Raw genomic sequence first — 46,152 nt, 5'->3', positions numbered from 1 at the left:
TAATCTCGTCTTGTTAAATAGCTCAAAACCGCCGGGGCTTTGATGTCCGCTTAAGTTCTTGTCCTTAAGCGAGGAGGCGTATTATATAGATCTCAGCCTCGGTAGCAAGTAGTTTTTTAAACTTTCTTACCACCCCAACCGCTTAAACAAATCGCGTCCCGCACCTCGGTGAAGTCCGCCTCAGCAGTTGAGGAGGCGCATTATAGACACGCCACATTAGGAGTCAACATACTTTGCTAAATAATTGAAAATACTTAGAAAACGCTTACATTCTAAACAATCTGCCTATTTATCACTCAAGCTGCACCTTTGCCACTGGTCATTCATTAGACGAAAAGCACAAACACGCCTAACAACAAAGCTATAGCGCCCTTTCAGCAATCCGGCGTATAGATAAATACACTTGCTATAGGCATAAAAAAAGCCACCGAATTGGTGGCTTTTTCTTTTGACTAAATAAATTTAGCCAAAGGGGTGACGCAACACAATAGTCTCAACACGATCAGGGCCGGTAGATATAATATCTATTGGCACACCGACGATCTCTTCGATACGACGAATATAGGCTCGCGCCGCCTCCGGCAGCTCTTCGAGCGACTTAGCGCCGACCGTAGACTCAGGCCAACCTGCGATATCTTCGTAAATGGGCGTGATAGTGTCATAGTCTTCACAATCAAACGGTGCCGCAATCGATTCGCCCGCCGGATTTTTATAATCTACACACATACGAATGGTTTCTAGCCCATCCAGCACATCCAGTTTGGTCAAACACAGACCCGTCACACTATTAATGCGCACGGCCTGGCGCAAGGCCACACCATCAAACCAGCCACAGCGACGCGGCCGACCAGTAGTCGCACCAAACTCGTGACCCTTCTTCGCCAAATAAGCACCGGTATCGTCAAATAGCTCGGTTGGGAAAGGACCACTACCAACACGCGTGGTATACGCCTTGGTAATACCCAGAACGTAATCCAAATAAAGCGGACCAAAGCCACTCCCCGTCGCCGTACCACCAGCAGTAGTATTCGACGAGGTTACATAGGGATAGGTACCGTGATCAATATCTAACAGCGAGCCTTGCGCACCCTCAAACAATATATTGGCACCCTCTGCCCGGTACTTATGTAAAGCACTCGTTACATCAGTCACCATTGACCGCATTTCTTCGGCCATGCGCAGCGCATCATCAAGAGTCTTCTGGTAATCAACCGCCGGTACTTTGTAGTATTCCGTCAGCATAAAGTTATGATATTCCATCACTTCTTTTAGCTTCACAGCAAAGCGCTCGGCATTATATAGGTCACCAAGGCGCAGTCCGCGACGGGCAACTTTATCCTCATAGGCTGGACCAATGCCACGCCCGGTCGTGCCGATTTTCGCTTCACCACGCGCCGCCTCACGCGCCACATCAAGAGCAACATGGTAAGGCAGGATTAACGGGCAAGCGGGACTAAGGCGCAGACGCTCACGCACCGGCACACCTTTATCTTCAAGCTCAGCCATCTCTTTTAATAGAGCATCTGGCGCCAATACCACACCATTGCCAATAAGGCAGGTAACACCTTCGCGCAGGATACCTGACGGAATTAGGTGTAATACGGTCTTTTCACCACCGATAACCAAGGTATGACCAGCATTATGGCCGCCTTGAAACCGCGCGACAGCTGCCGCCTGGTCGGTAAGCAAATCGACGATTTTACCCTTGCCCTCGTCGCCCCACTGGGTGCCTAGCACCACTACATTCTTGCTCATATCCGCTTCTCTGGATAAAGGTTAGTCAACTGACCCACAATACGTCGGCCTAAACTCATAATGGTGTAAGGCACCATTGTCCATCTTGCTTCCCAACCAATCGGTCACATGTCGCATCGACATTTTGACCCGGCAGACCGCAAATCACCCGCTCACCAGCATCGCGCAACGACTGCACAAACAGCCATTGCTCTGGATCCTGATCATAGGGTGCAAACACTGCCGACGGCTCTGCAACCGGCGACAATAATTCCAACAAGGCTTTAAGGTCAACACTGAATCCCGTAGCCGGACGAGCGCGACCAAATAACACGCCGATATCGTCGTAACGACCACCCAAAGCCAATGCATGACCGTGCTCACGAACCAACGCCGAGAACACCACACCAGTGTGGTAGTGAAGCCCGCGCAATTCAGCTAAATCAAAGTAAAACTTAATATCGTCAATGCGCAGCGCCAAGGCTTGCGTCAATACTTCTAGGCTCGAGATGGCCGCAATGGCATCAGGGATATCGGCGAATAATTCACGCCCCCGCGCCAGCACATCTTCACCACCGTGCAATTCATTCAATTCTAACAATTGCTTGGCAACATTTACCGAAACAGGCAATGCCGCAACAAATAATTTCAATTCAGTTTTTGCTTTGCGCTGCAAGATATCGAAATAACTCGCCTCTTGCTCGGCACTTAAGCCCGCCGCCTTCACAACCGCACGATAGATACCAACATGACCGGTATCCAAGGTAATGCCATCTAAGCCGGCAACTCGCAGCGTTTCTAGCATTAAGCAAATGATTTCTAAATCACTTGCCGGACTATTATCACCATACAATTCTGCGCCAAGCTGAATCGGCGAACGCGAAGCCAGGGGCTGCTTTGGCTTGCTGTGTAAAACACTTCCGGCATAGCACAAGCGCACCGGGCCTTCACGGCCCAAACTATGCGCATCTATTCGAGCCGCCTGCGGTGTTATGTCTGCCCGCAAACCCATCATCCGACCCGTTAGCTGATCGGTAACCCGGAAGGTCAGCAAATCTATGTCACTACCCAAGCCCACCAACAGGGACTCAGTGTACTCCAACATAGGTGGAATAATTAATTCGTAGCCCCAGCGCTTATACAAATCCAAAAGCTGACGACGCAAAGCCTCAACCTGAGCAGCTTGCGCAGGCAAAAGTTCCTCAACACCATCTGGGAGTAACCAACGATCTACCGAAGTCATACGTGTTTTTTGCTCTCTTTCTCAGCCATCAGACGCTAGCGCAACAAGCTTAATAAAATAAGCCCCGCCACCATACTCACTAAACCGGCAATACGCACAGATCGACTGTCCATATCCGCCATCCGGTATGCTAATAAACGCCAGCGCTCAGGACTGAGGAATGGCAGCACACCTTCAATAATAAGTACCATACTGAGTGCCACTGACAGTTCCTGCCACATGCGCTTTGCCTGCTACAAACATAAAAAATCCGCGCTGCCCGTAGGGGTTTAGACCTCGGTTCAGCCCGGATGCGTGGATCATACCACACTCCCCACCTAAGCGAGGAGCGAAACAAGACCGTTTACTTGTCGCTGCCCTGCTTTAGGTAGCGGAAAAACTCGCTCTTGCTATCAACCACCAGCAAATCACCTTTATTACTAAAGGAGGACTGGTAAGCACTGAGACTGCGTAAAAAGGCATAGAACTCAGGATCACGATTATAAGCGCTTGCGTAGGTACCAGAAGCTTCGGCATCACCTTCACCGCGCAATATCTCCGAATCCCTGTAGGCATTCGCACCAATAACCGTGCGCTGGCGATCAGCGGTAGCGCGGATTTTCTCCGCCAATTCGCGACCAGTCGAGCGGTGCTCGCGGGCTTCACGCTCACGCTCAGATTTCATCCGATCAAATACCGACTGACTCACCTGCGACGGCAGGTCAATACGCTTAACGCGAACGTCGACCAACTGAATACCAAATTCAGAGGTCGTAATCTGATTGAGGTCACGCGTTAAATCCGTCATCAACAGATCTCGCTCACCTGACACCACTTCATGAAAAGTGCGCTCACCAAATTTATTCCGCAAGCCAGTATTAATGCGCTGAGCCAACAAACCTTCGGCACGACCTTCCTCACCATTGGTGGCGGTGTAATACTTCTGGGTATCGATGACTTTCCATTTAGCGTAGAAATCCACATCCAACGGCTTTTTCTCTATCGTTAAAAACCGCTGAGTTGGCGCATCCAAGGTTAGAACACGACGTTCAAATTTACGCACCATATGCACAAACGGCGTTTTAATGTGCAGACCCACACTAATATCCGGGTCAACCACTTCACCAAACTTGAGCAATACAGCACGCTCAGTTTCACGCACGATATACAGCGAATTGAGGGCCAACACGACAAACCCAAGCAGCACTACAACAATTGTAAAATTACGTCCGCCCATGTTAACGACCCTCCCTGCGCGAGCTTTGACTATCTCGGCGTAATTGCTCGATAACCTTATCTGTTAATTGGCGCATATCTGGCTCAGTACCCACGGCTTGGCGGGTCACCGCAGACTTGTCCATTAATTTATCCAGTGGCAAATACATCATATTATTGCCTCCATCAACATCGACCATCACTTTAGTCGCATCGCTGTACATAGCCTCAAGTGCATCGATGTACAAACGCTCACGAGTTACTCTAGGCGCTTTACGATATTCATCATAGAGATTCACAAAACGCTGAGCTTCACCTTGCGCCCTAGCAACAACCTGCTCTTTATAGGCTTGCGCCTCTTCAAGTTGACGTTGAGCGGCACCGCGAGCCTCAGGAATAATACCGTTAGCATAAGCTTCCGCTTCATTTTTCAAGCGCTCACGATCTTCCTTCGCGCGAGTAACATCGTCAAATGCATCCTGCACCTGAGAGGGCGCCTGCGCATCCTCAATATTAACTTTGGCAACCAAAATACCGCTTTGATAAGTATCGAGGTAACCCTGAAGCCGCTGCTGAGTATCAATAGCAATTTGCTCTCGACCCTCGGTAATGACCTGGTCCATTTTCGAGCTGCCAACCACATGGCGTAGCGAACTCTCTAATGCATGTTCCAAGCTCAATTCAGGGCTTTTCACTTTAAGCAGAAAGTCAGCAGGACTAGAAACGGTATATTGGACAGACAATGCAACATCAACGATATTCTCGTCTTCTGTCAGCATCTGCCCCCTGCTGGCTATACCGCGCACTTTAGTCACATTGATCTTATTTACTTCGTCAACCAATGGGGGATTCCAGCGCAAACCGGGCATCACTGTTTCATGGTAAACACCAAGACGCAGCACCACTGCGCGCTCTTGCTGATCAACCTGATAAAAACCAAACAAACCCCAAACGACTACAGCAAGCACGGCAACAATGCCTAATGCGCCAGCACTGAGATGAAAATCATTTCCGCTATCGCCGCCGGATTTTTTTCCGCCAAAAAGACTGTTCAAGCGCTCCTGCAACTTTTTAAGAGCCTCATCTAAATCTGGCGGTCCTTGGTTATTGCCACCCCAAGGATCATTATCTTTACCGCCACCCGGTTCATTCCAGGCCATAGCCCTCTCCTATCAATTGTCGTTATGTTTCGCTATTTTAAACGCCGCAGCCCTTTTAACTGCGGCGGAACTCCCCACGACATCACGATTCTGTCCGGCGGGCAGTCTAGCAGAATTCTTCCCGCATGCTAACCGGACGACTCGAGTCTAACGAAGCTTCTGTGATTGCTTCAGCTGCGAGTAACCGCTGCCAATCTGCCTCGGGCAACCGTATTTTTAGGCGCTGCGAACCGTCGTCGTTCAGGTCTTCGATTAACACCGCTTCCAGACTATACAAACGAGCGCGCAAACGCCCCTGCCCGGCCGTTAATGTAATACTGGTTTCGCAAATTTCATTACCGAGCAATTCGCTTAACGCCTGATAAAACAGGCCAAGCCCTTGATCATCCCTCGCCGACAGCCACACCCGCACCGGTTTACCAAGGTCATCACGCTCTATACGCGGCTCACCAGCAATCAGGTCTAATTTATTGTAAACCTCAAGAATGGGAATATCGGCGGCATTAATCTCGGTAAGGACATTCATCACCTGCTTCATATTGTCATGGCGCTCTGGGTCCGCGCAGTCAACAACATGAATCAGCAAATCAGCAATAACGGCTTCTTCTAATGTCGCCCGAAACGCTTCAACCAGCTTGTGCGGCAGATGACGAATAAAACCTACGGTATCGGCCAATATTACCGGGCCGACATCATCTACCGTAATACGGCGCACCGTTGGATCCAGGGTCGCAAACAATTGATCAGCCGCATAGACGGTAGACGTTGTCAGCACATTAAACAGCGTCGACTTACCGGCATTGGTATAACCCACTAGCGATAACGCCGGAATTTCGGCTCGCCGCCGCGCACGCCGCGCTTGCTCGCGCTGCCGCCGCACTTTTTGCAAACGCGACTGAATTGCGGTGATACGCGCCCTGAGTAAACGCCGGTCGGTCTCCAACTGACTTTCACCTGGACCACGCAAACCAATACCACCCTTTTGCCGCTCCAAATGCGTCCAACCTCGGACCAAACGCGTGGACATATGCTGAAGCTGAGCGAGCTCAACCTGCAATTTACCTTCGTGGGTATGGGCGCGCTGCGCAAAGATATCGAGAATTAAGCCAGTGCGATCGAGCACACGACACTGTAATTCGCGTTCGATATTACGCTCTTGGCTTGGTGATAAGGAATGGTTGAAGAGCACCAATTCACCTTCATTGGTGATCAGTGCTTCACGAATTTCTTCGAGCTTGCCAGTACCCACAAATAAACGGGCATCTGGACGTTTACGAGACCCGGTAATAAATGCAACTGGGTCACCACCTGCGGAGGTAACCAGCTGCACAAATTCATTAGAGTCTTCGCGCTCGTCTTCACTGTGAAAATCCAGGTGCACCAGTATTGCGCGTTCACCAGAATTAGGTCTTTCAAATAGCAAGGACGAACCTCAAATCAACAAAATCGCCGTTATTATGCGTCTTCTTGTTCTTCGTCGTCTTCTGGCGGATGCGCCATAGGCAAACGAACAACACGCGACGGAACCACGGTAGAAATGGCATGTTTATAGACCATTTGACTAACCGTATTTTTTAGCAAAACAACAAATTGGTCAAAGGACTCAATTTGGCCCTGCAACTTAATGCCATTAACCAAATAGATAGAAACCGGAATACGCTCCTTGCGAAGAATATTCAGGTAAGGGTCTTGTAAGGTATGCCCTTTTGACATGGTGTAACCTCCTATATGCCCAAATCGGGCGTTGATAAAACGTATCAATAAGCAGTAATAAGATCGCAAACCCAACAACAAGTTCGCAAACAGACTGGGTAGGCTGCAGTATACCTAAGTTATAGCAGTTCGGCAGCGCCAGAATGCTCTAACACGAAATTTAGTTGCGAATCAATGTCGCCACCGGTTTCCAGCCATTGCAATTCCGGCCAGCCACGCAACCAAGTTAATTGGCGCTTAGCCAATTGCCGGGTAGCAATCAACGCCCGCTCAAACGCCTCATCTAAGGAGTAGTCACCACGTAAATGCTCCCAAACCTGACGATAGCCCACAGCGCGAATTGCCGGCAAATTAGCATGCAAATCACCCCGCGCCATCAGACCAGCCACCTCGCCAACAAAATCTTGGGCAAACATCTGCCGCAACCGTTGCTCAATGCGCTGATGTAAAACCCCACGCTCTGGCGGTGCAATTGCAAACTGACGAACACGGTATGGCAAAACCTCTTCCACCTGCCGAGCCTGCCAGTCACTCATGGTCACACCGCTAATACGATAAACCTCTAACGCGCGCGACAAGCGTTGCGAGTGATTAGGATGAATCCGCTCAGCCGATTTTGGGTCCACTTCCGCGAGCAGTGCATGAACGGCTGGCCAACCTTCGCTTTCAGCGAGTCTATTAATTTCCGCCCTCACGCCCTGGTCTGCCTGCGGCATATCAGCCAAGCCCTCGAGCAAGGCCTTGTAATACAACATAGTCCCGCCAACCAGCAGCGGAATGCGACCCGCTGCCGCACTTTTCGCCATCGCCGCCAACGCGTCACGACGGAAGTTCGCCGCAGAATACACTTCACTGGGATCACAAATATCAATTAACTGATGAGGATAACGCGCCAAGGTCGCCGCGTCAGGTTTAGCGCTGCCAATATCCAAGCCGCGATAAACCAGTGCCGAATCAACGCTAATTAAGTCGCAGGGCAGTCGTTCACTCAACGCGAGCGCTAAATCCGTTTTGCCAGCGGCTGTCGGCCCCATTAAAAAAATAGCTATCGGTAGTGCTATTGAGCCATTCGCTGGATCAACGGCCACGAAGAAACCACTTATCCAACTCAGCCATGCCGACCTGCACCCATGTTGGCCGGCCATGATTACACTGACCACTGCGCTCAGTCGCTTCCATATCGCGCAACAGGCCATTCATCTCCGGCAAGGTCAGGCGGCGATTAGCCCGCACCGAGCCATGGCAGGCCATGGTCGATAATATTTCATTAATATGCGCCTGAATTCGGTCGGTACTGCCAAACTCCAATAGATCAGACAGCACATCTCGAACCAACTGCTCCACCGACGTATCCGCCAAGATAGCCGGCAGCTCCCGAACAATAATTGACTCGGCTGCGGCGCGCTCAATGCGCATTCCCAGTTCAGCAAAAACAGCTGCATACTGTTCAGCGCAATCCGCCTCGCGCTCACTCACCGCCAAATTCATCGGCACTAGCAAGGGCTGACTGCGAATACCTTCACCATCACGAGCGTTTTTCATTCGCTCATAGGTAATGCGTTCATGGGCGGCATGCATATCAACCAATACCAAGCCCTGCTGGCTTTCCGCCAGAATATAAACTCCTTTTAATTGAGCAAGAGCATAACCCAACGGCGGAGGCGCGCTCGCATCAACCTCAGCACCACCATTTTGATTTTCCTGTAACCGCTGATAATTTGCTTGCTGATCAGCCACCCCCGCAGTGTATTGGGGCTGATATTGACTACCATACTGCGGCTGAAACGAACTCGGGGCGGCATTAAACGAGGTCGGCGGCGCAGCAGAACCAGCCTCACCTAAGGGCATGGCCGACTGGGTTTGCGGCATTGCCATCAGCGTCTCGGCACCCTCTGCAGGAATAGCAGCTTGCTGAGGCACGGTATCCGGCCGCACATCGGCGAGCACCTTATGCAATGTACGGAAAATAAAATCGTGGACCGTACGTCCATCGCGGAAACGCACCTCATGCTTAGTCGGATGCACGTTCACATCAACAGCAGCGGGCGCCAACTCCAAATACAGTACAAAAGCGGGATGACGACCGTGAAAGAGCACATCGCGATAAGCCTGGCGTACGGCATGCACCACTAGGCGGTCACGCACATAACGCCCGTTCACATAAAAATGCTGTAAATCAGCCTGACTACGGGAAAAACTTGGCAGTGCCACCCAACCCCACAACCGCAGCCCAACGGCTTCGCGGTCGATAAATAAAGCCTGTTCCATAAAAGCGGGGCCACAAACAGCCGCCAACCGTCGCTCTTGCTCTAACTGACTATCGGCTGGCTTTAAACTGTGCACAGCCCGGCCGTTGTGGCGCAACGAAAAACCAACATCGTAGCGACTCAAAGCCTGACGCTTAACCACTTCTTCCAAATGGTTAAACTCCGTTTTTTCAGTACGTAAAAACTTACGCCGCGCGGGGGTATTAAAGAATAAATCCCGAACTTCTACCGTAGTTCCGCGAGGATGCCCTACCGGCGCCAACACGGTTTCCATATCTCGCCCTTCACTGCGCGCCGACCAACCTGAAACGCTTCCTTCTTGGGAGGTACTTAAACACAGTCGCGATACCGAGCTGATACTGGCTAGCGCTTCGCCACGAAAACCAAGACTGGCCACTGACTCCAAATCTTCCAGTACAGAGATTTTGCTGGTGGCATGGCGACTAAGTGCCAAGGGCAGATCATCCTCCGCAATACCTGCACCGTCATCACGGACCCGAATCAATTTAACGCCGCCCTCTTCAATATCTAATTCAATACGGCGGGCGCCTGCATCAAGGCTGTTTTCAAGGAGTTCTTTGACTACCGAGGCGGGACGTTCTACTACTTCCCCCGCGGCAATCTGGTTGGCCAAGCGAGGATCTAACAATCGAATTTTAGTCATTATGAAGCGGGAATCTTAATTTTTTGACCGACGCGGATACTACTCCCCGACAGTTGGTTATGGCGCTGAAGATCACTAAGGGGCACATTATAACGCTGGGCAATCCCAGATAAAGTGTCACCCCGGGCAATCGTATACTCACGAGCACTCGATGCAATACGCTGACCACCAGGAATATCGCCACGTTTAAGTGCAGCAAAGTAGGTATCCGGCGGCGGGCTTTCCCTAAAATAGCGATCAATGCCCTCAAAAATGGCCAAGGCCATACTACTCTGGTAGCTGCTACTTTTTAGTTTATTCGCTTCGCCCGGATTAGAAATAAAACCGGTTTCAACCAGAAGCGATGGGATATCCGGTGACTTCAGTACAGCAAAACCGGCTTGCTCTACACGCTTGCTATGCAAACGGGAAATTTTAGCCATTTCGCCCAAGAGCTGAGCGCCAACGCTCAAACTGGCATCAAGACTCGCCGTCATCGATAAATCGGTTAGCACCCCGGCCAAAACTTGATCTTTGTCCGACAAACTCACGCCACCCACTAAATCGGCGTCGTTCTCGCGCTGGGCCAAAATACGCGCTGAAGCGCTAGTTGCACCGCGCTTTGACAAGGCGTACACCGAGCTGCCATTAGCCTGTGGGTGCGTAAACGCATCTGCATGAATAGACACAAAGAAGTCGGCCTGCGCTTTGCGAGCAAGGTCTCGGCGCTTGGCCAAGCCCACATAATAGTCGCCGTTGCGAATCATCACTACGCGATAGCCTTTTTTGCGCTCAAAGCGCTCTTTAAGTCGCGAAGCAATCTGAAAGACCACATCTTTTTCTTTAACCCGCCCCGGCCCAATCGCGCCAGGGTCTTCACCACCGTGCCCGGCGTCTATCGCAATGACGACATCGCGCTGGGAACTGGTTTCAACACTCTTAATGACTTGAGCCTCAACGGTTTCGCCCTTATCCAAAAAGTCGACAACGAGACGATCGTGCAAATCACCACTGGCCGCCAGCAAAAAGCTACGCACCTGCACCTCGGCACTAAGATCAAACACAATTCGCAGGGCACCGCCGGGCTTATTGGCGTGACGCAGCCCCGTCACAGGACTGTTCGCAAACTGCAAATTTACAGTATCGGCAGCGAGTTTGGTGTTTTGAATATCAATCACTAGGCGATCAGGATTACTCAGGGTAATTAATTCGTGGGTAACCGGCCCACTTAAATCAAAAACTACGCGACTGTGGTCGGGCGCCCGCCAAAATCGAACGTCGCGAACTTCAGCCGCCTGCACCGCAGCGGCGAAACAAAGTAGGCAAGTCAGGACAACACTGTTAATCCGTTTCATATTTGCTCAATTGCGCCAAAATTTGCTGCCCACGCGGCGTTGCGCTGCGCGCGGCAAGAAGGCGACCGGTTCCCTGTGCTTCAATGCTAACCATTATATCGGCCAATGGCAAAACACCTACGCCGCGCTCTGGCCACTCGACCAAACAAACCGCATCATTGTCAAAATAATCACGAATACCCATATATTCCAGCTCTTCGGGGTCACCTAAGCGATACAGGTCAAAGTGATACACATTGACCCCGCCAGCCTGGTAGGGTTCAACAATGGTGTAAGTTGGGCTCTTTACAGCGCCAGCATGCCCAAATGACTGCAGTACGCCGCGACAGAAAGTGGTTTTACCAGCACCAAGATGGCCGCCAAGATATACCACTGCGCCGCCCCGCAAGGCGCTGCCCAGCAACTCGCCCGCGGCGACGGTATCGACTTCGCCATCAAGATAACGCTGCATACCCGTTTATTACACTCCGCAATTGCTCAATTACATCACTCGCTAACATACCGCGTTCGCCCGCCCGAGCGGCAATATCTGCCGCTTCTGCGTGCACACAGGCGCCCAGACACACGGCTCGCTCTGGCGACAAGCCTTGGGCCACAAATGCACCAATAACACCAGATAACACATCACCCATACCGCCGCTCGCCATACCGGGGTTACCGCCACTGCACAAATACAAACTGGAGTCTGCCGCGATGACTGTACCGCTGCCCTTTAACAGAACGCTCGCAGTAAAACGATCAGCCATCACTGTAGCGGCCGCAAAGCGATCGGCCTGCAGAGCCGCGGTGCTGCACGCCATCAATCTCGCAGCCTCACCTGGATGAGGTGTGAGTATACGTGGCCCACGATGAGAAAGCAGGAGCTGCGGTTCACTCGCAATAATATTTAAAGCATCGGCATCAAAAAGCATGGGCTTGTTGGCGGCCAATGCCGCCGCCAACATTTCTCGTCCCCAGGCTTGCTGACCTAAGCCCGGACCGATCACAACCACCGTTGCCCTAATTAAGAGAGACTGTAAATCTTGCGCCGTATTCACGCCATGCGCCATTAACTCTGGTCGCGCGGCAAGCAATGCTGCGACGTGCTCCGGCCGCGTAGCACAAGACACCAAACCCGCACCGCTGCGCGCAGCCGCACTAGCCGCCAACAGCGCCGCCCCAGCCATACCGTAATCACCTCCCACCACCAGAACATGACCCGCTACGCCCTTATGGGCATTGCGGGGTCGAGCCCCCCACGCCGCCAGCATCGCTCCGACGCTTAAATGGCCCACAGCGCCACCTAACTGCTCTTCCGCCAACTGGCCATATATAGCTCGGGGAATCGCTAAACTGGCAAAATGAAGGACTCCCACACACTCAAGGGCATCCAAAGTAAATAGGCCACGCTTTAAACCGATAAAGCTCAGCGTTTCATCCGCCTTAATCGTAATTCCCAAAATCCGGCCACTATCACTGCAAAGGCCGGAGGGTATATCAATCGCCAACACCGGTACCGCCGAGCTATTAACAGCCAGAATTGCGGCCGCATAATGCTCACGAACCTCGCCTTGTAAACCTATGCCGAGCATGGCATCAACTACAACGCTACCAGGCTCAGGCCGCTCACCTTGCCACGGCAAAATTGCCACCCCCGCGCCTCGCGCCCATTGAGCCGCGAGCGCGGCATCGCCGCTAAGCAATTCTGGCGAAGCCAGCGCCCATACTCGAACAGGGAGCCCGGCCTCTGCGGCCAAGGCCGCAACCACATAGCCATCACCGCCGTTGTTACCGCCACCGCAAAACACCTCAAGGGGCGAGTGATCTGGCCAGCGCTGCTGCACGCAGTCAAAAGCCGTCTGCCCTGCACGCCTCATCAACTCGAAACCGGCAATACCACTGGCGATAGCCAAACGGTCTAACTCCCGAACCTGCGCAGCGGTATATAAAACTTGATCTACAGCAATGGCCGTGCTTAAGGATGGTGGTGGCAGCGACATATTCTGACGTCTCGGATGTATAAATATCGTCCTATCATAACGCGCAAACCAGCACGGGCAATATTACCCGACTAGCCCGCCCGACATACTCTAGTGACCACCACCAAATCGAGACTAGAACGAGCCTGCGCCAATGCTACTCAAGGAATCACGAATTGCGAGTTCCTGCGACGCCACCTTTGTGAATAGACCACCGACAGCCTGATGCGCCACGTACTCTGCCAACTGATCCTTAGCCACATGCGGCGCAGTAGTATTGGCGTCGGCATCTGGCTGAAGAGCAGTGTTGTGCTGGGTTTTCAGCAAATCACCGTACAAACTTATAGCACCATCGGCCTGCAAGCTTTGACTTACTGCGGGCAACAGCGCCTGCTTAATTGCCGCACCGCCTTCAGCCATTAGCAACTCAGTCGCGGCGCTACGCGGAGAATGTAAAAGTCTTTGCAAGGTATCGGCATCCATATTGGCAACCATGTTTTTTAGGATTGGCCCAGCCACCGGGATCGCATTTTCCGCGGCTCGGTTCATCAAGGTCTCGAGCAATGCAGCTTGGGGGTTGTCATTAAAATCCCGCGCTACATCAATCACCAAACCCAGCGGCGGCGGCAGCAGAATACGCACCAAGGGATCATCTAAAAAGCCGCCCTTAACCGCCAACTGCCCTACCACTAGGTCAATACCTGCGATCAGCTTCTGAGCAAATTTATTAGCCAGCATTTGCTGAAATTTAGTTTGAGCAGTTAAGGACATATTATCGAACATCGACGCACAGCCAGACGTCAGGAGCATTACCAACACAAGGGCAATTACACGCAATTAGAAAATACCTGATAGTGAAGCTACTAAGGGAATGCCGAACCGGCGGCGCATTCTAGCACGAACTTCAACACCCAGAAGTAGCTATTCGACGCGCAAACACAAATAATAACAACGGCGGAAATACCGATGAACCGTGCACCTTAGACCTATAGCGTACACTATCAATGGTGACGACATACACTGCCTCAGCTAGCGTGTAAAATACCCCAAACCACAGTGCGCAAACAAACACGGGCAGTTTAATGACACCAACCTCCGCCGACCTCGGTCAACTAGCGCAACACATTAAAGACTGGGGCCTAGAATTCGGTTTTGCTCATATTGGCATTAGTCCTGCTAGTAATGCAGCACACGCCCAACGCCTGCGCGAGTGGCTCGACAAACAATACCATGGCGACATGGGTTATATGGCTGAGCGCGAAGGTCTGCGCGCTGCACCAGATGAGTTACACGCCGGCACAATACGCGTCATCAGCGCCCGCCTGGATTACCTGCCCAACGCCGAAAATATGGCAGCGGTACTCGACGATCCCAAAAAAGCCTACATCTCTCGCTATGCCCTAGGTCGCGACTACCACAAACTCATTCGTAAACGCCTTAGCCAACTCGCTGAAAAAATAAGCGGCATCGCTGGCGGCCATCACCGCGCCTTTGTCGACAGCGCGCCAGTACTGGAACGGGGTTTTGCCGAACAAGCTGGGTTAGGCTGGATTGGTAAAAACAGCATGCTAATTAATAGCAAAGCGGGGTCATGGTTTTTCTTAGGAGAAATTTACACCGATTTGCCGCTGCCAGTAGACCCACCACAAGAAACCGGTCACTGCGGCAGCTGCCGCGCCTGTCTCGACGACTGCCCTACCGGCGCAATTGTAGCGCCCTACCAAGTCGATGCCAGGCGCTGCATCTCTTACTTAACCATTGAATTAAAGACCAGTATTCCAGAGGAATTGCGGCCACTAATGGGCAACCGCGTGTTCGGCTGCGATGACTGCCAACTGGTTTGCCCATGGAATAAATTTGCGGAAACCACCAGCGAAGCCGACTTTTCACCTCGGCACCAACTCGACAATAGCGATTTAATAGAATTGTTCTTATGGGACGAACAAACGTTTTTAAAAAATACCGAAGGGTCTGCCATTCGCCGCATAGGTTACCAGCGCTGGCTACGTAACCTAGCGGTAGGATTAGGAAACGCTCCTGCTAGCAAGGCTGCAATTAACGCCCTTGAGCAGCAGAGACCAAATGCAGAGAGCATAGCGCTTGAGCACATCGATTGGGCGTTAACGCAGCTACAAAAAAAAGCAGCGCGATAATCAGCGCTGCAATTTCATCAGACCTCGGCGCTGTCTTAGCGCCTTTCGCCTCCCATCAAGCGTTCAGCAGCTAAAACGGCCGCGAGTAATTCAACATCACACTCTCGCGCCCCTCACCTTCATCGTTGTAATTCAGGTTCAAAGCCACTCGCGCCTTTTCAATACTCAGCGCAGCACCAAGACTCACATCAGCAAAACTGTCACCGTCATTTACATAACTCGGTAAACGATAGCTCGTATAACCCAAGCTGGTATTGCGAACTTCAATGGTTTCATCAGCGTTTTTTTCCTCTGATACCGCAAAGGCCTCAGCATAGACACTAAAGCTTTCACTCACCGCGACATTGGCAAGCATACCCAGACGCAATTGGGCGCTAGCCCGGCTCTGCTCACCCCACTGATAATTCGACACCTCGCCACCTGATTCGGTAAAACCATCGACCTTGCTATTTAACCAACGTGCACCAATCGCGGGTGCTAAGCTCATTGTTTGTGAAGACAGCACGTTGTACGCCAGCTGACCATCTAAATGCCAGCCGTGACCATCGGTACCGCCGCTAGCCGTTATAGTCTGACCACCAAGGCTGAACTTACGATCGACATCACTGTAGTCGACCACATTCAAGCCAACACTCGCCTCAACCAACCAACGATCCTCACGATAATTTACAAGACCACTTACACCAACGCTGGTCGCAGCAAATTCACTGCGATCGGTATTGAGCTCGTGATCAGCCATGCTTATCGCGGCGCCCAAGCTCAAACCAGGCGAGACCGAGCGACTTAAACCAAGCGTTAAATGACGAGACTCTTGATCACCGCCGCTGGGCTCATCACCGCCAGCGCCACTCGCACTAATAAACAAGCGGTCACCCTCGGCTAACCAGCGGTTTTCGCGCATGACCTGCACCAAGCTTTGCTGCTGAGTCCGAGCAATACCCAACCCTAAGCTAGGCAACTGACCAATAGCCTGAGGCGCAAGAACCACATCGATCAAATAATCACCTGTAATTTCGCCAACCCGGCCGGTGGGGTGCACCCCATCATTAAACAATAATTTATCTGGATTTGGATTGGTGCCGTCAATGCCGTATACCGGATGCTCCACACAACCGGGGTTTGCGCCGCCGGGAGCTACACCGTCGTCAAAACACATATAGCGTTGATCAAAGTTCGCTAAGGGGCCATAGGCCGCATTAGTTCCATTGGCAAAACCATAGGACTCGGCATTATTGGACACAAACGTTATTAGGCCTGCAAGATCGACCGGAATAATATTCATACCGCTTAAATTCGCAAAGGTCTGTACTGCCTGATTAAATCCAGCAGCACCGGCCGATGCGGTAGCCGCGGCGGTAGGTGAGCTTAGATTTTGCGCCTGCAAGGCCGCCGTCTTGCCCAAATCAGGTAAATTACTCAGCATAATATAGTTCGCGCCGGCGGCATTTAAGGCTCCCACCCCGCCAACCAACCTTTGGGCTGCAGCAACAATCGTTGCCTCATTCATGGCAATGCCTTGTAAAAAATCATTTCCGCCGCCGTCTATCAAAACCAGAGCTTTTGGCGAAACGGTCAAATTTGCAGTGGTAATCGTGTCGAGAATTTGCTGCGTGGTATAACCGCCAACCGCGTAGTTTGTACCGCCCGTATTCGACGGCTCAGTCGCCAAGTCTAATGCGTTTCCTAGGTATTGCGGCGCAATTTCAGCATAGTCGCCCGTTCTGTAATCCCCGTTACCATCGCCAAGGCGATTAGTGAAACGCAAGCCACCAAAAGTTCCGGAATCCAACAGGCTATCACCGAAGATAATGAGATTGTCATAGTAAGTTTGGGCTGAAACTTGGGTGCAACACAGCAGGCTTGCTGCGCACAAAGCAGTTAACTTTTTCATATAGGCTTCCCCTTATTATTATTTACAGACTAGCTGACAAATCGGTTTTTGCTAGCGCGCAGAAAAATTACTACGCCCTAAAAAAATTGATTTTGCAAACATGCCGTAAAACAATAAGGAAACCCTATGTTATCACCGCCAACAATATGGGTTTATACCTATAAAACACCCGCTTGTGGCCAGTAAATTACGAAAGGCGAATAAAGTGCTCACGGTAGTATTGAAGCTCAGCAATGGAATCACGAATATCATCTAACGCAAGATGAGTGCCGGATTTTTTAAGCCCCGTCATTAGCTCCGGGCGCCAGCGCCGCGCCAATTCTTTCACGCTACTCACGTCTAAATTGCGATAGTGGAAAAACGCTTCCAAGGCCGGCATTTCTCTGGCCATGAAGCGTCGGTCTTGGCAAATACTATTTCCACACATCGGCGAAGCGCCTTTTTCGACATGCTTGTCTAAAAAGGCGAGGGTCAAGCGTTCTGCCTCAGCAGCAGTTATACAAGTTTCTTGGACACGTTTAACGAGCCCAGATGCGCCGTGTTGCCGCGTATTCCACTCATCCATAGCCGCCAAGACTTCGTCTGGCTGGTGTATAGCCAGCATCGGCCCTTCCGCAATCACATTAAGATCACTGTCGGTCACCACAGTGGCGATTTCAATAATATGATCATTGAGAGTGTCTAAACCGGTCATTTCGAGGTCAATCCAAATGAGATTCTGTGCTTTAGCCATGCCGACGCCTTTAAAATATATAAATGAGGGAAGTGAATGCCTTGCAAACCGCGCAGTTCAGCGCTTGTAGCCAAGCAAAGCCAGAAATCATGCAGAAATACACAAGCTCTATCTCGCCGCAGTGTCGATTATATCAGCTCATGGGTTAAGATGGCGCTTCTCTCGCGAATGACGTGTCTATGACCAAACGCAAACTCAGCCGCCAGCAACGCTGGCGGATAGAAAAAGTTCAGGCCGAACGCACCGAGCGGGCCAGTAAGCGTGACAGCCGCGCCGACCAAGCACTGAATGAAGGTGAGCTCGGCCCAGAGCAAAGCGGGCTTATTGTCAGCCACTTTGGCCAGCAAGTTGAAGTGGAAGGCGATGGTGGCCAACGCCAACGCTGCCACGTACGTGCCCAAGTAGAGGGACTTGTCACCGGCGACCGCGTGACCTGGCACGAGGGCAAGCCCACCGGTGTAGTAGTTGCCTGCAATGAGCGGCGCAGTCTGCTACAGCGCCCAGACAATCACGGCAAACTCAAGCCAGTGGCTGCAAATATCGATCATATCGTGATCGTCATCGCCCCAGAACCACGCGCCCATGCCAACCTGATTGATCGGTATTTGGTCGCGGCCGAGGCCATTGGCATTCGCCCTATTTTGCTTTTGAATAAAACCGACTTGGTTAATGACGAGAACAGTGACTACCTAAACTCTATGCTCGCGCGGTACAAGGAGATTGGCTATCCCGTCACGCGCGCGTCAACCGAATCTGAGCATGGTCTCGATGAGCTAAAAAACACCCTGCGCGAGCATATAAGCGTATTCGTTGGTCAATCTGGGGTGGGTAAATCCTCGCTGGTAAATAGCCTGTTGCCCGGCACTGATACCCGTATTGGCGCGCTGTCTGAGGCTACCGCCAAAGGCCGTCACACCACAACCACGGCTAGGCTCTATCATTTCCCCGACGGCGGCAGCCTTATCGACTCCCCGGGTATAAGGGAGTTTGCCTTATGGAATATGGATCGTGAAAAAGTATTGGCTGGCTTTATTGAGTTCCGCCCCTTTCTTGGCCTATGCCGATTCCGTGACTGTAAGCACGAGCACGAACCGCGCTGCGCCCTATTGGCAGCCGAAGCGGAACATCAAATTCGCCCTGAGCGCATGAGCAGCTACCGGCAAATTATCGCCAGCCTTACCACTGACCAATAGATTAGCAATGAATAAAATGTTCTAAAAGTTGTCTCAACTTCACAAGCTCGCGTTCCACGCCAGCAGGAAAAGGCCTATTTACATCGCATCATCAAGGCCCCTGCTGATACAATCCATCAAAAATCGACGAACACGAATCCCATTATGAAAGACTGGCCATTACTTATTGAGGCGAGCCAACTCGCCGACTCACTACATGAACCCAAACTGCTGATTCTAGATACTAGCAGCGCCGACAATTACGCAAAACATCATGTGCCAGGCGCTGTTCACATCGCTCCCGCAGAGCTTCAGTGTGGCATCAAGCCCGCTGTTGGGAAGATGCCTGCGCCAGATCAACTGCAGCTGCTTTTTTCTAGGGTTGGCCTGACCGCCGACAAACACGTCATTGTTTATGACGACGAAGGTGGCGGCTGGGCTGGTCGCTTAATTTGGACTTTGGACGTTATTGGTCACCGCAACTACTCGTATTTAAACGGCGGCTTACAGGCCTGGTTGAGTGGCGGTCACCCCAGTGAAGATGTAGCAAATCTACCACCCCCAAGTGAAATCGATATTACTATCGACAGCACGCCAATTGCCGAAATAGAAGACTTTATTAATCTCTTAGGCAACAGCCAATTGGGGATTTGGGACGCCCGTTCGCCAGAGGAATACCGGGGCGAAAAAGTCCTTGCTCAGCGCGGCGGTCACATCCCCGGCGCCGTTAACCTAGATTGGCTGGAGTTGATCGACAACGGCAATGATATGCGCCTGAAAAATCTCAGTGCCCTACAGGCTCGACTCGATCACATAGGGCTCAGTGCTGACAAAACCATCATTACCCATTGCCAAACCCACCACCGCTCGGGTCTCAGTTATCTATTGATGAAAATTCTGGGCTATCCACACATCAAAGGCTATCACGGCTCCTGGGGTGAATGGGGCAACCGCGAGGACACACCTATCGAACTTGGCAGCACTCCCAGAGCCAGCGACCAACAACCGTAAATAGACTTTTAAAAGGAACACTGTGTGAACATCGCGTTTATTATTATGCAGTATCTGCTTCCGCAGCACTTACTATCTCGTCTCGTTGGCAAGTTGGCAGAGACCGAAGTACCTTGGTTAAAAGATCTGCTTATTAGCCGCTTTATAAGCCAATACCAGGTTGATATGAGCGAAGCTGCGGATCCAGATTATCGCAACTACAAAAACTTTAACGCCTTTTTTACGCGGGCATTAAAAGACAATGCTCGCCCAATTGCGCCCGGGCCTCAGGACATTGCCTGTCCAGCCGATGGTGCCATCAGCCAGCTTGGCAAAATTATTGACGGGCGGATTTTTCAAGCCAAAGGCCAAGATTACAGCCTGCTGCAATTACTCGGTGGCGATCGCGAGGCCGCGGCATTATTTGCCGGCGGCAGCTTTGCCACCGTGTACTTATCGCCCCGCGACTACCACCGCGTGCACATGCCATTAGCCGGCACACTGCAATCAATGAGCTATGTACCCGGCGCACTGTTCTCAGTGAATACCACCACGGCGGAGAATGTGCAGGGCTTATTTGCACGCAATGAGCGCGCGGTCTGTTTATTTGATACCGAAGCAGGCCCTATGGCCGTTATTTTAGTTGGCGCGCTCATTGTGGCAGGCATTGAAACCGTCTGGGACGGCCAAATTGCACCGCCACCCAGCGGTATAAAAACCACAGACTATCGCAAGGGCGCGAGAGAGATACACCTCGAAAAAGGCGCTGAAATGGGCAGATTCAAACTCGGCTCTACTGCGATAGTGTTATTTGCCAAAGATCGCGCAGAGTGGGCAGAGAAATTTGCAGCAACTACGCCAACACGCCTCGGAGAAGTACTTGGCACGCTGAGGCCTGACGCCTGACGCAATCATACCCGTTCAAGCGGAAATGCGATCACCTCGTCGATACGCGCCGCCTGACATGCAATCATTACCAATCGATCAAAGCCAATCGCCACGCCAACGCATTCCGGCAAGTGCGGCATAGCCTTTAACAGATAGCGATCAATTGGCGGTAGGCATTGCCCAGCCACCCCTCGGCGCCGATGGTCATCACTGATGCGTCGCACCAGCTCAGCGGCATCGCGCAATTCATCATAGCCATTGGCCAATTCCATTCCAGCGTAAAAGGCTTCAAAACGACGCGCTACGGGGTAGCTATCCTCATTAACGCCAACTTTCGCCAAGGCAGCTTGCGTTTCTGGAAAATCAGCCACAAAGCAAATTTTTTCCGGGTCCAACGCTGGCTCTACCACCGACGACATTAATAACTGTAACCACAGATCGCGATCATCACTGTCGAAACTGAGGTCGAGGTGTTGACGCGCACAGTCTCGCAACGCCTCAATACTCGCTGAGTGAGGGTTAAGACCGCAGTGCTTCTCAAAAACCTGCTGGTAAGTCATTACCACCGTATCGCAATAGCCGCTGGCTAATCCGATCACGGCCGCCACCTCATCGATCAAATCCGCAAGGCTCAAACCCGGACGATACCACTCCAACATAGTAAACTCGGGATTATGACGGCGACCGCGCTCACCGCGGCGAAACGCTTTACAGATTTGATAAATCGGACCACTGCCTGCCGCAAGCAAACGTTTCATCGCAAACTCAGGTGAAGTTTGCAGATACAACTGCCCCTCACCAGACGGTGATTCGGCAGCAATAGCTTCAATATTGGGGTCGGTAACCGGTGCAGAGGCCAGCAGCGGCGTGTCTACTTCTAACACATCGCGAGCCTGAAAAAACTGCCTAACTTGACTGAGGAGCTGAGCGCGACGGCCCAAGGCCGTAAAATCGGCAGTGGGCCGCCATTCACTCACTTAGCTTTTAACTCGATTCTGATATTCGCCCGTGCGGGTATCGACCTTAATCACTTCGCCTTCGCTAAGGAATAAGGGCACTTTCACCACTGCACCAGTACTGAGGTATGCCGGCTTGGTACCGCCCTGTGCAGTATCACCCTTCACGCCGGGATCAGTCTCAACGATCAACAACTCTACAAAATTCGGTGGCGTTACAGACAATGGCGCACCGTTATACAAGGTCACCGTAACCACATCTTGCTCTTTCAGCCACTGCGAGGCATCGCCTACCGCTTTCGTGTCCGCCTGAACCTGTTCAAAAGATTCTGGGTCCATAAAGTGGTAAAATTCGCCGTCGTTGTAGAGATACTCCATACTTTGGTCAATAACATCAGCGCCTTCAAGTGACTCACCTGACTTAAAGGTACGCTCCCACACCCGACCGGAGTTGAGATTGCGCAGACGCACCCGATTAAAGGCCTGACCTTTACCGGGTTTAACAAATTCATTTTCCAGAATTGAACAGGGCTCGCCATCGAGCATTACTTTTAGCCCGTTGCGAAATTCGTTAGTAGAATAATTGGCCATGGTTCTCCTCAGCGGCTATGTCGTAAACCGTAGATTAAAAAGGCAGCAATGATACCCCTAATCACAACAATTTGGCAGACTGAAAGCTGGCAACGGCAAATGCAGCAGATGATTCGCGACCCCGGGCAGCTATTTAGCCGCCTAAATTTAGACCTCTCTGCTCGCCCCGGCCTAGCTGAAGCACTAGAGCAATTTCCGCTACGCGTCACCGAAGCCTTTGTCGCTAAAATGCAGGCGGGCGACTGGAACGACCCGCTACTATTGCAAGTATTGCCGCAAGCGCAGGAAACCAATTTGCATGCTGGCTTTGTCGATGACCCATTGGCAGAGCTAGAGGCCAACCCGGTACCGGGGTTAATTCATAAATACCACGGCCGGGTATTGTTAATCACCACCTCGGCTTGCGCGATTCACTGTCGCTACTGCTTCCGACGCAACTTTCCCTACAATGAAAACAATCCCAGCCAGAAGGACTGGCAGCAAGCGCTGGATTACATCGCCGCGCACCCAGAGATTCACGAGGTAATACTAAGCGGAGGCGACCCACTTGCGGCCAGTGATGACTATTTAGACCGTTTAATAAGTCGTATCGCCGATATCCCGCACGTTGAAACACTGCGCATTCACACACGGCTACCACTCGTATTACCCGCGCGCATTACTGCAGAATTGCTGACTGTATTGAGTAAACATCGCTTAACAACAGTAATGGTCATCCACTGCAATCACCCCAATGAGCTAGATCAAGCCAGCATCGACGCGCTTAACGCCCTCAATGACGCTAAAATCCAGCTATTGAATCAAACCGTTTTACTGCGCGGCATTAATGACAACGCCGAAACCTTAATTAAGTTAAGTCATCGACTGTTTGCTAGCCGCGTTTTGCCCTATTATTTGCATTTATTAGATAAAGTTAGAGGCGCTAGTCACTTTGACGTCGCTGAAGCACAGGCCCAAACCCTTATGCGCGACGTGCTGGCGAGCTTACCTGGATATTTAGTGCCGCGTTTAGTGCGGGAAGATCCTAAAGCAAGCAGTAAACGACCACTTGCGCTATTATGAATTAACGCGTAAAAACATAGACTTAATACACAAACCTCATAAGTGTGCTTTGAGACCGCCGGAATTAACGGGACATAATGAATAGTAGATCAAAACTCACACTGGTCTTACCCAAGTTTAACCGCGACACCCATAGTCAGTTCGCGCTCAACGCGAATGCGGTCAGCACTTGGCTAAGCAGCCTACCGCTAGCCAATCTTGGAGAGTCTACCCGTCAGCTATTCCAAGCGCTGTCAGAGCTTAGCCACACCTCCTGTAAAGCCAAAGACCGCTTTGAAATTCTCGAAAAAATTCGCCCACAAGTGCATTACGTCACCAAAGGGCTGTCTCAGCACTATTTAAACAAACCCATTATTCTTCCGGAAAAATCACAAAAAATAGTGCTACTCGCTGACACCTTAAACACTCAGCTTGCCACAGCGTACTGCCAAGCATTCCAAGGTTTTGAGGCCGAAAGCCGCTTACTAAAACCCAAAGACTCGATGGCCAGCTGCCTGCATCGCGCACTAAGCGAATACAGCTGTATATTATTACGCAGCCACCAGCTCTATCGCGCGAGTCATAGCGGCTTTTGGCTAACAATGCACGCAGTATACCAATGTGCGCTCAGCCTAAAGTTGAATAAAGCAAAGGTAAGCGACAAGCTTCTTGGCGATGGCACCGTTATACAGGCCTACTTACGACCGCTAATGCTTTCCTGCAGCAGAACTCACCAACTTCCTCAGCGCCATATTGAGGAAATTTTCAATGAACTCAATTACTGGACAGCATTTATCGAGTTGCGTGCCGACCGCCTGGAAAGCTGCGTACTACTCATTAATCCACTAGAAGACGCCCACCCTGTCTACCGCGAACTGATTCAGCGCGCACCAGCACCCGGCTGGTTAGGTATCGATACTAAGGTAATTTTAAGCCCGGGCGGCGCTATGTCCGACAGCGCACCGGCAAATAAATCAAAATCCAAGAGTGCGCTCCCCAAAACAATTATTGACCACTTGTCGGTTGCGTGGAGCGCAGCGACAGCACGTGCAGCAGAGCGCGTTCCCTGTAACGACCCCGTGCTCGTCACCCTTGGTATGAACGCAACACACTACTACGTTGCCAACCAGATAGAGTTCGATAGTTTTAAAATTGACCGAGATCAAGCCGAGTCTCGCCCCGATCCGTATTTAAAAGAGCCAAAGAAGGGTAATGATGCTTGGGGAAGCGCAGGCTTAGATACCCGTGACGTTGACAGTAATGTAACAGAACATCTCGACATCGATTATGACGAAATGCCAAGTCACATTGAGAATATCAGCTATAGCCTCCCATCAAATAATCACGCAAGCCCAAAACCGGACACCGCCTACCAATATTTACGCACCCGCATTCTCGATACCAGCAGCGCGGGCTACCGGCTCGAATGGCCAGAAACGGCTCAAGTCCGTATTCGTACCGGCGAGTTAATCGGCATAAAAGTGAATGATCACGATGGCTGGCGAATTGCCGTGGTACGCTGGATGCGCAGCGACGACAACCACCAGATTGGCATCGAGACCATCGCCTCCGCAGCCACTCCGTATAGCGTTAGGCTTGTTCATTCAGGGCTACCCGTGCAAGATTTCCAGCGCGCAATGTTACTGCCTGGAGGCCAATTCGCAAGTACTCCCCTGCTGCTACTGTCTAGTGTTACTGGCTTTGCTGAAGGACAAACCGTTGAGCTACTTCGACCCGGTCATGCTATGCGGGTAAAACTCGATAAAAAAATTGACAACTCCAACGCCTATAAACTATTCACATTCCAAGATATTTCTCGAACAAGCATTAAACTGGATGTATCAGACTCCGACCAAGGGAATAAAGGAGATTTCAATCAGCTTTGGGATATTTTATAAACCCGCAGCGATTCCGGCATCACCACGTTAAAGAGTCATTATGAGTAACAACACCGCTATCAATATCTTGCTGTTCTGCCTAGCGGATAATGACGCTGAACAAATCATCGCCTGTTGTCGGCGTGCTGGCCGAGTTGCCCATACCTTAAGCATCGAAACCGGAGAAAAACTGGCAGAAGTCATCGTTGATAAAAAATGGGATGTCCTGATCTTTGATGCCGAGCGCTCACAGCTCGATGCACAGCGTTGCGGCCATTTATTGCGTAAACACAACGCGGATATTTCAGTAATTTATATGGGCGAAGGCGACCCATTAAATCCACCTGATCCCGTCGTCGTTGACATCATCAGCAAGTACGATATTCCTCAACTAGTAAGTGCCGCATTGCGAGAACAGCGCAGCCAAAACCTTCGCCGCGAATTAAAGCTGCGTGAACTCGCCCTCGAAGACGCAGAAGAACGCAATGTATTGTTGCTCGCCGAGCACCTAGATCCCCTCGCGTACATTACAGACGGCATGGTCATTTACGCCAACCAGCCCTTTTGTGAGCATATGGGGAATGAGGACTTAGAAGGCTTTCCCATCGTCGACTTGATTACCAACAAGGATCAAGCACGCTTTAAAAACGCTCTAAAAAAGCAGCAACAAAACAAGGATCAGCAGCAACTCGAAATCAGCTTCGCGCACAGCGGTGGTCACGAAGTAAAAACCATGATTACTTGCAATAGCGCCACCTATGACGGCGAAGAGTGCATACAGCTAAGCTTACAAAATAACGACAGCAATAATCAGATCAATGGTTTAGATCTGAGCACGCAAATGAGTAATAAATACCGATTCCAGGAGATCTTACAGGAATTTATCGAAAACGAGCGCAATAGCGACTCATCACTAGTACTGCTGTCCATCGACCGCTTTAGTAAACTACGCCAAAGCTCGAGCCTACTAGACGTTGAAAACGTCATCGAGGCCATCAGCAAACACGTGCGAGAAAACCTACCAGCACAATTCTACGGCCGTGTTGCCGACGATATGATCGCGGCCATATGTCATCACGTAGGTAGTGACACCGCTTTAGAAATGGGACAAGAACTTTGCAAAGCCATTGAAAATGACATTTTTGAAGTCAAAAAGAAGTCTCTGCAATGCACTGTTAGCATTGCGATTACATCGATCAACCATCTCACACCGCCGCGAGCCGGCATATTATTAGACACACTGTTCCACGGCGTCGAAAAAACGTACCTCGCCGGCGGGAACAAAGCGGAAATCTACTACCGCGAGCGCCAACAACTCAGCACTGTAGAAGCAGCAACTTCAATCGCCGATGAAGCTTTAAGTAGGGGCCGGTTAACGCTGCTATTCCAGCCGATGATCAATCTCGGCAATGCCGATGGTGACCACTACGAAGCCTCTTTGGATATTAAGGACTGGGTCGAGGGTGAGGTCACCGCAGGTGAGCTACTGCGGGTCATTGAGCAAGAACCCGAAAACAATAAACTAGATCACTGGATTATTGTTGAAGCCACCAAACAACTCGCCAAAGAGCGGCAAACCGGCCACGATCTAAAGCTGATCATCAATCTCAGCGGTAATGTGTTTCATGACCCTGAATTTTGCTCTTGGCTCAGTGTTGCGTTTAAGGCCGCTGGCTTACCGCCGTCGTCAGTGATACTGCAATTCAACGAAGAAAGTATTGCCAACGCCTTAAAACCGGCTCTGAATTTTGCTCAGCAGCTACAAAAAATGGGCTCTGCACTTAGCGTCAGAAACTTTGGTCGCGCCAAAAAGGGCAATAAATTTTTATCGCACCTTCAGCCGCACCTAGTTAAACCCGGGTTCAGAAAGACAGATACACCAAGTAATGAGCAAATCAAAGAAATTGTTGAGCAAGCCAAAGTATTAAGAAGCAGAGTACTGATCCCCAATGTCGGCAGTGCCGCGACCCTAGCCATGCTTTGGCAACTAGGGCCGGATTTTATTCAGGGCAGCTATGTTAACGACCCAATGCCGAGCATGAGCTACGAATTCGCTTCATTTAACTAGCGAGTTCGACGTGCCACGGCCCGCAGGCTGTGGCGCATCTTAATTGGTGTGGCGATCACTGATTCCAAGCAGATAAAGAATTCCATCTAACCCTAAGGTCGAGATGGATTGCTTGGCATTTTCCCGAACAATCGGTTTAGCCCGAAAGGCGATTCCCAATCCTGCAATACTCAGCATAGGCAAATCGTTCGCCCCATCGCCAACGGCAATGACCTGCTCCATATTCAAGCTTTCACGCTGCGCAATCTCGCGCAACAACTCGGCTTTGCGCTGACCATCAACCACTATACCCTCAACCTCACCGGTCACTCGCCCATCGCGAATGACCAACTCGTTAGCATGAACATAATCAATGCCAAGCTTTTGCTGCAAGTAGTGACCAAAGTAAGTAAAACCGCCGGACAGAATAGCCGTTTTGTAGCCCAGCTGTTTCAGTGTTGAGACGAGCTTCTCGGCGCCTTCGGTAATTTTCAAACTCGCCGCAATGCCCTCAAGCACTGACTCGTCCAAACCTTTTAGTAAAGCGACCCGCGCCTTAAAGCTCTCGGTGAAGTCAATTTCGCCGCGCATGGCACGCTCCGTAATTTCTGCAACCTGAACGCCAACGCCCGCGGCTTTGGCTAGCTCATCAATTACCTCGGCCTCAATTAGGGTCGAGTCCATGTCAAAAGCCACCAAGCGCCGCGTTCGACGGAACATATTATCTTCTTGATAGGCAACATCAATATCTAGCTCGCTGGCGAGATGAAGCAATTCGCGCCGGAAGTCCGAGGCATCGACTAAATCCCCGCGAACTGACAGTTCAACACAGGCTTTAGACTGCTGCGCCACGCCCTCCAAGGGCACGCGACCTGATAAGCGATCAATACGGTCAATATTAAGTTCATAGCGCGACACAATGTCTGTAACGCTGGCAATGTGTCGCCCCGTTATCTTTCGAGCCAGCAAGGTCACTATATGACGCTGCTTGCCCTGCCCTGTTACCCACTGGTTATAACTCTCGGGGCTAACAGGTAAGAAGCGCACTTGCATTTGCATTTCATGGGTGCGGAACAGAATATCTTTCAGAATACTCGCCGCCTCGGCACTGGCAGGCACCTCAACGAGTAAGCCCAAGGATAAGTTGTCGTGTATTACCGCTTGACCAATATCGAGGATATTCACCCCATGGTCAGCTAGAATACCGGTTATGCTACTGGTTACGCCCGGACGATCATCTCCGGCAATATTAATCAATATGATTTCGTTCACACCACCCCCTACGGTAATCGGCGTATTGTAGCGGTTGATCGGATTACACCCAAGTGCCGCGAGCCTTGATATACTCGCAACACAAATAAAACCTCTAATTCCGGATGGAATGATAGTAAATGCTAAAGCAGCTCCTAAAGCTCCCCTTGTCAGCCAAATGTGGATTAATTACCGCGTTAATATGTGCAATCGCTGGCTTGACCTTATTGCTGACCAGCATGACCGCCAGCAAACAGATATTACTGGAAACCACCCGAATGATCGGTCAGCAGTGGACCAATCAGCTCGCATCGCAAAGCCAGCAAGCGCTATTACGTAACGATAAAGTCAGTCTACAAGCTATTTTGCAGGACTATATCAATAGTCCGCTGATCGTCTACGGAAGCATTGCGAACGCGAGGGAAGAAGCGGTCGCGGAAGCTGGGCACTGGCGCCCTGAAAACTTAAATTACGAAGCGCAGGTCGCCGCCGACGGCCGCCTCGGCCTCGTTAAATTGTCACTTAGCCGAGAATTGATTGGCGACGAAATTCGTGACTTAGGCAAAACACTCCTGATCCTAACCGGCCTACTCGCGTGCTTTAGCTACGCGATTGTCGCCGTTCCCCTACGCCGAATAGAGGAGCTATTAGAGCTAGCCAGAGCCCGCCTAGCGCAACCGCTGCGCAATGATGAGTGCGCGTACCGCGGTACTGACAGCTTAGGTAAGCTTTTAGAAGAAATTCACAACCCGCAAATTCGGCTAAGCAAACTCGGCAAAAATCGCTTTAAAGACTACTATGTGCTGCATTGTCACTGGCAAGCCTACGACTCACTACAAGCGCAAATGGCACCCGACAGTTTCCGCGAACATATCCGCACTAGCTATGCCCGAGGTGAAGCGATTGCACGCCTCTACCACGCCGACATCGTGGTGCATCGCCACAATGCTATTAGCCTGCGTTTTTTTGAAATTGCGGACACCGATCACCCACTTTTCCGCGCATTGTGTTGCGCCGAACTCTTTCAAAAACTCGATAAAATTCTACGCAGCCGCGCTGGCATCGCGCATATTCTCGGCGAAGGCGATCACTGGGAATGTGCTGCCAAGGAATGTGCCGCTATCGATCAATTACACACGGCCACCGCGGAAGGCAGGAGCACTTGGCTAGACAAAAACAGTCGGCAACACGAGCGGATTGAGGCTTGGGGAGACTTCCGGGGCAACCAGGTCATCGGCATGAAGTCACCGTATAGTGACTTACTTGAACGCCAACAGACTCAGCTTAAAAAGCTGAGTCTAGAGTCATTCAAACAAGACAACATACGGCAACAGGAAGACCAAGCACGCAGCCCTAATTAATTAGGGCTAATGGTTTCTAGCGCATCTACTTTCTGGAAGCCTCTTGGCAATTTATGGCCCCGGCGCCCGCGTTCACCGACATAATGCTCTAGCTCGGCAAATTTGAGTGACAAATGTCGCTTACCCGAAATCACTTTAAGAATATCGCGCTCGCCAAATATCGCTATCGCAGTCACATACTCTTCTCGGCTAGCAAGTCGCGCCGACGGAATACCAATCATCTTATTACCTTTACCACGAGGCATAACCGGCAATTCTGTGGCTGGGAAAATTAACATACGGCCTTCGGTTGTTACCGCAACCACATAGCTACTTGCCATATCGGCAATAGCAATGGGCGACAACACCTTCGCAGCGGTCGGCAGTGTTAACGCCGCTTTCCCTGCCTTATTCTTGCTCTGCAACTCAGCCAGCTTCGCAATAAATCCATAGCCGGCATCTGATGCTAATAAATAATAACCTTCATCACTGCCCATCATCATGCCCGTAAAACTCACCCCAGAAGGAGGGTTAATACGGCCGGTCAATGGCTCTCCTTGACCGCGCGCCGAAGGCAAGGTGTGCGCGGCAACCGTATAGCTGCGCCCCGTGCTATCGAGAATAATTACCGGCTGATTACTTTTCCCCCGCGCCACCAAGTTATAACGGTCGCCAGATTTGTAACTCAAGGTTACCGGATCAATATCATGCCCCTTGCCCGCGCGAATCCAGCCCATCTCAGACAAAATCACCGTAACTGGTTCAGCAGCAACAAGATCCTCTTCAAGAAACGCCTTGGCCTCGCTACGCACAACAAGCGGGGAGCGCCGGTCGTCACCAAACTCTTCAGCCACTGCTAACAGTTCTTTGCGAACCAATGTTTTCATACGCCGAGTAGAGCCTAAAGTTTGCTCGAGCGAGTCACGCTCTTTCGCCAGTTCATCTTGCTCTCCGCGAATTTTCATTTCTTCGAGCTTGGCCAAATGCCGCAATTTTAATTCTAAAACAGCTTCGGCCTGGGTATCAGTTATGCCAAAGCGCGCCATCAAGACCGGCTTCGGCTGATCTTCTTCACGAATTATCGCGATCACTTCGTCAATATTAAGGAACGCGATTAATAAGGCATCAAGGATATGTAGGCGCTTAAGCACCTTATCCAAACGATACTCAAGACGGCGACGGGTAGTATTAGTGCGAATTTCTAGCCATTCGCTGAGAATCTTATCGAGGCTTTTCACTTGGGGCCGGCCATCGAGGCCAATCATATTCATATTAACCCGGTAGCTGCGTTCAAGATCAGTGGTGGCGAATAAATGATTCATCACCGCCTGCCCATCAACGCGGTTCGAACGCGGAATAATCACCAAACGCGTGGGGTTCTCGTGGTCAGACTCATCGCGCAAATCCACAACCATTGGCAATTTCTTAGCCTGCATCTGCGCTGCAATTTGCTCAAGCACTTTTGAACCAGAGGTTTGGTGGGGCAACGAGGTAATAACAATATCATCGCCCTCTTCCTGCCACAGCGCCCTCATACGCAGTGAACCACGCCCCGTTTCATAAATTTTACGCAGGTCTTCTGGCGGGGTAATGATTTCTGCATCAGTGGGGAAATCAGGGCCTTTAACGTGCTCGCACAACTCTGCCACTGAGGCATTCGGCGCATCCAGAAGATGAATACAAGCACTGACCACTTCGCGCAAATTATGGGGCGGAATATCTGTGGCCATACCTACGGCAATACCGGTAGTGCCATTCAATAGGATATTCGGCACGCGCGCCGGCATCGTGGACGGCTCATCCATGGCACCATCAAAATTAGGGACCCAATCCACAGTGCCCTGCCCCAGCTCACTTAATAGCACCTCTGCATATTTCGTCAGCTTCGACTCGGTATAACGCATTGCGGCAAAGGATTTAGGGTCATCTGGCGAACCCCAGTTCCCCTGGCCATCAATAAGCGGATAACGGTAGGAGAAGTCCTGCGACATCAACACCATCGCCTCGTATACAGCGCTATCGCCATGGGGGTGGAACTTACCTATTACGTCACCCACGGTACGCGCCGACTTCTTATATTTGGCACTGGCCTTCAGGCCTAGTTCGCTCATTGCGTACACGATCCGTCGCTGCACCGGTTTTAAACCATCCGCAATATTGGGCAGTGCGCGATCTAGGATAACGTACATGGAATAATCCAAATACGCCTTCTCGGTGTAACTCTTTAGTGGCATTTGCTCGACGCCGTCAGCGCCAATCACGATAGTTTCCGACATACGGTCTTATTTAATCCTTAAACAATAATGCTTATTTAATATCACTCATCGATACGACCAGCAATGCCGAACTAATCAACATTCCCCACCGTACGGGTAATTACGAAGGGTTTATTCCGCTCAGGCCCCTATACTTGATTAAAAGTTGATCAAAGGAGATCTGAAATGGCCGCCCCAAAAGTAGTTAGACTAGCAGAATATCGTCAGAATACGCAGCAGATGCATATTGACGACATTAGCGCCCAGGCATTTCTATTTCTTCAAGAACAGGCGCAAGAACACGACTTACCAATGCGAGCGTTGCTCAGAGAGCATTTGCTTGGCCTAGCCTGCGTCGTAAAAGCTGTTGAAGGCCTCGATGAAGCGCAAAATTGGTTAGCCATGATCAGCGATGAAATCAATCACGGTGGCTCTATCGAAATTCAGTAAACGCCTCAATGTGCGGTGGTTTTCTTTTCACCGCAACGTTCACATAGATATACCGTCACTAATTTCCCCTGCTTTACATCAAACTGCTTAGCTTTATCAACTCGCCACTTGTGATGCCCTTCACGACACAAACTGCTTACCGGCTTGCGGCCCGCTGGGCGCTTGGCAAAGGGGATAACCTCACCCATGATATTTCTCCGTTATATTCAGCCCTGCAAAGCTACCACTGGGCGAAATTCACGATTACTATACGCGCCTTGAGATTGCGGTGCGATATCCAATCGCGATAAGGAGACAAGATGAAAATTAGCAAAAATAACGTAGTGTCATTCCACTACGAACTTCGCGATAGCCAAGGCACGGTCTTAGAAGATAATTTTAACGACACACCGTCACTGTATATGCATGGCGCCGATAATATCATTAGCGGTTTAGAAACAGCCATGAACGACCACCAGATTGGCGACGAATTTGAGGTTACACTAGCCCCAGAAGATGCCTACGGTCATGTCGAACCCAATAAGCAGGAACGCATTCCGGCCAAGTACTTGAAACACGAAGGCAAAATGAAACCCGGCCAAGCGATTAGCTTCAATACCGACAAAGGCATGCGCCAAGCGACTGTAGTAAAAGTGGGTAAATTTTCCGTAGATGTTGACCTCAACCATCCACTGGCTGGGCAAACATTGAGCTTTAAAGTACTTATTAAAGACATACGCGATGCTACTGACGAAGAAATTCGCCACCGCCACGCCCATGGTGAAGGCGGACATCAGCACTAGAAAAACTTCTGCCCGGTTTAACGCTCACGAAACAGTAATACCGATAAGAAAATCTAGTCCAAAAAAAACCCCGCATTATGCGGGGTTTTTTGATTAAGCAAGAAAGTAGCGCTTATTCAGCGGCAGGCTCACCTTGCTCTTCAGTTGCCGCTTCCGCCGCAACTTCTTTAATCGACAGCTTGATGCGGCCACGGGCGTCAACGTCTAGGACTTTCACCTGTACGTCTTGGCCTTCGGTCAGGTAATCGCTGACGTTCTCGACACGCTCATCAGAAATCTGTGAGATGTGTACCAGACCGTCTTTACCCGGCAGAATCGTAACAAAGGCACCAAAATCAACGATACGCGCGACTTTACCGGTGTAAATTGCTCCGACTTCAGCTTCAGCAGTAATCGCCAGAATACGGTTAACCGCATCGTCACGTGACGCAGCATCTGAACCGTAAACACGGACAGTACCGTCATCTTCGATATCGATCTGCGCACCAGTCTCTTCGCACATACTGCGAATAGTGGCGCCGCCTTTACCGATGATGTCACGGATTTTGTCAGAATCGACTTTCATCACGTGCATGCTTGGCGCGTTGTCCGACACATCGCTGCGCGAGCTAGCCAAGATTTGATTCATTTGACCAAGAATCAACAAACGAGCCTGCTGAGCCTGCTCCAGAGCAACTTCCATGATCTTCTGGGTGATACCCTCGATCTTGATGTCCATCTGCAACGCAGTTACGCCATCGGCGGTACCAGCTACTTTAAAGTCCATATCGCCAAGGTGATCTTCATCGCCGAGGATGTCGGTAAGAACTGCGAAACGCTCGCCTTCCTTAACCAGACCCATCGCGATACCGGCAACAGGCGCTTTCAGCGGTACACCAGCATCCATCAAGGACAAGCTGCCAACACAGACTGAAGCCATGGAGCTTGAACCGTTAGATTCTGTGATTTCTGAAACAACGCGAATCGTGTACGGGAACTCTTCAACGCTAGGCAATACCGCTTCTAAGCTGCGACGCGCTAAACGGCCGTGACCGATTTCGCGACGACCTGTGCTGCCCATGCGACCGCATTCGCCTACTGAGTAGGGAGGGAAGTTATAGTGCAACAGGAAGTGATCTTTAAACTCACCTTGCAGTGCATCAACAAACTGACCGTCACGAGAGGTGCCCAGCGTTGCCACACCAATAGCCTGAGTTTCACCGCGTGTAAACAGTGCTGAACCATGGGCTTTACCCAATACGCCAACTTCAACGTTGATCGGACGTACAGTGCGACCGTCGCGGCCGTCGATACGTGGCTCGCCGTTAAGAATACGCTGACGTACAATTTGCTTTTCTAGCTTAGCAAAAACGCCCTTCACATCGTCGGCGCTGTACTGCGCATCGTCACCAGTAGCCAAGGCAGCGATAGCTTCATTGCGCAACTCGCCAACTTTGGCGTAACGCAACATTTTGTCTGTAATGCGGTAGGCATCGCCCAAACCAGCTTTAAAGCCTTCAGCAACAGCGCCCAACAAAGCGGTATTTTCCGCTGCTGGCTGCCAATCCCATGATGGTTTGCCCGCGTCTGCCGCAAGCTCTTTAATGGCTTGAATCACAACCTGCATTTCTTGGTGAGCGTATAAAACGCCACCCAACATCTGGTCTTCGGTCAGCTGCTTCGCTTCTGATTCAACCATTAACACTGCGTCTTGCGTACCAGCAACCACCATGTCGAGCATGCTGGTTTTCAGCTGTTCGAACGTAGGGTTGAGGATATATCCGTCTTCGGCTGTAAAGCCAACACGAGCCGCGCCAACTGGGCCAGCGAATGGCGCGCCAGATATAGCCAGTGCTGCGGAAGTACCGATCAGCGCAGCGATATCAGGGTCGTTTACTTTGTCTGCAGACATAACCGTACAGATGACCTGCACTTCGTTCTGGAAACCCTTAGGAAACAGTGGACGAATTGGACGGTCGATTAAACGTGAAGTCAGTGTCTCTTTTTCAGAGGGACGCGCTTCGCGTTTAAAGAAACCACCAGGAATTTTGCCCACAGCATAAGTGCGCTCTTGATAGTGCACAGACAGCGGGAAGAAGTCCTGACCTGGCTTAGCAGATTTTGCTGCTACCACAGTACACAGAACTTGAGTTTGATCGATAGTAACCAATACCGCACCGCTAGCTTGTCTCGCTATACGACCGGTTTCCAGAGTGACAGTTTGGCCGCCCCACTGGAATGTTTTAGTAACGGGATTCACGGAGTAATTCCTCCCAAAATAAGGATGATAAAAGTAATAAGGGGGCCTCTAAGGCCCCCTCACTTATTCTTCTTAGCGACGCAGACCTAAACGCTTGATCAGTTTGCTGTAACGCTCTTGGTTTTTACGCTTCAGGTAGTCCAGCAATTTACGACGCTGGTTAACCATACGGATCAAACCACGACGTGAGTGGTGATCTTTTTTGTGGCCTTCGAAGTGGCCTTGTAGCTTGTTAATGTTGACAGTCAGTAGCGCAACTTGCACTTCTGGAGAACCAGTGTCGCCTTCGGCGGTTTGGTAGTCTTTAACAACTTCAGCTTTCTCGATAGCAGATAATGCCATTTTTACATTCCTTAAGTACGAATATGCGTTTATCAATCGAGCCTGACCGCGCATATTTACAGTCAGGTTCGGAAGCCTTAAATACATTCAAGGCTTCATTTTCCTATTACGCGCCCTATTTTCGTGACGGCTACGTAAAATCAGCCGCGCATTATCCCATAGTTGAGAGCAAACGACGAGGAGTAACTCGCCCATCGTCTAAAATTTCACCAATTCCCATGAATTCGCCGCTGTCTTTACTTAATAGCACAACCAAACCTTCCGAGGGTGCACCTGATATTTGCACCGCCTGGCCTTGCCGCACGTAGTAGGCCGCTGTATCACCAAGAATAAGCGTATTCATGTGTCCCAATGCATCGGTAATTGGCAGCAATAACGCATCTAAACCTTCAAAATCACCGGCATCACGCAGTGCTTGAATCGCCTCTGTGGTCACCACTTGCTGCTCGCAAAATGGCCCGGCCTGCAAACGACGCAAGGTTGCTACATGCGCACCAACACCCAAAGCCGCACCCAAATCTTCGGCCAAAGAGCGTATATACGTGCCCTTAGTACACACCACTCGAACCACCGCCTGCGCCAAAGGCCCCGCAGTAAATGACTCTAGCTCAAATTCTCGGATTGTCACCGGCCGCGCTTCGCGTTCAACAGTGATCCCCTTACGTGCCAGCGCGTACAGGGGCTTGCCGTCACGTTTCAATGCTGAATACATCGGCGGCACCTGTAAAATATCGCCACGCAACTTATCAATCTGAACCTCGAGCTGCTCCGCCGTTATGTTTGAAGCATCCTGCTCGGCCAATATTTCACCTTCGGCATCACCGGTATCGGTTTGTTGCCCGAACACAAAGGTGCTGCGGTATTCTTTATCCGCATCGAGTAAATACTGGGAAAATTTGGTAGCCTCACCAAAGCAAACCGGCAGTACACCGGTAGCCAAGGGATCAAGAGCGCCAGTATGACCGGCTTTTGTAGCGTGGTAGATAGCGCGGGCGACAACCATCGCACCATTTGAAGAACGACCAGGGGGTTTATCCAGCACCAAAATGCCGTTAATCGGTCGCCCTTTACGAGCTTTTGCCAAAACTATTATTCCCCGTCGTCTTCCGGGTAGCGGCTACGGTCTGCTGCAACCGCATCCTGAATCAATTTACTAATGTGCTGGCCGCGATTAATACTGCTATCGTAGTAAAAGCGCAATTGCGGGGTAGTCCGCGCATTATTGATTTTAGCCACTTGGCTACGCAAAAAGCCTGCGGCCTTATTGAGCACAGCCAAAGATTCCTTGGCTTCTTCAGCAGAGTCTTTACCCATAACCGTCACGTAAATTTTGGCGTGGCTCATATCGCGACTGACTTCTGCATCAATCACGCTAACCATGCCCAGACGCGGATCCCGCAGCTCTTTCTGGATAAAACTACCCAGCTCTCGCTTTAGGAAATCCGCAATACGTGCTGTGCGACTAAATTCTTTCAATTTACCTTATACCCCAATGCGCTAGCCCTTAAAGGCTACGCGCGATTTCCTTCACTTCATAAACCTCGATCTTGTCACCGGGGCGTACGTCTTTGTAGTTCTTCACGCCGATACCACACTCAGTACCGTTTTTGACTTCGTTGGCATCGTCTTTAAAGCGGCGCAATGATTCGAGTTCACCTTCGTAAATCACCACATCTGCGCGCAGAACGCGAATTCGCTTATTGCGATAAACCGTACCCTCTACCACCATACAGCCGGCGATATCGCCAAATTTAGGTGAACGGAATACGTCGCGGACTTCAGCAATACCGACAATTTCTTCGCGCATTTCTGGGCTAAGCATACCGGTCAGGGCCGCAGTTACGTCATCAATCACATCGTAAATTACGCTGTAATAACGCAGATCGACACCTTCGTTCTCAGCCAATTTACGGGCAGTGGAATCTGCACGAACATTAAAGCCGAACATCACCGCGCCAGAAGTCAGCGCCAAGTTTACGTCTGTTTCAGTAATACCACCGACACCGGCAGAAACAATATTGACGTTAACTTCTTCGTTACCAATATCCATCAAGGACGCTTGCAGCGCTTCCAATGAACCGCGAACATCGGTTTTTAGAACGATATTCAAAATCCGGCGCTCGGCAGTTTCCATGCTTTCAAACATACGATCTAGCTTGGCCGCTTGCTGACGCTTAATACGCTGCTCTCGCTCGCGAACCTGACGGAAGTCAGCGACTTCACGGGCACGCTTATCATTTTCAACGACCACAAAGCTGTCACCCGCATCTGGGGTACCATCAAGACCGAGAATCTCAACAGGAATCGACGGACCAGCATCTTTTACTGGCTTGCCGTTTTCATCCATCATGGCGCGAACTCGACCGCTGCACTGACCAGCCAAGACAATATCGCCCTGCTTAAGCGTACCGCTCTGAATCAGCAAAGACGCAACCGCCCCACGACCTTTATCCAAACGAGATTCGATAACCAAGCCCTGCGCTGGCAGATCAGGCGCCGCCTTCAACTCCAGCAATTCGGCTTGTAGCAATATCGCATCGAGGAGTTTATCAATACCTTCACCAGAATGAGCAGACACGTACACAAACTGCGTGTCGCCGCCCCACTCTTCTGAAATAACATTGCGCTGAGAGAGCTCGTTTTTAACACGCTCTGGATCAGCACCCTCTTTATCCATCTTGTTCACTGCAACAACCAGCGGAACGCCCGCAGCTTTTGCATGGGTAATCGCTTCTTCGGTTTGCGGCATAACGCCGTCATCCGCTGCAACTACCAAGATGACAATGTCAGTACTCTTAGCACCGCGAGCACGCATTTGCGTAAATGCCGCGTGACCTGGCGTATCGAGGAAGGTAATCATGCCGTGGCCGGTTTCTACATGGTAGGCACCGATGTGCTGAGTAATACCACCTGCTTCGCCGCTGGCAACCTTGGCTTTACGGATATAATCGAGCAGCGAGGTTTTACCGTGGTCTACGTGACCCATAACGGTAACCACTGGCGCACGCGCAACCATAGTACCGGCGCCTCGAGCACCAAGTGTCTCTTCCAAGGCCTCTTCTACAGCATCCTCAGAAACCAGCTTAACGGTGTGCCCCATCTCCTCAACAACTAGCTGAGCAGTGTCCTGATCAATTGGCTGATTGATGGTAACCATCAATCCCATCTTGATCATTTCTTTAATAACTTCAGCGGCTTTTACTTTCATTTGCTGAGCAAGTTCAGCGGCAGTAGTGGTTTCGCCTACATTAACGGCATAGACGATTTTGTCGGTCGGCGCGTTAAATGCGTGACGCTGAGCGTCATCGGGGAGTTTAAGTGTCTTTTTCTTACGACGACCGCCACCAGCAAAGTTGCCGTCGAAATCGTCACGCTTATTACCACGCGCCTTGCCACCTTTGCGACGCGGACGATCATCATCTCCGGCAGCGGCGGGTGCTGCTGCAGCGCGACGGTGATGACGCGGTGCGGGTTTATCATCACCAGATTTGGTTTCGGCAGCAGCAGGTGCTGGGCCAGCTCCTTTATCAGGGCTTGGCGCTGCAGCTGCTTTTTTGCGCGCTACGCGCTCTTCTTCTTCACGTTTTTTCTCGGCAACCACAGCAGCGCGACGCTCTTTAACACGCTCTTCCTCTGCCTTGCGGCGCAATATAGCGCGCTGGCGAAGTACTTCAGGGTCGACATCTAATACGTTTTCAACCACTTCGCGATATTCGTCAGTCTTGTTCGCTGGCGCTGGTTTAGCCACCTCGGCAACCGGCTCAGCCGCCGGCTTTTCTGGTGCCGCAGGCGCTTCAACTTTAACAGGCTCGGTTTTAACAGGTTCAGCTTTCACTGGCTCGGCTTTCACCACTTCAGGCTCAGGAGTCGGCTCCGGCGCTTTTTCAGCCTCAACAGCAGCGGGTTCCGCCACTTTCTCTACTGGCACTTCTGTAACCGGAGTTTCAGCTACAACGGGCTCTACCGCGACAGTAGCCGCTTTCGGCTCTTCTGTAGACGCAGCTGAATCACCGCGCAAGAGGGCTTCTTCTGCAGCGGCTTCCGCCGCCATTTCCGCCGGATCACGCTTAACGTAAGTACGCTTTTTACGCACTTCGATATTCACTGTTTTCTTACCTGCACCCGAGCCCGTTTTCAGGGTACTCAGGGTTTTACGCTTAAGCGTAATTTGCTGCGGCGCCTCGGCTGATTCTCCGTGGCTCCGCTTCAAGAAAGTCAGCAAGGTTTGCTTGTCTTCATCGGACACAGCTTGTTGAGCAGCACTGTGTGACAGGCCCGCTTCTTTCATTTGTCGCAGCAATCGCTCGACAGGTGCGCCAACGACTTCTGCTAGCTGGCTCACGGTAACTTCAGCCATTCATCATTCTCCCAAAACGGTACGACTCGCTTATTTTGCAGTTTCGTCTTCGTCTGCAAACCACGGAGCACGAGCAGTCATAATCAACTCTCCGGCCCGTTCTTTAGTCATATCTTCAATGTCGAGAAGATCTTCAACAGCCTGTTCGGCCAGATCTTCCATCGTTACTACGCCACGGCTGGCAAGAATGAACGCTAGATGTTTTTCCATCCCGTCCATTGTCAACAAATCTTCAGCCGGCTCGGCACTTTCCAAAACTTCTTCGCTGGCAATCGCTTGCGTCAGCAGCGCATCTTTCGCTCGAGCACGCAGCTCCTGAGCCAAATCTTCGTCAAAACCATCAATCGACATCATTTCTTCTAAAGGAACATAGGCCACCTCTTCAAGCGTGGTGAAACCTTCCTCTACCAGAACTTCTGCAATGTCTTCGCCAACATCAAGGGCTTCAACAAAATAACTAATAATATGACCTGATTCTTGCTCGTGCTTGGCTGACATTTCTTCAACGCTCATCACATTGATTGTCCAACCGGTAAGCTGACCAGCGAGACGAACATTCTGCCCAGCACGACCAATCGCCTGCGCTAAATTATCGTCCGCCACACCAACATCCATGGTGTGGGTATCTTCGTCGACAACAATCGACTCAACTTCAGCAGGCGCCATTGCGTTAATGACCAACTGCGCAGGATTGTCGTCCCACAAAATAATATCAACGCGCTCATTTCCTAGCTCGCCAGAAACAGCCTGCACTCGCGAACCACGCATACCAACACAGGCACCAACAGGATCGATACGACCATCATTGGTTTTAACGGCGATTTTAGCGCGCGAACCCGGATCACGCGCCGCAGCACGAATTTCAATCACTTCTTCATTAACTTCAGGCACTTCAATTTTGAAGAGCTCAATCAACATTTCAGGGCAGGCGCGACTTAGGAATAATTGCGGCCCACGAGCTTCTGGGCGAACATCAGCCAGAATGGCGCGAACGCGATCATTGATGCGGAAAACTTCCCGCCCCACCAACTCTTCGCGTGGCAACAACGCCTCTGCATTTCCACCCAAATCAACAATAATACTGTCGCGGGTTACTTTCTTTACGGTGCCGTTAATTAACTCACCAACACGATCTTGGTATTCGTCAACAATCTGCGCACGCTCAGCCTCACGTACCTTTTGCACAATGACTTGCTTGGCAGTTTGCGCAGCAATACGTCCAAAACCAACGTTCTCTACGACTTCCTCGTAGGTGTCACCGGCCTTAAGATCAGTGCTGTATTCGTGAGCTTCTTCGATAGTCAGCTGAGTGCCTAGTAAAGCCATCTCGTCGTCTGGCATAACCAACCAGCTCCGAAAAGTTTGGTAATCACCAGTAACACGGTCAATTACCACACGGATTTCAGAGTCTTCGTCGTAGCGTTTTTTAGCCGCCGTCGCCAAGGCCTGCTCTATGGCCTCGAAAATAATGGTCTTAGACACACCCTTCTCATTAGAGACGGCCTCAACTACCAATAATATTTCTTTACTCATTATCCGCCTCTTTCCGCAGCCGGCTATTGAAATTAGCGCGCCCGATTAAAACCGGGGCACAACATTCGCTTTATCAATCTGATCGAAGGGCAGCAAATACTCATGCTCCTCCACCGTCAGTACCACATCGCCATCCTCAATGCCTGTAAGGCGACCAAGGAATTTACGACGTCCCTCAAAAGGAACTCGCAATCGCAGGTTGATATCACTACCTATGTACAGAGCATACTGCTCTAGCGTATACAAAGGCCGATCCATACCCGGCGATGAAACTTCAAGATTATATTCGCCAGCAATTGGGTCTTCGACATCCAATACGCCACTAATCTGGTGACTTACCTTGGCGCAATCATCCACACCAATGCCATTTTCGCTGTCAATGTACACGCGCAACAAAGTATGACGCCCCTGAGACTGGTGATCCAAGCCCCAAAGCTCATAACCCAGCGCTTCCACGCCAGGCCGTAACATCTCTTCTAATTTGACGGTCTTACCAGACAAGTTCACTACCCACCAATAAAAAATGGGCCCAAGGCCCACTCGAAATTCCTTAACGCATGCCCTGTGGCAATACGAAAAAGCCCCTGTGCAAGGGGCTTTTGAAAACTTCTGATCACCCCTAGGAAACCGTACATCCTAGGTCTAAAGCCCGCTCGCCACTATCGCGCTACCGACCTACTATCAGGAGGCCGCATTATAGTCGCTGCCCCGATACAGGTCAAGCAAGTAACACTGCGCACCGCAAGCGATTCGCCTCGCCCGCAACCGAATTGGCGTCGCGTAATAAATACAAACAAAAACGCGACAGACAAAAACAAAACCCGGCTCGACACCGCAATCACCCAGCAAAATCCCGGCGCTTACAATCACCAACAACAAGCCAAACACCATGGCTACAGGTACAGCACCAAGGGCCTAACATCAGCAAGCCACCCAAGGAAACACGACAACAACTGCCCTGCCGCACAAACACAAAAAAAGGGGCTATCGACTAAGCGATAACCCCTTTTTATTTGGTGCCGAAGGCGGGACTTGAACCCGCACGAGCTATGCTCACCACCCCCTCAAGATGGCGTGTCTACCAATTCCACCACTTCGGCTAAACTTTTACTTCGATCCTGCTTCCGGCATTTCTTCACTTGCCGGCATATCCATTGGCAGCTCATCAGACTGAGCAGGCATTGTTCCATCACCCACTGGCGCAACATCGCGACTTTCCTGCAGCTCAGGAATATCAATAATAATATCGTCGCCACCACCACTACGCTGCTTAGCAACATATGCCAATGACAAACTAGTTATAAAGAAAACAGTCGCCAAAATTGCAGTTGCGCGAGTCAACACATTGCCGCTGCCGCTGCTACCAAATATCGTTTGGGAGGCACCAGAACCAAACGAGGCCCCCATGTCTGCGCCCTTACCCTGCTGAACCAGAATCAACCCAATGATCGATAAGCCAGCCAACACATGTATGATTAAAATTGCTTGTTCCATTACTCCGCCGCCCGACATATTGCGGAAAATTCCTGCGCATCAAGTGATGCACCACCTACTAAACCGCCATCAATATCCGCCTGCGCGAATAATTCACCTGCATTACCAGCATTAACACTGCCGCCATACAGAATTCTCAAGCCCTTCGCCAAAGGCTCATCTTTTTTCGCAAACAAAGCACGGATAAACGCGTGCACTTCTTGAGCCTGCGACGGCGTAGCTGTCTTCCCAGTACCAATTGCCCACACAGGTTCATAAGCAACAACAATACTGTGCATGTCTTCAACGCTTAACACGGCGAACACCGACTGCAATTGCTCGGCTATAACATCCAAAGTCGCGCCACTATCACGCTGCACCTCGGTTTCGCCCACACAAACAATCGGCATCAAACCTTTTTCTAAAGCATGTCGTGCTTTCTGCGCGACACGCTCGTTACTATCTTCATACATAGCGCGGCGCTCGGAGTGACCAACAATCACATATCGACACCCAACATCTGCCAACATCGCCGCAGACACTTCGCCAGTGTAAGCACCTTCACCAGGCTGCTCACACACATTTTGCGCACCGACCGCGACTGGCGAACCAGTAAAACCGCCGATAACTTGCGCGATATACACTGAGGGTGGGAACACGGCAATATCTACACCCGGTTCTGCAGGTAGCGCAGCCGTTAAATTTGCCATCAATTTTCCGATGCTGGCACTGTCGCCATTCATCTTCCAATTACCCGCTACGAGATTACTTCGCATGCCCTTTCCCTTAGCGCAAAATGGGCGCCAATCTTACATAAACTTACAAATACATACAAGGAGGCGAACGCTTAAGATGTCAGCTTTTTCACCTTATCTGCCAGTCGCTTACAAAGTGCCGCAACTTGTTCAGCATCTTCACCTTCAACCATGACCCGCAGTAAGGGCTCAGTTCCGGACGCGCGCAATAATACCCTGCCTCGCCCCGCTAATTCCAGCTCAACCGCCTCAATCGCCGCGACTAATTCACTATTATTAAGATCAACAGGCGATTCAATGCGAACATTTTCCATTATTTGCGGAAATTTACGCACAGGCCGCTTTAATTCTGCCAAGCTCTTGCCGCTGCTGGCGATCGCACCAACGACTTTTAACGCAGCAACGATACCATCACCAGTCGTGCTAACATCGGCACAAATAATATGACCGGAATTCTCACCACCCAAATCCCAATCCAACGCGTTCATTCGCTCCTTAACATAGCGGTCGCCCACCTGAGCCCGCTCAAAGGCAATTCCTTCGGCTTTTAGCGCCAACTCAAATCCAAGGTTGGACATCAGGGTTCCTACAACGCCAGGACAAGGCTTGCCCCTGCGCAAACGTTCAGCGGCGATAATAAACAACAGCTCGTCACCATCAACTAGATCGCCATTGGCATCTACAAATAAAACGCGGTCACCATCACCATCAAACGCGATACCAAAGTCAGCCGCCTCATCAGCAACGCGCTGCTGCAACGCCACCGGGTGAGTAGACCCCACATCAGCGTTGATATTTAATCCATTCGGAGAGGCCCCCATCACGACGACCTCTGCGCCCAATTCAGTAAATACTGCCGGCGCAACGTGATAAGTTGCACCATGGGCGCAATCAAGAACAATAATCATGCCCTTTAGTGACAGCCCTGTCGCAACCGTTGATTTGCAGTATTCAATATACCGCCCTGCCGCATCCTCAATACGTCGCACTTTACCCAGATCCGCAGAATCCACAGTGGTCATTGCTAAATCAATGGCCGATTCAATGGCGAGCTCTACTTCATCGGCTAATTTACTGCCGTCGGCAGAAAAAAACTTAATACCGTTATCGTAGTAGGGGTTATGACTCGCACTAATAACGATACCGGCACGGGCCTGAAAGGTTCGCGTTAAATACGCAATTGCCGGCGTTGGCATTGGCCCCAACAATAGAACATCGACACCAGCGGCAACTAAACCCGCCTCCAGCGCCGACTCAAACATGTAGCCAGAAATACGGGTATCTTTGCCAATCAATACCTTACTGCGACCTTCACGCGCAAAAACCTGGCCTACAGCCCAGCCCAATTTGAGAACAAACTCTGGAGTGATTGCACCCTTACCAACCCGTCCACGCACACCGTCGGTGCCAAAATATTTTCTAGTCATTCGCTGTCTTCTCAAGCTTTAAGGCCTGCGCTACGCGCACCGCATCTACCGTTTCTTTTACATCGTGAGCCCGAATAATATGAGCACCACGCTCAACAGCCATAGCCGCCATAGCAACACTCCCGGCAAGACGTTCACCAACAACCCGCCCCGTTAGCGTGCCAATCATCGATTTTCGTGATACACCCACTAATACTGGGTAACCCCAAGATACTATTTCAGGCAAACGCCGAAACAGCTCCAGATTGTGAGCAAGTGTTTTTGCAAAGCCAAAACCAGGGTCGAGCACAATACGCTCTTGGCTAATACCCGCAGCCATACAATTTTCAATGCGTCGGCGCA

General features: G+C 50.8%; 41 protein-coding genes and 1 tRNA gene (1 of these 42 cut by a window edge). 10 read left to right on the top strand and 32 right to left on the bottom strand.

Going from position 1 to position 46,152, the window contains the following annotated elements; translation table 11 throughout:
- Positions 1–462 precede the first annotated feature (462 nt).
- The 13 genes from ABD836_RS14310 to ABD836_RS14250 form a co-directional block, all read right to left on the bottom strand.
- Positions 463–1,755 carry an adenylosuccinate synthase gene (locus tag ABD836_RS14310; protein WP_344937156.1) on the bottom strand — a complete coding sequence of 431 codons (1,293 nt, stop codon included), beginning with the start codon at positions 1,753–1,755 and terminating at the stop codon, positions 463–465.
- A gap of 55 nt (positions 1,756–1,810) precedes the next feature.
- Positions 1,811–2,977, bottom strand: a complete 1,167-nt coding sequence (locus tag ABD836_RS14305) for an ATP phosphoribosyltransferase regulatory subunit (RefSeq protein ID WP_344937154.1) — start codon at positions 2,975–2,977, stop codon at positions 1,811–1,813.
- 35 nt (positions 2,978–3,012) lie between these two features.
- Entirely contained in the window at positions 3,013–3,198 is a 186-nt protein-coding gene (locus ABD836_RS14300; protein ID WP_344937152.1) for a DUF2065 domain-containing protein, read from the bottom strand.
- A gap of 122 nt (positions 3,199–3,320) precedes the next feature.
- Positions 3,321–4,193, bottom strand: coding sequence for a protease modulator HflC (hflC, locus tag ABD836_RS14295; protein WP_344937150.1), 873 nt, complete (start codon positions 4,191–4,193; stop codon positions 3,321–3,323).
- A 1-nt stretch (position 4,194) separates the two neighbouring features.
- Positions 4,195–5,331 (bottom strand): FtsH protease activity modulator HflK, encoded by a 1,137-nt coding sequence (hflK, locus tag ABD836_RS14290; RefSeq protein WP_344937148.1) that lies wholly within the window; start codon positions 5,329–5,331, stop codon positions 4,195–4,197.
- Between the two features lie 106 nt (positions 5,332–5,437).
- Positions 5,438–6,754 carry a ribosome rescue GTPase HflX gene (gene hflX, locus ABD836_RS14285; RefSeq protein WP_344937146.1) on the bottom strand — a complete coding sequence of 439 codons (1,317 nt, stop codon included), beginning with the start codon at positions 6,752–6,754 and terminating at the stop codon, positions 5,438–5,440.
- A gap of 32 nt (positions 6,755–6,786) precedes the next feature.
- Complete coding sequence (hfq, locus tag ABD836_RS14280) at positions 6,787–7,044, bottom strand: RNA chaperone Hfq (protein WP_008250581.1); 258 nt, start codon at positions 7,042–7,044, stop codon at positions 6,787–6,789.
- A 119-nt stretch (positions 7,045–7,163) separates the two neighbouring features.
- A complete protein-coding gene (gene miaA / locus ABD836_RS14275) occupies positions 7,164–8,078 on the bottom strand; it encodes a tRNA (adenosine(37)-N6)-dimethylallyltransferase MiaA (protein ID WP_344937169.1) in 915 nt (304 codons plus the stop codon).
- Between the two features lie 43 nt (positions 8,079–8,121).
- On the bottom strand, positions 8,122–9,975 hold the full coding sequence (gene mutL, locus ABD836_RS14270) for a DNA mismatch repair endonuclease MutL (protein ID WP_344937142.1): 1,854 nt from the start codon (positions 9,973–9,975) through the stop codon (positions 8,122–8,124).
- Positions 9,975–11,309 carry an N-acetylmuramoyl-L-alanine amidase gene (locus tag ABD836_RS14265; protein ID WP_344937139.1) on the bottom strand — a complete coding sequence of 445 codons (1,335 nt, stop codon included), beginning with the start codon at positions 11,307–11,309 and terminating at the stop codon, positions 9,975–9,977. The genes mutL and ABD836_RS14265 overlap by 1 nt, the downstream gene beginning before the upstream one ends.
- On the bottom strand, positions 11,296–11,760 hold the full coding sequence (gene tsaE / locus ABD836_RS14260; protein WP_344937136.1) for a tRNA (adenosine(37)-N6)-threonylcarbamoyltransferase complex ATPase subunit type 1 TsaE: 465 nt from the start codon (positions 11,758–11,760) through the stop codon (positions 11,296–11,298). Before tsaE ends, ABD836_RS14265 begins: the two co-directional genes overlap by 14 nt.
- Positions 11,744–13,288, bottom strand: a complete 1,545-nt coding sequence (locus tag ABD836_RS14255; protein WP_344937134.1) for an NAD(P)H-hydrate dehydratase — start codon at positions 13,286–13,288, stop codon at positions 11,744–11,746. Before ABD836_RS14255 ends, tsaE begins: the two co-directional genes overlap by 17 nt.
- Before the next feature lie 114 nt (positions 13,289–13,402).
- Complete coding sequence (locus tag ABD836_RS14250) at positions 13,403–14,104, bottom strand: DUF4197 domain-containing protein (RefSeq protein WP_344937132.1); 702 nt, start codon at positions 14,102–14,104, stop codon at positions 13,403–13,405.
- 245 nt (positions 14,105–14,349) lie between these two features.
- Here ABD836_RS14250 and queG point away from each other — a divergent pair, with 245 nt between their 5' ends.
- Positions 14,350–15,420 (top strand): tRNA epoxyqueuosine(34) reductase QueG, encoded by a 1,071-nt coding sequence (gene queG / locus ABD836_RS14245; protein ID WP_344937129.1) that lies wholly within the window; start codon positions 14,350–14,352, stop codon positions 15,418–15,420.
- Between the two features lie 70 nt (positions 15,421–15,490).
- Here queG and ABD836_RS14240 read toward each other — a convergent pair whose 3' ends face one another.
- Both ABD836_RS14240 and orn read right to left on the bottom strand, forming a co-directional pair.
- Entirely contained in the window at positions 15,491–17,311 is a 1,821-nt protein-coding gene (locus ABD836_RS14240; protein WP_344937126.1) for an autotransporter domain-containing protein, read from the bottom strand.
- 187 nt (positions 17,312–17,498) lie between these two features.
- Complete coding sequence (gene orn, locus ABD836_RS14235; RefSeq protein WP_344937124.1) at positions 17,499–18,044, bottom strand: oligoribonuclease; 546 nt, start codon at positions 18,042–18,044, stop codon at positions 17,499–17,501.
- Between the two features lie 179 nt (positions 18,045–18,223).
- Here orn and rsgA point away from each other — a divergent pair, with 179 nt between their 5' ends.
- The 3 genes from rsgA to asd all read left to right on the top strand — a co-directional run bounded on the left by rsgA (position 18,224) and on the right by asd (position 21,112).
- Positions 18,224–19,237, top strand: a complete 1,014-nt coding sequence (gene rsgA / locus ABD836_RS14230; RefSeq protein ID WP_344937122.1) for a small ribosomal subunit biogenesis GTPase RsgA — start codon at positions 18,224–18,226, stop codon at positions 19,235–19,237.
- Positions 19,238–19,381: 144 nt separating this feature from the next.
- Complete coding sequence (locus ABD836_RS14225; protein WP_344937120.1) at positions 19,382–20,227, top strand: sulfurtransferase; 846 nt, start codon at positions 19,382–19,384, stop codon at positions 20,225–20,227.
- 24 nt (positions 20,228–20,251) lie between these two features.
- Positions 20,252–21,112 (top strand): archaetidylserine decarboxylase, encoded by an 861-nt coding sequence (gene asd, locus ABD836_RS14220; RefSeq protein WP_344937117.1) that lies wholly within the window; start codon positions 20,252–20,254, stop codon positions 21,110–21,112.
- Between the two features lie 5 nt (positions 21,113–21,117).
- Here the strand turns inward: asd and epmA are convergent, their stop codons facing one another.
- Together epmA and efp are read right to left on the bottom strand one after the other, a co-directional pair.
- The gene (gene epmA, locus ABD836_RS14215; protein WP_344937114.1) at positions 21,118–22,071 is read right to left on the bottom strand and encodes an EF-P lysine aminoacylase EpmA; all 954 of its coding nucleotides are present in this window, start codon (positions 22,069–22,071) and stop codon (positions 21,118–21,120) included.
- Positions 22,072–22,641 carry an elongation factor P gene (gene efp, locus ABD836_RS14210; protein WP_344937112.1) on the bottom strand — a complete coding sequence of 190 codons (570 nt, stop codon included), beginning with the start codon at positions 22,639–22,641 and terminating at the stop codon, positions 22,072–22,074.
- Positions 22,642–22,689: 48 nt separating this feature from the next.
- Between efp and epmB the strand changes: the two genes are divergently transcribed.
- The 3 genes from epmB to ABD836_RS14195 all read left to right on the top strand — a co-directional run bounded on the left by epmB (position 22,690) and on the right by ABD836_RS14195 (position 27,627).
- Positions 22,690–23,703 carry an EF-P beta-lysylation protein EpmB gene (gene epmB / locus ABD836_RS14205; RefSeq protein WP_344937109.1) on the top strand — a complete coding sequence of 338 codons (1,014 nt, stop codon included), beginning with the start codon at positions 22,690–22,692 and terminating at the stop codon, positions 23,701–23,703.
- A gap of 77 nt (positions 23,704–23,780) precedes the next feature.
- Positions 23,781–25,580: a hypothetical protein gene (locus ABD836_RS14200; RefSeq protein ID WP_344937107.1), complete on the top strand. Its 1,800-nt coding sequence runs from the start codon at positions 23,781–23,783 to the stop codon at positions 25,578–25,580.
- 40 nt (positions 25,581–25,620) lie between these two features.
- Positions 25,621–27,627, top strand: a complete 2,007-nt coding sequence (locus ABD836_RS14195; protein ID WP_344937104.1) for an EAL domain-containing protein — start codon at positions 25,621–25,623, stop codon at positions 27,625–27,627.
- Positions 27,628–27,666: 39 nt separating this feature from the next.
- Here ABD836_RS14195 and serB read toward each other — a convergent pair whose 3' ends face one another.
- Entirely contained in the window at positions 27,667–28,878 is a 1,212-nt protein-coding gene (serB, locus tag ABD836_RS14190) for a phosphoserine phosphatase SerB (protein WP_344937102.1), read from the bottom strand.
- Positions 28,879–28,997: 119 nt separating this feature from the next.
- Between serB and ABD836_RS14185 the strand changes: the two genes are divergently transcribed.
- Entirely contained in the window at positions 28,998–30,218 is a 1,221-nt protein-coding gene (locus ABD836_RS14185) for a hypothetical protein (protein ID WP_344937099.1), read from the top strand.
- Here ABD836_RS14185 and parC read toward each other — a convergent pair.
- Positions 30,215–32,473 carry a DNA topoisomerase IV subunit A gene (gene parC / locus ABD836_RS14180; RefSeq protein WP_344937097.1) on the bottom strand — a complete coding sequence of 753 codons (2,259 nt, stop codon included), beginning with the start codon at positions 32,471–32,473 and terminating at the stop codon, positions 30,215–30,217. The genes ABD836_RS14185 and parC overlap by 4 nt on opposite strands.
- Before the next feature lie 165 nt (positions 32,474–32,638).
- Between parC and ABD836_RS14175 the strand changes: the two genes are divergently transcribed.
- On the top strand, positions 32,639–32,902 hold the full coding sequence (locus ABD836_RS14175; protein WP_344937095.1) for a hypothetical protein: 264 nt from the start codon (positions 32,639–32,641) through the stop codon (positions 32,900–32,902).
- A 5-nt stretch (positions 32,903–32,907) separates the two neighbouring features.
- Here the strand turns inward: ABD836_RS14175 and ABD836_RS14170 are convergent, their stop codons facing one another.
- Positions 32,908–33,090, bottom strand: coding sequence for a hypothetical protein (locus tag ABD836_RS14170; RefSeq protein ID WP_344937093.1), 183 nt, complete (start codon positions 33,088–33,090; stop codon positions 32,908–32,910).
- A gap of 111 nt (positions 33,091–33,201) precedes the next feature.
- Here ABD836_RS14170 and ABD836_RS14165 point away from each other — a divergent pair, with 111 nt between their 5' ends.
- Complete coding sequence (locus tag ABD836_RS14165) at positions 33,202–33,684, top strand: FKBP-type peptidyl-prolyl cis-trans isomerase (RefSeq protein ID WP_344937092.1); 483 nt, start codon at positions 33,202–33,204, stop codon at positions 33,682–33,684.
- 112 nt (positions 33,685–33,796) lie between these two features.
- Here the strand turns inward: ABD836_RS14165 and pnp are convergent, their stop codons facing one another.
- From pnp to folP, 12 genes are all read right to left on the bottom strand, one after another.
- Entirely contained in the window at positions 33,797–35,923 is a 2,127-nt protein-coding gene (gene pnp, locus ABD836_RS14160; protein ID WP_344937090.1) for a polyribonucleotide nucleotidyltransferase, read from the bottom strand.
- Positions 35,924–35,995: 72 nt separating this feature from the next.
- Positions 35,996–36,265, bottom strand: coding sequence for a 30S ribosomal protein S15 (gene rpsO, locus ABD836_RS14155; protein WP_344937088.1), 270 nt, complete (start codon positions 36,263–36,265; stop codon positions 35,996–35,998).
- A gap of 151 nt (positions 36,266–36,416) precedes the next feature.
- A complete protein-coding gene (gene truB, locus ABD836_RS14150) occupies positions 36,417–37,349 on the bottom strand; it encodes a tRNA pseudouridine(55) synthase TruB (RefSeq protein WP_344937086.1) in 933 nt (310 codons plus the stop codon).
- A 5-nt stretch (positions 37,350–37,354) separates the two neighbouring features.
- Complete coding sequence (gene rbfA / locus ABD836_RS14145; protein WP_344937085.1) at positions 37,355–37,741, bottom strand: 30S ribosome-binding factor RbfA; 387 nt, start codon at positions 37,739–37,741, stop codon at positions 37,355–37,357.
- A 28-nt stretch (positions 37,742–37,769) separates the two neighbouring features.
- Entirely contained in the window at positions 37,770–40,622 is a 2,853-nt protein-coding gene (infB, locus tag ABD836_RS14140) for a translation initiation factor IF-2 (RefSeq protein ID WP_344937083.1), read from the bottom strand.
- A gap of 30 nt (positions 40,623–40,652) precedes the next feature.
- On the bottom strand, positions 40,653–42,155 hold the full coding sequence (nusA, locus tag ABD836_RS14135; RefSeq protein ID WP_344937081.1) for a transcription termination factor NusA: 1,503 nt from the start codon (positions 42,153–42,155) through the stop codon (positions 40,653–40,655).
- Between the two features lie 45 nt (positions 42,156–42,200).
- Complete coding sequence (rimP, locus tag ABD836_RS14130) at positions 42,201–42,656, bottom strand: ribosome maturation factor RimP (RefSeq protein WP_344937166.1); 456 nt, start codon at positions 42,654–42,656, stop codon at positions 42,201–42,203.
- Positions 42,657–43,169: 513 nt separating this feature from the next.
- Positions 43,170–43,255, bottom strand: a tRNA-Leu gene (locus ABD836_RS14125).
- A 7-nt stretch (positions 43,256–43,262) separates the two neighbouring features.
- On the bottom strand, positions 43,263–43,649 hold the full coding sequence (gene secG / locus ABD836_RS14120; protein ID WP_344937079.1) for a preprotein translocase subunit SecG: 387 nt from the start codon (positions 43,647–43,649) through the stop codon (positions 43,263–43,265).
- Positions 43,649–44,404, bottom strand: coding sequence for a triose-phosphate isomerase (tpiA, locus tag ABD836_RS14115; RefSeq protein ID WP_344937077.1), 756 nt, complete (start codon positions 44,402–44,404; stop codon positions 43,649–43,651). The genes secG and tpiA overlap by 1 nt, the downstream gene beginning before the upstream one ends.
- Before the next feature lie 71 nt (positions 44,405–44,475).
- Entirely contained in the window at positions 44,476–45,810 is a 1,335-nt protein-coding gene (gene glmM / locus ABD836_RS14110) for a phosphoglucosamine mutase (protein ID WP_344937075.1), read from the bottom strand.
- Positions 45,803–46,152: the end of a dihydropteroate synthase gene (folP, locus tag ABD836_RS14105; RefSeq protein WP_344937073.1), read on the bottom strand. The gene runs 526 nt beyond the window's last position; the window shows 350 of its 876 coding nt (coding positions 527–876); the start codon falls outside the window, past its right edge; it ends in the stop codon at positions 45,803–45,805. The genes glmM and folP overlap by 8 nt, the downstream gene beginning before the upstream one ends.

It is taken from the genome of Zhongshania borealis, from assembly GCF_039539625.1.
In the GTDB taxonomy this organism is placed as follows: Bacteria; Pseudomonadota; Gammaproteobacteria; order Pseudomonadales; family Spongiibacteraceae; genus Spongiibacter; species Spongiibacter borealis.
Note: the sequence above shows the minus strand (reverse complement) of the source record. Positions and strands in the feature narration are given on the sequence as shown.

Excerpts from the sequence above, each read along its gene's own strand:
- ABD836_RS14310 (WP_344937156.1), bottom strand. The coding sequence starts at position 1,755 with ATGAGCAAGAATGTAGTGGTGCTAGGCACCCAGTGGGGCGACGAGGGC.
- ABD836_RS14305 (WP_344937154.1), bottom strand. The coding sequence starts at position 2,977 with ATGACTTCGGTAGATCGTTGGTTACTCCCAGATGGTGTTGAGGAACTT.
- ABD836_RS14300 (WP_344937152.1), bottom strand. The coding sequence starts at position 3,198 with ATGTGGCAGGAACTGTCAGTGGCACTCAGTATGGTACTTATTATTGAA.
- hflC (WP_344937150.1), bottom strand. The coding sequence starts at position 4,193 with ATGGGCGGACGTAATTTTACAATTGTTGTAGTGCTGCTTGGGTTTGTC.
- hflK (WP_344937148.1), bottom strand. The coding sequence starts at position 5,331 with ATGGCCTGGAATGAACCGGGTGGCGGTAAAGATAATGATCCTTGGGGT.
- hfq (WP_008250581.1), bottom strand. The coding sequence starts at position 7,044 with ATGTCAAAAGGGCATACCTTACAAGACCCTTACCTGAATATTCTTCGC.
- miaA (WP_344937169.1), bottom strand. The coding sequence starts at position 8,078 with ATGGGGCCGACAGCCGCTGGCAAAACGGATTTAGCGCTCGCGTTGAGT.
- mutL (WP_344937142.1), bottom strand. The coding sequence starts at position 9,975 with ATGACTAAAATTCGATTGTTAGATCCTCGCTTGGCCAACCAGATTGCC.
- ABD836_RS14265 (WP_344937139.1), bottom strand. The coding sequence starts at position 11,309 with ATGAAACGGATTAACAGTGTTGTCCTGACTTGCCTACTTTGTTTCGCC.
- tsaE (WP_344937136.1), bottom strand. The coding sequence starts at position 11,760 with ATGCAGCGTTATCTTGATGGCGAAGTCGATACCGTCGCCGCGGGCGAG.
- ABD836_RS14255 (WP_344937134.1), bottom strand. The coding sequence starts at position 13,288 with ATGTCGCTGCCACCACCATCCTTAAGCACGGCCATTGCTGTAGATCAA.
- queG (WP_344937129.1), top strand. The coding sequence starts at position 14,350 with ATGACACCAACCTCCGCCGACCTCGGTCAACTAGCGCAACACATTAAA.
- ABD836_RS14240 (WP_344937126.1), bottom strand. The coding sequence starts at position 17,311 with ATGAAAAAGTTAACTGCTTTGTGCGCAGCAAGCCTGCTGTGTTGCACC.
- orn (WP_344937124.1), bottom strand. The coding sequence starts at position 18,044 with ATGGCTAAAGCACAGAATCTCATTTGGATTGACCTCGAAATGACCGGT.
- rsgA (WP_344937122.1), top strand. The coding sequence starts at position 18,224 with ATGACCAAACGCAAACTCAGCCGCCAGCAACGCTGGCGGATAGAAAAA.
- ABD836_RS14225 (WP_344937120.1), top strand. The coding sequence starts at position 19,382 with ATGAAAGACTGGCCATTACTTATTGAGGCGAGCCAACTCGCCGACTCA.
- efp (WP_344937112.1), bottom strand. The coding sequence starts at position 22,641 with ATGGCCAATTATTCTACTAACGAATTTCGCAACGGGCTAAAAGTAATG.
- epmB (WP_344937109.1), top strand. The coding sequence starts at position 22,690 with ATGATACCCCTAATCACAACAATTTGGCAGACTGAAAGCTGGCAACGG.
- ABD836_RS14200 (WP_344937107.1), top strand. The coding sequence starts at position 23,781 with ATGAATAGTAGATCAAAACTCACACTGGTCTTACCCAAGTTTAACCGC.
- ABD836_RS14195 (WP_344937104.1), top strand. The coding sequence starts at position 25,621 with ATGAGTAACAACACCGCTATCAATATCTTGCTGTTCTGCCTAGCGGAT.
- ABD836_RS14185 (WP_344937099.1), top strand. The coding sequence starts at position 28,998 with ATGCTAAAGCAGCTCCTAAAGCTCCCCTTGTCAGCCAAATGTGGATTA.
- parC (WP_344937097.1), bottom strand. The coding sequence starts at position 32,473 with ATGTCGGAAACTATCGTGATTGGCGCTGACGGCGTCGAGCAAATGCCA.
- ABD836_RS14175 (WP_344937095.1), top strand. The coding sequence starts at position 32,639 with ATGGCCGCCCCAAAAGTAGTTAGACTAGCAGAATATCGTCAGAATACG.
- ABD836_RS14170 (WP_344937093.1), bottom strand. The coding sequence starts at position 33,090 with ATGGGTGAGGTTATCCCCTTTGCCAAGCGCCCAGCGGGCCGCAAGCCG.
- ABD836_RS14165 (WP_344937092.1), top strand. The coding sequence starts at position 33,202 with ATGAAAATTAGCAAAAATAACGTAGTGTCATTCCACTACGAACTTCGC.
- rpsO (WP_344937088.1), bottom strand. The coding sequence starts at position 36,265 with ATGGCATTATCTGCTATCGAGAAAGCTGAAGTTGTTAAAGACTACCAA.
- infB (WP_344937083.1), bottom strand. The coding sequence starts at position 40,622 with ATGGCTGAAGTTACCGTGAGCCAGCTAGCAGAAGTCGTTGGCGCACCT.
- nusA (WP_344937081.1), bottom strand. The coding sequence starts at position 42,155 with ATGAGTAAAGAAATATTATTGGTAGTTGAGGCCGTCTCTAATGAGAAG.
- secG (WP_344937079.1), bottom strand. The coding sequence starts at position 43,649 with ATGGAACAAGCAATTTTAATCATACATGTGTTGGCTGGCTTATCGATC.
- tpiA (WP_344937077.1), bottom strand. The coding sequence starts at position 44,404 with ATGCGAAGTAATCTCGTAGCGGGTAATTGGAAGATGAATGGCGACAGT.
- glmM (WP_344937075.1), bottom strand. The coding sequence starts at position 45,810 with ATGACTAGAAAATATTTTGGCACCGACGGTGTGCGTGGACGGGTTGGT.